Source organism: Pseudomonas sp. R2-7-07 (assembly GCF_003852355.1).
Classification (GTDB): Bacteria; Pseudomonadota; Gammaproteobacteria; order Pseudomonadales; family Pseudomonadaceae; genus Aquipseudomonas.
The window spans coordinates 122,501-180,171 of the sequence record NZ_CP027759.1 but is presented as its reverse complement, the minus strand read 5'-3'; the positions used below and the strand labels follow the sequence as shown (position 1 = coordinate 180,171).

Sequence of the window (57,671 nt, the reverse complement as noted above, 5' to 3'; positions counted from 1 at the left end):
GGCGAGGTTGTCGAAGTCATGCTCAAACCACGGCTCGCCGATAAAATCGTAGACCAGCCGCATGACCCGCTCCGGGGCTTGGCTGAGCAAGTCGTAATCGACGATCAGCAAAGAATCGGCATGCTCACCGTAATAGGCTTCCTTGAGCGCAGCCCAGGCAAACCCGACCAGACGGTTGCGCTGGGCCAGGGTTTCACAGCGGCTGTAGACCGTGTTGCGCTCGACGTCATCGCCAAACAGCTTGGTGTTTTCGAAGGGATTGGCGCGATACAGGCGTTCCAGGCTGTCCATGATCCAGGCGACGTTGCGCACACAGGCGACGACCTTGGCCTGGGGAAACAGGTCGTGCAGCGCAGGCATGCGCGCACACCACTGGCGGTTGGTGTCGAATACCACCGGGATGGAGGCTTTGTCGGCGTAGTAGGAATCAAACAGGCCGCGCAACAGGCGACGACGGGTGTTGGCATCGATGACCGAGCCAAACTCGCTGCCGGCGCTGCACTGCGCCAGCACACCATTGAACAAAGTGCCTAAAGGGCTGCTCATGCCGGCGTGAAAACGCGGGTTCTGCAATAAAATCGCAGAGAGCAGGGTCGAGCCGGAGCGCGGCAAGCCCGAGATAAAGTGATACTGCAATCCGTTCACCACTTTGTAGGACAAAAATCCGTTTGTGGGCCGGAGCGTAGTTGAGAAACACAGTGCCGACTAGCGATCATTTGCCACTATTTTGGCATGCACCTAATACCAATTCGTGATTAGCGGCAACCGGCGGGCCGCGAAGGCTCTGGCCCGCCACACAGCACGAATAGCCGCGCCCGCGCGCCGCCGCCGTCCTGCTGCAAAAGTTCTTGCCAGCCTGGCGGAATCGGCGCGAATTCATCCGGCAGTTCGTTGCTGCTGATCAGCCAGACACGGCGGGTGTCGGGCGCTAAGGCAGACAGACGGTCAAGGTAGATGCGCCCGCCGTCCTGATCCACCAGGGTGCCGAAGCCATAGGCATTCGGCCGAGTCGGCGTGCCGTCGGGCCTGGGCGGGGTGTAAAGCTGCAGTTGGGCGTCGGTCTGGTCGTAATACACGTAGCTGAGGTACCACATCATGTCGCTGAGAACGATGCGGTCGCCTTCCTGGTAGTTGCGGTTGACGAACTCCACCGGCACGTTGAACTGATCATGCACATCCACCGTGGCATTGTTTTTCAGCCCCAGCAGCTCCACTCCGACAAACACCACGCACAACGCCGCGCCCAGCCATGCCAGGCGCGTGGGCAGGCGGTCGATGGCCAGGGCCACAAGGATCGGCAAGCCCAGGGCGTATACCGTGAGGTAGCGCTCGATAAACACCGGCGAGATGAACGACACCGCATACACCAGCAGTAGCGGCAACAGGAAGAACAGCGCCAGCAGGCGGGCCGGGTGATGGCGCTCGCGATCCTGCCAGGCGGTGGCTATCACAACGGCGATCAACAACAGCGGGAACAGCCAGAACAGCGGTCGCCAGAAGTCCACGCCTTCATCCTGAAGCGTGAACTGCCAGATCATCGACGGCACGGAGGTCAACGTGACCGGGTCTTCCCAGCCAATGTCACCGCCGACCTTGAGCTGTTCGACGTGTTGCACGAGGTCAAGCAGATTCGGCAGCCAGGGCAGGTACAACGCCACAACCAGCGCATTGGCGCACCACCACGACGGACGCAGGATCAGGCGCTGGCCGGGCGCCTGGGACGGGCACAGCAGCCCCAGATAAGCCCAGTGCACCAGCACGCACAGTGCAGTGAAGTAATGGGTATAAAAACCGGCGGCCATCAACAGCGCATAAACGACCAGGTAACGCGTGCGCGCGGGTTGGCGCACCCAGTACACCAGCGCCAGCGTGGCCCCCAGTAACCACACGGCCAGCAGCGAGTACATGCGCACTTCCTGGCTGTAGCGCACGGCGGAGGGGAACAGCGCCAGCAGCACCCCCGCCAGCACCGCAGCGCGACGGGTAGACAGTTGCCGTGTGAGCCAGACGCCCAGGCCCACCGCCAGCACGCCGGGGATCGCACTCATGCCGCGAATCGACCAGATGCCGTCGCCGAACAGTTCGATCCAGCCGCGCAGCATGAAAAAGTACAGCGGCGGGTGCACATCATGGGCGGCGTGAAACCACAGGTCGTCCAGGGCGTATTCGCTGAGCAGCAGGCTTGAGCCCTCATCGCCCCAGATCGCCGCAGCCGTCAGGCCATAAAACCGCACGGCCATGGCAAGCGCCAGGATCGGCATCCACCACAAACGGCTGAGCCAACCGGCGCCTTCCCAGGCGCTCGCAAGGCGATTGACTAAGGAAAATGCCGCCACTTTGTCGTCTTGTTCTACCACAGACCGTCGCACCTCAACTCCCCAGACACAGCCCGTTTACCGAGCAAACTCCGCACATGCGCAAACACGCGCCACTCTAGGACAAAAGCCCCGGTTTCGCTCGCTGTTTCGCAACCGCCAGGCAGCAAGCAACAACGGCGACTACGCTCTGCGATGGCGCCGGACCGATTGGCGTCCTCCCCCCTGTCTAGCCATCACAAGGATGAACGATCCATGGAAGTTTTCATCGGCACCATCCAACCCTTTGCGTTTGATTTCGCCCCCAGAGACTGGGCCCTGTGCGCCGGGCAAACCCTTGCCGTCAACCAGTACCAGGCGCTGTACGCCCTGCTCGGTGTCGTTTACGGCGGAAATGGCAGCGTCAGCTTCATGCTGCCTAACCTGCAAGGTCGAATGCCCATTGGTCAAGGCAGCGGCGCGGGGTTGTCGGCGCGCGTCATTGGCGAAATCTCCGGCACGGAATCCGTCACCGCCACCCTGCTCAACCTGCCTGCCCACACCCACGCCATGACACCACTCACCGCCACCACCTCGGTGCAACTGGCGAACACCTCCAGCAACCCGCTGACAGTACCCAGCGCTACCAACGCGTTTATCGGCGCTTCCGGCGGTGGGCCAGGCAGCGCCGCAATCTATTCAGACCAGCAGGGCGCCACGCCGGTCCCTCTGCAGGGCGTGAGCACCGCCGTGGCCGGAGGCACGATCAGTGTCGCCGGCCAGGGCCAGGCCTTAGCCACCATGAACCCTTACCTTGCGATCAATTTCAGCATTGCCTTGAACGGGCTTTTTCCGTCGCGCGATTAACCCCTGGCCGGGGCTCGCAGGCCCCGGCATCTCTGAAATGGAGCCTCACATGTTGAACCTGGTCACCCCGGAACACTTTCGACCGTTGCTTGATGGCACCGCCGTGCTTTACCTGCCCGACGGTTCGGCGCTGCCGATCCAAGTCCAAAGCCTCACCGAAACCCCCAAAGCCACCTTGCCAGGCAGCCCGCGCGGGGCCTTCAGGGTGCTGCTCGAAAGCCTTGTACCCACGGATTTCGTCGACGGCTTATGCCGTTTACCGCTGGCGGACGCCTGCCTCGAACAGGTGTTTGTGTCTCGAGAGCCCGCCATGGGCCGCGACAGCGAGCGGGGTTATTTCTGCATTGTGTTCAACTGAGACGGGTACCACACCAACCGCTGCGCGGCGGGCGTCTGTTCTTCCACCCGAAACCCCAGCGCCAGGTAATGCCGGCACGCATGGGGGTTGCTCGCCCAGACCACCGTGCTCACCGGGCACATCACCTGCGTGGCCGCCTGCTGCACCCCCTGCAATACCGCGCGGCCAAAACCCTGGCCACGCGCGGCGGGGATGAATGCCAGGTACAACACACGGATTTCATGGGGCCCGAAGTCGGCACTCAAGGCGCCGATGGGCGTGTCGAGCTTTTCGATGACATAGTGCAGCGCACCGGGGAAATGCTCGTCCAGGCCCTTTTCCTGGACCTGGAATTGCTGGGCGATCACCTCCTCGACCAGCGCCTGCTCGCCATCAATCCACTGCAGATCCGCGCGTGCCGAGCGGTAAAGGCGCTGCAAAAACGGCCCGTCGGTACTGCGTGAGGGGCGCATCGCCAGGCCCTGCGCCAGGGCGTCTTGCTTGTTCGACATTGCGTTCAACTCCTAGAACCCGCTTTCCCGTACACCCAACGCCGCCGCCCGTCGCCAGGCCACGCCCAGCACCGACTCACTGCGCCCCTGCAGCACCACCACGCCGCGCAACGGCTGACGGGGCGTTGCAATCGCTTGCAGACTTTTCAAGCGTGCGCCGTATTGCGCCTGCACCGGCTCCGGGCGCTGGTTTTCATCGCGGCGCACGGCAATCGGCCCGTGGTGGTCTGAGGTCAGCGCCTCCTGGTCCAGGTAGGCCACACCGTTGGCGTCGATATCGGTCAATTCCACCGGGATGGCCGCGTGCATCGGGTCATCGGCGATAAACCGTCCGGTTGCCCCCGGCGCCACCCGCCACAGCTCGGCCTCGGCGATGTAACCGCGCAGGCGGGCGCCTTCTTCCACCACCCGCGCCAGCGAATCCCTGGGCGACAGCCAGCGCCCCACGCTCAATTGCGGCAGCACATCGCGCACCGTGCCGGCGTGAGGCGCGCGCAGCAGCAGGCGTTCGCGCTGGGCGGCCAGGCCACGGTATTCGGCGAGGGCCTGGGACAGGCGCTGATCATTGATGCCGGCGTCCACTGCCGTTTCACTGCGCCCGGCCTGGCGGCGCATCTGCAACTGCAAAATCTCCACTTCGCGGCGCACGATGCTTTGCCGGGCGTCCAGGTCCGGTGATTCCAGCTCCATCAGCACCTGGCCCTGGGTCACCACTTGCCCGTCCACCACCCGCAAGTGCTTGACCCGCGCCGCCACCGGCGCATGCAGCGCACTGGCGCGCCCGGCTTCGAGCATGGTCGGCAGCTCCACCGCGCTGCGCCAGGGCACCACCAGCGCGAGCACCAACAGCACCAGGCCCAGGCTGCTGAGCATGACTCGCGGCGCATGGGCCTGGCTGCGTCGGCTCCACCATTGGCGCCACTCCTTGAAGATCGGCAGGCCGATAAACCACACCAGTTCCACGCCCATCAGGACGATCCCCAGCAGCTTGAAAAACAGGTGATACACCGCCAGGGCGATCCCTAAAAACAGCGCCGCGCGCCACAGCCACGCCAGGTAGCCCCACCACAATAGCCGGCGTTGCAAATTCGGCGACCACGGCTCCGGTGCCGGTTCGCCATACCCGAACAGCAGCTCGCGCAAGCGCCAGCGACACAGCGCAAAGGCGCGACCTTGCAGGTTATCCACCTCCCACCAATCGCTGATCAGAAAGTAACCATCGAAGCGCATGAACGGGTTGAGGTTGATCGCCAGGGTGGTCAGCCAGGTGGCGCTTGCCAGCATGAACGCTGCCGTGCGCGCCGGGCCGTCCGGCAGCAGCGACCAGGCCAGCAGGGCGATGCACGCCAGCAACAACTCGGCCATGACCCCACCTGCCCCGATCATCAAGCGCGCACGACGATCATTGACCCGCCAGGCGTCGCTTACGTCGGTGTAGAACATCGGCAGCAACACCATGAATGCCACGCCCATGCTCTGCACCCTGCACCCGGCGCGCTTGGCCATAAAGGCATGGCCGAATTCATGGCACAGCTTGGCAAAGAACAGCGCCACGCCAAACGCCAGGGCGCCGCCCAGGCTGAACAGATGCGGAAACGTCGCCACAAAGCGCTGCCAGTCGCGCGCGACCAGAAACACCCCAAGCGCCAAAATGATCGGCAAGCCGTAGCGCAACAGCCCAGGGCCAAAGCGCGCCAGCAGCGGCCAGGCACGGTTGAGAAACGCATCCGGTCGCCACAGCGGAATCCGGAAAAACAGGTATTGATGCAGCAGCACCTGCCACAGGCTTTGTTTACGCGCGGCAGATTTGTAGAGGTAACTGGCGCGCTGCTGCGGGTCGAGGGCGGCGATCAGGTCGTGGGCGCGCAGAAAACCCAGCAGCTCATCCACTTCACTGCCGCCCAACGCCAGGCCCGGCTCGCGGTTGGCGGCCTGCAGGACTTTTTCCGGGTCCCCCAGGGACCAGTGGCGCAGCAAGCGAATGGCGGTGGCGCCCAGTTTGAAATAGCGCCCGCGCACCGGGTCGGCCAGGGTCCAGCGCGGCGAGCCGTCCAGGGCCGCGCCGGCGCTGGACAGTTGCAGGTCTTCACGCAGTTTGGGCAAGTCCATCAGAGGCCCACGCTCTGGCGCAGGCCTGCCAGCGGCCGCCGCAACAGGTACAGCGCCAGCGGCGCGCGCTCGCCAAACAGCTTCGCCGTGCCGCGCAGGCCGATACGCGGCGGTGCTTCGTCGAATTGCGCATCCAGGCGATAGGCCAGTTGGCCACCCGGTGTGGGCTGCGCTTCATAGGCTGCCCGTTGCAAGGTCGCCAGGTGGCGATGCAAAGGGTCGCTGTCGAGGAACAGCGCTACCTGGGCGTTCGGTTCCAGGGCGATCGCATCGCCTACCGCCAGCTCAATGCGCAACTCGGCCTGGTCGGGGTCGGCAATCTGCAACAGGCGCTCGCCAGTTTGCACGGGCTTGCCGGTCCAGCGCTCAGCGTCGGCGAAGACGGCGATACCGTCGCGCTCGGCGCGCACTTCGCTGCGCTTGAGCAGTTCGCGGGCGTAATCGCGTTCGGCGCGTTTTTGCTCGACCCGGGCCGCCAGCAGGTCGATACGCGAATTCGATTCGGCATCGGCAAAAGCTCGCTGCGCGCTGGCCTTCAACTCGGCCTCGGCCACGCCCAGGGCACGCGCCGACACGTCGGCCTGGGCCGTGAGAGTGGTGCTTTCGAAACGCAGCAACAGGTCACCGGTTTTTACCGCCTGGTTGGGCTTGACCAAAAACTGTGCAATCACCCCATCCAGCGGCGCCGCCACCACCTGCCCGGCCAGCGGCACCACCTCGGCGGGCGCCAGCACGGATTGGCGCACCGGAATCAGCAGCAACAGCAACAAGGCGACCACCACCATCAGCCGGCGTTTGCGGGTCAGGCGCAACCGCCACGGCCGCTGCGGCTGCAGCGCATGCCAGGCATGGCTGCAGGTGTCGCCCAATTGCGCCAGCAACACTTGCTCGGCCGGATTCCACGGGGTATCTCGCGCCAGCCACAGGCCACCGAACACTCGGCCCTGGGGGTCGATCAACGGCAACCAGAACACCTGGCCGGCAGACAGACTTTGCCAATCCGCCCGCACCGCCTCGCTCAACTGCTCCGCCGGCACTACGCGTGCGGTCTGGGCCAGCGCCTGCTTGTGCAACTGCGCCACCGCCTGCTCGACAAAGGCCACGAACGGCGCATTCGGGTCGACGTTACTCACGGCTGTCACCGCCTGCACCTTGCCGGCGATCAACAGTGCGGCATGCCGATAGCCAAACAGCGGCTGGCTGTCATTGACCAGGCTGTAGGCCAGTTGCTCGGTGGTGCGCGCGGCGCGGGTCTGGCGTTCCAGGTCCAGAAACTGCGCAAACACCCGCTCGCTGTTGCCCGGCATCGGGGCGTTCATTGCAATTGCGCAAAGTGTGCGGTGCCACTCATGCCTGCCATCAACCCGGCGGCGTTGGGTAAAGTGGCGACCAGCAGCAGCGTCTGGCTGCCCTCGTCAATGCGCGCGCCGAGTCGTTTGACCGTGGCGCTGAACGCCTGGCCGGTTTCATCGGGGGTAAAGGTGAAGGTCTGGCCGGGCTTGAGCTTGTCCATCCAGCGTGACGGCACCAGCAGGTGGATTTCCAGGCTGCGGTTGTCGACGATTTCCAGCATCGGCGCCCCGGCCGACACGCTTTCATAGCGTTGCACCTTGCGTTGCACCACCTGGCCGTCATACGGCGCCAGCACGCTGCAACGCTTGACCTGCACCTGATAGACCTGGGACTGGGCCTGGGTTTCGCTGAGTTTGGCTTCGGCGCGGGCCACTTCAAAGCGCCCGACTGAATTGAGCGCCGCCAGCTGTTTGTTGTGGGCCAGCTCTTCACCGGCGCCACGGCTGGCAGCCTGGGCGGCATTCAGTTGCGCCTGGTAGGCCGAGCAATCGAAACGCGCCAGGGTGTCGCCCTTCTTGAACGACTCGCCCTCACTGAACGGCAGTTCGACGATGCGCCCCGACAACTCGCTGGCCAGCATCGCCTGGTCGCGGGCCCGTAACACGCCGCGCGCCTCATCAGTGCCGGCCGCAGCCGCCGGCGGGTGATCCAGCAAGGGGTCGTCCGCCATGGCGACAGGCGCCACGCCGATCACGCAGGCAACACTCAACAGCCATAGCCGCAATAGCTTCATACGATCCTCCCTGATGAAGAACGCAGTCTATGTCAGCAAGGTTAAAACGCCACTACCCTCAATCGGACAAATCCGTGATTTGTGTGAGCGTTCACCGAAGCTGGCGTCGGATCACGCTATGATTGCCGTCCTCCAAGGACCCAGGATCAAGGACACGTCATGCGCATCGGTTTTTTGTCACCTCTGGCACTGGCCCTGCTGGCCGGTATTCCCCTGACGGCCCAGGCCAGTTCCGACGACTCGTGCTACCCCGACTGGCGGGTGTCGCGTGACAGTCTCGAACCCTGCAGCAACCAACCCTTTCTCAGCCCAGGCAACGATAGCCGGGTAAACCTGCGCCTGTTGCTGGCCGACAAAAAGGCCGCACCCCTGGCGCCGAATGCCCTGAGCGAAGACGACCTGGCCCAGGGTTTCGGCCCGGTGCCGTTTCCGGTGTATCGCCTGGTGCCGGTTCCGGCCGCAGAGGACGAACCCGATAACCAAGCGGACGATTCGCGCACCGCCGAGCTCGACACCCTGCTCGCGCCGCTGGGCATCAAGCGTGAGGAGTACAAGACTGCAGGCGAAGCATTTCTCGATGGCGAAGGCAGCCGCTGCCGCAGCAACGCTGATGACAGCGCCACCGCGTTTATCAGCCAGGTGATCAAGGCCGATATGCCGCCCGCCGAGCGCGACCTGCTGGTGAAAGCACGTCTGCAGCTGCTGACCACCTGTGACTGGGACGGCCAGGTGGTGGATGCGCAGCTGACCCCTTCGGCCAGCGCCCAACTGTTTCGCACTTATCTGCAGGCCGCCGCTGACTTCTACAGCGGCCGCTTCGGTAACGCCGAGCGCGGTTTCGCCGCCGCCGCTACCAGCGATGTGCCCTGGCTGAAGGAAACCGCGCTGTACATGGCCGCGCGCACCTCGCTGAACCAAGCCCAGGCCGAAGCCTTCGACGAATACGGTGTGCCCCAGCGCGAGCATGTGGACAAGGCCGCGTTGAGCGACGCCGAAGAAGGCTTTCTCGGCTACCTGAAAACCTACCCGCAGGGCGCTTACGTCGCGTCCGCCCGTGGCCTGCTGCGCCGGGTGCATTGGCTGGCGAATGACGAGACCAAGCTCGCCGCAGACTTCACCTGGCAATTCACCGAAGCCAGCGACGCCCAGCGCAATGTGAGCGTGGACGCGTTGGTGGAAGAAGCCGACCTCAAATTGCTGATGGCCAGCAACCAGGCGGCCAACAGCCCGATGCTGCAACTGGTCAGCGACCTGATGGCCATGCGTGCCCATACCCCGCCCCTGTTGAGTCGCGAAGCCCTCGACAAGCAAAAGAGCACCTTCGCCAACGAGCCGGCCTTGTTCGACTACCTGCAAGCGGCGTATGCCCTGTATGTCGAGCATCAACCCGACACGGCCCTGAAGCACCTGCCGACGGGCCTGCCGCCAAACCTGGATTACTTCGCCTTCAGCCAGCAGACCCTGCGCGCCCTGGCCCTGGAAGCCAAGCAAGACTGGAAAGGCGCCGAAACGCTGTGGCTGCAACTGCTGCCGCTGGCCAAGCAACCGCTGCAACGCGACCAATTGGAGCTGGCGCTGGCGATGAACTACGAGCGCAGCGGCCAACTGGCCAAGGTGTTCGCCGCCGACTCGCCGATCAGTGCCAGGCAGGTGCGCTACATCCTGCTGCGCAACGTGGCCGGTCCCGACCTGTTGCGCCAGCAGATCGCCAAGGCCAACGACCCCACTGAACGCCAGACCGCCCAATTCGTGCTGCTCTACAAAGACCTGCTGCACCGCCAGTTCGCGACCTTCGCCGACGACCTCAAGCAGGCCTCGCTGTCTGACGACAAACTCGGCACCAGCCTGGGTTACACCTACAGCGGCGGGCAAAGCCTGAAGCTGTTCCAGTGGAACGGTGACAAGGCCGAATCCGGCTATGCCTGCCCGAGCGTCGCGCAAACCGCCGCGACCTTGCAAAGCGACGCAAAAAACCCGCAAGCCCTCAACTGCCTGGGGGAATTTATCCTGCGCAATGGCCTGGACGGCATGCCGCTGGAGCAAGCCCGCGCCACCGGCAGCCTTGGCAGCACCGCCTCGAAGTTCAAAGGTGAAACCTTCTCGCGCCTGGACGGCTACCAGCAGGTGATCGCCAATGCCAAGGCGCCCAAAACCGACCGGGCCTACGCACTGTTTCGCGCGATCAATTGCTACGCGCCGGCCGGCTACAACAGCTGCGGCGGCGAAGACGTGGCGCCGGGCGTGCGCAAAGGCTGGTTCCGCCAGCTCAAGAGCGGTTTCGCCGACACCCAGTGGGGCAAATCGCTGCAGTACTACTGGTGAAAACCCTGTGGCTGGGCCTGCTGTTGCTGGCAAGCCCAGCCTTCGGCGCCGTAGACGCCCGTGACTACGACGCCTTCTGGCTGTGGAGCGGCGTCGCGCCCCAGCCGGTGCTCAAGCAGGCCAAGACCCTGTACATCCTGCAGGGCCAGATCAACTCCACCCGCCGCGCGCCGCAACGCGGTGTGCAACTGATCGCCCAGGGCATGAACGTGCCGCGCATTACCCAGGGCGACATCTGGGTGGTCTACCGCGCCCATACTCTGCGATGGCCGAAGCAGGTCTACACCCAACTGCTTGGCCAGGTGCAACGCTGGCGCGAGGCGGGCAACCCGGTGGTCGGCATCCAGATCGACTTCGACGCCCGTACCCAGTACCTGCACGAATACGCGGCCTTCCTGCGCGACCTGCGCCAACGCCTGCCGGCCGACCTGCGCTTGAGCATCACCGGCCTGATGGACTGGAGCAGCAACGCCGACCCCGCCGCCATCGCCCAGCTCAAGGGCGTGGTGGATGAAGTGGTGGTACAGACCTATCAAGGGCGGCACAGCATCCCCGACTACGCCGCGTATTTGCCCCGCATGAACCGGCTGGGCGTGCCGTTCAAGGTCGGCCTGATTCAGGGCGGGGACTGGCAAGCGCCGGAGTATTTACAGGGGAGTGAGTGGTTTCGGGGGTATGTGGTGTTTTTGCAGAATCGTTGACAGGGAGGCTGGCTTTATGCAAGAAAGTGTCCTCTGTCCGCGGACAGAGGACAATAACTTTTGGGGCCATATGAAAAGTCAAGACATTGTAGTCCTGTTCAAACTGATCAGCCTCGAACTACAGGCCAAAGGGGAGCGCGTAAAAAAACGGGTGTTCTCTGTTGAAAAAGAGACCGCGTCCCTCGGTTTTCAAAGTCTTCCGACCTATATTGAAAACTTCGAAACCGTACAACTTTCAACAATGGATGACTGGCGCGGGTGGGATGACGCAGACGAGGATTCTGAAGAGCACGCTTCACAAAACTACTCTGTGAGAGCTCTGTCCTCAGCGTTGGGTCTGAGCAAAACCGAAGTGTCTTCCTCCCTGAATCGTTGCAGGGAAATCGGCTTGATTTATACAAGGCACATCGATGGAATCCCGCTGGTAAGAAGCACAGCGCTGCTCGATTTAGTTACGCACAGCATTCGCTATATTTTTCCGGTTAAGCTTGGCGCTATCGTCCGAGGCATTCCAACGGCCTTTGCCGCACCGGTATTGGCAGGCAAAGTGATGAGCGGGGGCGACCTTATTCCCGTCTGGCCAGATGCCTACGGAAAAAGCAAAGGGCAGGCAATTACACCGTTGTACAAAACCGTTCCCGGCGCCGTGAAGAAAGACGAGCTTCTCTACCATTTCCTGGCCCTCGTTGATGCCATCCGCATCGGCGGACCGCGTGAGACCAAAGTCGCCGACGCCATGCTGCGGGAGTGGATACTGTGACGTCCAACCGAACAATGATGCTGCAAATGCTGGAGGAGGTTGCCGAGGCCTTGGGCGAAGAGTTATGCGAGCAAGTTGCCTTTGTCGGTGGATGCACCACTGTCTTGCTTATCACTGATGAATACACATTGGAGTCGATTCGCGGTACCGATGATGTGGACCTGGTCATTCATCTGACAGGCACCGCTGATTGGTATCGGCTGGAAGAAAAACTCAAACCTCGAGGTTTCAAAAATACTGGCCAAGACTCGGTAACCTGCCGTTTACGACTGGGCCAGTTGAAAGTCGACTTCATGCCGACGCAGGAGAGCGTCCTAGGCTTCGCCAATACTTGGTTCGTGGGCGGGTTAGAACGCGCGATTGGCTACACCCTGCCCAACGGAACGCGGATCAGAGTGTTCGCCGCACCTTGGTTCCTCGCAGCCAAATTGCAGGCTTATCAGGGGCGCGGTCATGGTGATGTACTGATGTCCAACGACATTGAGGACATCATCGCCCTGCTGGATGGCAGGGAAGAACTCATCGAAGAAGTGAAACTAGCGCCTCACGAACTGCGGCATTTCGTGAGCGAACAATTTACGGCACTGCTTGCGTTACCCGCATTTGAGGACGTGATCCAAAGCACCGCCCAGGATCCAGCTCGTGCGGCGTTGATTCACGAACGACTGACCGCGTTGATTGGATTCGGAGCAACCGCTTGATTCTGCAATTGAGCTTGAGTCGACAAGGAACCGATAGGATAGAGAACCGCGATGTCAGCGGCTCGGCACACAATGCTGGCGCATACCTCTACGTGATTGCCGACGGCACTTCAAAACCAAAGAGTGGCGAATTGGCAAGCGCTTTGAGTCACCACCTGCTTGAGTGTTTTCGCCATGCGCAACCCGTTGTGGTGTCTTGTCCTGAACACGCCCTGACGCTAGTGCTTACTTCCCTCGACGAAGTGCATTCAAACATTTGTCCAGACTTTCCATTGGCGTCCACCAGCTACCTTGTATTGCTGGTAGTCGGTCACACAGCTATCTCCATTCACGCAGGTGATTGCTGCCTGGGTCATCTGGAGAAATCGCAATGCCTTAACTGGGTGAGTTCACCTCACTGCGGTCCAAACTGGAAAGGCGACCTGAGCCATTCATTCATCGCCAACTCCCCAGCTCGTAAAACACTGCTCAACTGCATGAGCCACCGGCGGGCCCACGAGCCTCACATTCAATCCGTGCAGATTGCCCAAGACACCCTATGGATCATGGCGACAGATGGATTCTGGGCCGAACTCTCAGCCGAGGACCAATTCAAGGCCATCATGGAACGCACCCTTGACGGGTGCATAGCCGAAGACGACGTCACGTTCATGTTAATGCGCACGTAAATACGTAATTACCAGTCGCAGGTCACGCTCGACACAGCCTTTCGCCCTTCGTCGTAGTAGCAATCCAAATTACTGGTGCGCTGCGAGACGTAGGTGTTGTTGGTATACCCGACTTCCCACAGTCATCAGTGAACGGCGTGCAACGGATACACCGACTCCCAGCCGCCACCCAACGCTTTGTACAAGCCCACCATCGCCAGCGACACACCGGTAGAGCTTTCCACCCACTGTTCCTGGGTCGCCAGCAGCGCGCTTTGCACGGTGAGCACGTTGACGAAATCCGCCACGCCTTCGACGTACTGGTGTTGTGCGGTGGTCAGGGCGATCTGGTTCTGGCGCACGGCTTCGGCGAGGCTGTCGCGGCGCAGTTGGCTGGCGTTGTAGCGGGTCAACTGGTCGTCGATTTCATGCCAGGCGCGCAGCACGGTTTGCTGGTAGGCCAGCGCCGCTTCCTGTTGCTGGGCTTCGCGCAGATTCACCATGCCTTGCAGGCGCCCGCCGTTGAACAGCGGCAGGCTGAACTGCGGGCCGAAGGCAAAGGCGCGTGAGCCCCAGGAGCCGAGATCCGAGAGCTGCATGGCCTGGGAGCCGAGGCTGCCGGACAGGGTGATGCGCGGGTAGAAATCGCCCTTGGCCACGCCGATGCTGGCGGTGGCAGCGTGCAAGCGGGCTTCGGCCTGACGGATGTCCGGGCGGCGCTCGGCCAGTTCCGACGGCAGGCCGATAGCGACCTGGCGCTGGGTCTGCGGCACGGCGGCGTCCTTGGACAGTTGCGCGTGCAGGGCTTGCGGAGGCTCGCCCATCAGCAGGCTCAGGGCGTTGATCAACTGGTCCTGGCGCTGCTGCAAATCCGGCAGGCGCGCTTCGATGGCGGCGACCTGGGCGGCGGCTTCGGCCACGTCCAGGTCGGTCGCCACGCCATCGGCCAGGCGCAGTTGCGAAAGCTTGAGGCTGTGGCGGGCGACGTCGAGGTTCTGCTCGGTGACGGCGCGGGTGTTTTGTACGCCGCGCAGTTGGATGTAGTCCTGGGCGGTCTCGGCCAGCACCGACAGCAACACGGCGCGGCGGTCGTTTTCGGCGATTTCCAGGGTGGCGTCGGCGGCTTCGGTCTCACGCTTGACCCGGCCCCAGAAGTCCACTTCCCAAGCGGCGGAAAAGCCCATGTCCCATTGGTTGAACGCCGAGCGGCCGTTCTCGCCGGAGGGGTCGTTCAAGCCTTTGCCACTGTTGCGCTTACGCTGGTAAGCGCCGCCCGCGTCGACGTTGGGGTAACGCTCGGCGGTGGTTACCTGGCGCACGGCGCGACTTTGTTGCAGGCGGCTGCTGGCCAGTTTCAGGTCGAGGTTATCGCTGAGGGCGCGGCGTGTGAGGGCCGACAGTTGCTCGTCGTGGAATACGTCCCACCAGCGCTCTTGCAACGGGTCACTGGTGGCGCGACTGGCCGCCTGACGCCCCTGGGGCTCAGTCCATTGGGCCACAGACGGACCCTGCGGCCGCTGGAAATCCGGGCCGACGGTGCAAGCGCTCAAACTGATCAGGCTCAGGGTGAGCCAGGCGAGATGTCTCATTGCTGGGCCACCTCATGTTGTTGCGCGGCGGCGTGGGTGTCGACGCTGGCTTCCACCGACATCCCTACGCGCAAGCGTTCGGTCAGCGGTTGGTTTGGCTCAAGCACAATCTTCACCGGAATACGCTGCACCACCTTGGTGAAGTTACCGGTGGCATTGTCCGGCTTGACCGAGGCAAAGGTCACCCCCGTGGCAGGCGCCAGGCTTTCCAGATGGCCGTTGAGCAACTCGCCATCGAGGCTGTCGACCCGCACCTGCACGGCCTGGCCGGCCTGCATGTGCGACAGTTGCGTCTCCTGGAAATTGGCCACGACATAGGCTTGGGCCAGCGGCACCACGGCAAGGATTTTGCTGCCCGGCGTGACATAGGCGCCCACCCGTACCGCACGCTCACCGACCATGCCGTCCACCGGCGCGACGATGCGGGTGTAGGACAGCTGATAACTGGCCATTTCCAGCGCGGCCTGTGCACGCTTGAGACCGCCTTCGGCAGCGTCACGCTGGGCGGTGAGAATTTCCACTTGCTTGCGTTCGGCTGCCAGCACCGCCGTGGATTTGGCCAGGCGCGCAGTGGCCTGGTCGATGCGGGTCTTGGCTTGCTGGGCGTTCTGCACGGTGCCCGCGCCGACGCCGGCGAGGTGGTTGTAGCGGTTCAGTTCGTGTTCGGCAAACGCCACTTCGGCGCGATCGGCCGCCACGGTGGCTTGGGCCTGGGCGATCACCGAGCTTTGGCGTTCAAGGGTCGCGGTGGCGTTTTTCAGTTGGGCCTGGGCGACCAGGGTGTCGGCGTCGGCGGCCTGGGCGGCAGCGCGAAAGTCACGGTCGTCGATCAGCGCCAACAGTTGGCCGGCTTTGACGCGCTGGTTGTCTTCCACCAGCACGTCCTTGATGAACCCGGCAACGCGGGGTGCAACCAGGGTGAAATCGGCGGCGACGAAGGCGTCGTTGGTGGTCTGGCGCTGGCTGCCCAGGATGCCCGGCGCAACCAGATACACCAGCACGCCCACGGCAAATACGGCGATGACGGAGACGGCAATTTTGTCTTTGCGTTTCATGAGAAATCCTTGGGGTCAGGTCGGTGCGCGAGGCGGAAAAATCCGCGTGGGCATCCAGAAAATCAGCAGGATCAACGCCACCGCGACACCGGCCATGACGACATACAGATCCGAAGAGGTGAGCACCACGGTCTGCTCGTGCAGGCGGTGCGCCAGGCCCGGCGCGTCGCCGTCGGCCAGGGGCGAGTTGCCCAGGCGGTCCACCAGCATGGTCGAGTGGAAATGCCCGCGCTGGGTGGTCAGCGTATCCAGCACCGCCGTGGCGATCACGGCGGACAGACCCTTGACGGTGTTGAACCACGCCGAGGCGAACGGCCCTTCGATAGGTTGAATGCTGCCGGTGGACAGCATCAGCAACGGCAGAACCGCCATCGGTTGACCAAAGATCTGCAGCAGGTACCAGCCATAAAAGTCATCGCGGATCCACGCCGAGGTCAGGTGCGAACTGCCGATGCAGCACAACGCCAACATGCCCAGCCCCATGCCCAGCACCCAGCGGCAATCGATCCAGCGCAGATTGCACAGCGCCGCCACCAGCGGCAGCGCGATCAACTGCGGCAGCGCCATCAGCAGCATCACCGGCGCGGTTTGCAGCGGCCGGTAGCCCTGGACCTGGGCGAGAAAACTCGAGGGGATGATGATCACCGAGGTCAGCACCATCAACACCCCGGCCAGTACGATCAAGGCGAACGACAAGTTGCGCAGGCCGAGCATCTGCAGCTTGAAGAATGGCAGCGGCTGCGACCATTCGTTGAGCATGAACAGCACCAGCAGCAGCGCGCCGCCACTGAGCAAAAAGGTGATCAGGCCCGACTCGAACCAGTCCAGGCGATTGCCTTGCAACAGGCCGATCACCAGCATGCAGATCGCCGGAAAACCCAACAGCAGACCACGCCAGTTGAACTGTTTGAAGCGTTCCAGGCGCAGCGGATCCTGCGGCAAGCCGTAGGCCACGGCGGCCATCGCCAACAGGCACGGCCCGACGATCTGCCAGAACGCCCATTGCCAGCCGACGTATTCGGTCCACAGCGCCGCCAATGGCGTGCCCAGGCTCGGGCCGAAAGTGGCGGTCAGTGCATAGCCGGCCAACCCGTACAATTTGACGTTGGCGGGCAGGAAACGCAGCGCCACGGTCATCAGCATCGGCGGCAACGCGCCACCGGCCAGGCCTTGCACGGTGCGCAGCAGCAACAGGCTTTCGTAGTTCGGTGCAAACGGGCACAGGATGCCGAGCAGCGTGAACACGCCGATGGCGCCCAGGGTGAAACGGCGCAGGGAGAGCGTTACCGCGCACCACGGCGCGAATGCCATGGCTGCGACGGAAGTGGCGGTGTACGCCGCGACCAGCCAGGTGCCTTCGTCAAAGCCGATGTACAGCGCACCCCGGATATCGGCGAGGGCGACCTTGGCCACCATCTCATTGAGGCCAGACACCAGCACCGCCAGCAACACGCCGACCAGGCCGATGATGATGCGCGGGCCGAACACCGGAGGGCTGGGCGCAGTGGGTTTGGCTGCGGCCTCGAAGGCGGGGGCAGCGAGGGAAGTCATGGACAGGTAACTCGGAATGGAAATACCCGAGTAGTTTAATCAGGCAAATGCATGACAAAAAGTGACTTGTTGGCAGGTTATAAGTGCGCCAGGCGCAATCCACCGGGTAATGCAGGGCTTTTAATGTGGGAGGGGGCTTGCCCTAATGCCGGTCAGTTAAGAAGTAGCAGGAGCGAGAACTAACTTGTGGCGAGGGAGCTTGCTCCCGCTGGGGCGCGAAGCGGCCCCAAACAATGGGACTGCTGCGCAGTCCAGCGGGAGCAAGCTCCCTCGCCACAGGTTCGGTGTCGCCTTAACTGACTGGCATTAGGGCTTGCCCCCTCCCACATTTGATTTCAGCCCGGCTGGGCTTCCAGCCAGGTGGCGTGGCAGCTCTCGCGCATGGTCTCGCGCAGCCATTTGTGCGCCGGGTCTTTGTCGAAACGCGGGTGCCAGGATTGCGCCAATACCAGGGTCGGCAGCGAAATCGGCAGGGCGAACGAGCGCAGCGGCAGCTTCAGCCGCCGGGCGCTCAGGAGGGCTTCTTTGGGCACCGGCAGCAGCAGGTCGGAGTCGGGCAGCATGAACATCGCGCCGTGAAAGCCGGGAGCGATCATTGCCACGTGACGCTCCAGGCCCTGGGCATTCAAGGCGGTATCGATAGGCCCACGGGCGATGCCGCGTCGCGAAATGCTGATGTGGGAATAGCTGGCAAACCGAGCGGCGGTGATCTCTTCGTCGAACAGCGGGTGATCTTCCCGGGCCAGGCCGACAAACGTGGTCGAGAACAGGTTCTGCACCTTCACTTCAGGCCCGGCCGGCATGGTATTGCTCACCCGCAGGTCCAACCGCCCTTCGCGCAGCGCTTCATCGTCGGTGTCGCCTTCGGGCACGAAGCGCAGTTCGCAGAACGGCGCCGCGCGTTGCAGGGTGTCGAACAGCCGACCGCCATACACACCGATGAAAAAGTCATTGGCGCGCACGCTGAAGCGGCGGCGCAAAGTGCTCAAATCGACCTGGTCCGCCGAGCGAAACAACAACGCCGCCTGCTCCACCACGTTGCGCACCTGGCCTTGCAGCTCAAGCGCCTTGGGCGTCGGCACCAGGCCGCGGCCGGCGCGCACCAGGATCGGATCGCCCACCGCCTCGCGGATACGCGTGAGGGTACGGCTCATGGCCGCCGGGCTCAGGTTCATCCGTCGCGCGGCGCCCACCACGCTGCCTTCATCGAGCAAGGCGTCGAGCGCGACCAGCAGGTTCATGTCGGGTAGTTGCATGCCAAGCACTCGTGTTCGATGGGGAGTGAACTGGGCGCAATCCTAGCAGGCTTTTGCGATTCAGAACGGCGCGTCGCCCTGGATGGTGGTGCGGAACAACTTGCGGCGCAGATGGCTCGGGCAGCCGGCCGCCAGGTGGATCAGCGAGCGGTTGTCCCAGAACACCAAGTCATGGGGCTGCCACTGGTGCCGGTAGATGTTTGCCGGCAGCACGCTGTGGGCGTAGAGCTGGGCCAGCAGGTCGCGGCTTTCGTCCTCTGGCAGGCCGACGATGCGGGTGGTGAAGCCTTCGCTGACGAACAGTGCCTTGCGGCCGTTTTCAGGGTGAGTGCGCACGATGGGGTGCTCCACTTCGGCCACTTGGGCGAGCTGTTCAGGGGTCAGGGTGGGACGCCAGTTGCCCTCGAATTTGCTCTCGCTGTAACGCGCGGTATAGGAATGCGCGGCGCGGCGCCCTTCGACGGCGTTGCGCAGGTGCTCGGGCAGTTGCTCCCAGGCTTTGTGCATGTCAGCAAACAGCGTGTCGCCGCCTTCGGACGGCAGTTCCTGGGCATGCAGCATCGAGCCCAGGCTGGGCAGCTCTTTGTACGACAGGTCCGAGTGCCAGAACTTGCCCGCGTCGCCCAGGCCGATGGATTGGCCGTTTTCGATGATGTTGGAGACGATCAGGATCTCCGGGTGATTGGCCAGCAGGAACTGTTTGAGCACATGGATTTGCAGCACGCCAAAGCGGCGGCTGAAGGCGATCTGTTGTTCGGGGGTGATGCGTTGGTCGCGGAACACGATGACGTGGTGGTCCAGGTGTGCGCGATGGATGCGGGCGAATTCCCGGTCGTTGACGGGTTGGGATAGATCCAGGCCGATGACTTCGGCGCCGACACTGCCGGGGAAGGGGCGGATGTCGAAGGTTTGGTAGATGGTGGACATTGGATTCACTTCCGGCAGACAGGGGAGTGAATTTATAGGTCTAAGAATGGAAGTTTAAATACTGTTAGGGCATATCCATATGCTTTGGGTGATGCTGATGGCCTCATCGGGGGCAAGCCCCCTCCCACACTTGATTTGTGAATACATTCAAATGTGGGAGGGGGCTTGCCCCCGATGAGGCCTGAGCAGCCTATAGAGATTAGCGCTCGTGCAACGCCTCGGCCCGCGCCTTGATGATCGGCTTGAGCAGGTAGCTGAGAATGCTTTTCTTGCCGGTGATGATGTCCACCGAGGCGACCATGCCGGGGATGATCAGCAGCGGCTTCTCATCGGTGCCCAGGTGGCTGCGGTCGGTGCGCAGGGTGATCATGTAGTAGGTGGTTTTCTTGTCTTCATCGGTGATGGTGTCAGCGCCGATGCGTTCGAGCTTGGCCTTCAGGCCACCGTAGATGGTGTAGTCATAAGCGGTGAATTTGACCACCGCTTCTTGCCCAGGGTGCAGGAACGCGATGTCTTGCGGGCGGATCTTGGCTTCCACCAGCAGGGTGTCGTTCAGCGGCACGATTTCTACCATGTCACTGCCCGGCTGGATCACGCCGCCGACGGTGTTGACCAGCAGCTGCTTGACGATCCCGCGCACCGGCGAGGTGACCAGGGTACGGCTGACGCGGTCTTCCAGGGCGCGACCGGTGGATTCGGCCTTGTTCAGTTCGGTGCGGGCCTCGTTGAGTTGGGTCAGGGCTTCGCTGCGGAATTTGCCACGGGTTTCGTCGATCTTGCGCTGCACTTCCTTGATCGCCGATTCGGCGCGGGGGATTGCCAGGGTGGTGGCGTCCAGCTGGCCGCGGGTCTCCATTTCGGCGCGCTTGAGGCGCAGCACTTCCACCGGCGACACCGCGCCCTGGGCCACCAGCGGCTCGGACATGTTGATTTCCTGGCGTTGCAGGGACAGCTGGCTGCGGTACTGGCCTTGCTTGGAGGTGAACTCGCGCAATTCCTGCTGGCGCTGCACCAGTTGTTCCTGCAAGCCGCCAACTTCGTCTTTCAACTGCTGGCGACGGCTTTCATACAGCGAGCGTTCGTTGGCGGCCTGGCTGGGCGCGGCCTTGAGCACCTCGTCGGGAATGTTCAGTGGGCGATCATCCACCTGCGCACTCAGGCGTTCGACGCGCAATTGCATGGCCAGGCGCAGGGCTTCGGTTTCGCCGGCGTTGGACACGAACCGCGTGTCATCCAGGCGAATCAGCGGCGCACCGGCCTCGACGATCTGGCCTTCCTTGACGTACAGCTCGGCGACGATACCGCCTTCCAGGTTCTGGATTTTCTGCAATTTGGACGACGGAATCGCCTTGCCGTCGCCACGGGTCACTTCGTCGATTTCGGAGAAACCCGCCCACACCACCAGGAACAGGAAGAAGGCAATGATGGCCCAGATGGTCAGGCGGATGACTCGCGGCGCATCTTCGATCAACGCTTTGTTGACCTCGGGCAGCGGCTGGCCGTGCAGCGAGTCGGAACCTTTGAAGTAGCGGCCGACCGCGTTTTTGATGGAGTTAAGCAACACTGATCTGCCCCTTCTTCAACGCTTCCATGACCACGGCTTTCGGGCCGTCCGCGAGAATCTGCCCACGGTCGACCACCAGCAGGCGGTCTACCAGGGAGAGCAGCGAGGCACGGTGCGTCACCAACACCACGGTCTTGTTTTGCACCACGGCGTGCAGGCGTTGTTTCAAGCGTTCTTCACCGGTGTTGTCCATGGCACTGGTGGGTTCGTCCAGCAGCAGGATGGGCGGGTTGAGCAGCAGCGCACGGGCCAGGGCGACGTTCTGGCGCTGGCCGCCGGACAGGTTCTGGCCACGCTCGCCGACTTGCAGCTCGTAGCCTTGCGGGTGCAGGCGCGCGAATTCGTGCACGCCGGCCAATTCCGCCGCCTGCAGCACCATTTCGTCTTCGACGTAGCGTGCGCCGCTGACCAGGTTGTCACGCAGGGTGCCGGCCAGCAGTTGGATATCCTGGGCGACGTAGCCGATGTTGTGGCGCAGTTCACTGACATCGATCTGGCGCACGTCCACGCCGTCCACCAGCAACGCGCCGGAGTCAGGCTGGTAAAGGCCGACGATCAATTTGGCCAGGGAGCTTTTGCCCGAGCCGCTGCGACCGATGATGCCGATTTTTTCCCCTGGCTTGATCACCAGGTTGATGTTTTTCAGCGCAGCGTTCTGTTGGTTCGGGTACGTGAAGTTCAGGCCCCGGCACTCGATGGCGCCTTGCAGGGTGCGGCGGCTCATGGGGCGCTCTTCGAAGTTGCGCTCCTGGGGCAGTTCCATCATCTGGTCCACCGAGGTCATGGTGACCTTGGCTTGCTGGTAGCGCGTGAGCAGGCCCGACAGCGAGGCCAGCGGGCTCAACGCGCGGCCACTGAGCATGTAGCAGGCAATCAGGCCGCCCATGCTCAGGTTGCCGTCGATGATCTGGTACACGCCGAACACGATCATGATCACGCCGGCCAGTTGCTGGATCAGCAGGGTCATATTCATCGACAGGCCCGACAGCAACTTCACCCGCAGTTCGAGCCGGCTCAAGGTGCCGATGGTCTGTTCCCAGCCGTACTGGCGTTCGCTCTCGGCGTTGTTGACCTTGACCGCATCCAGCCCGGCGAGGGTCTCGATCAGGCTCGACTGGCGCTCGGCGGCCAGGGCCATGGTGCGTTCCATGGTCGCGACCAACGGCTTCTGCAGCGCGTAGCCGATACCCAGGGCAATCGGGAACGCCAGCACCGGAATCCATACCAGATGGCCGCCGAGCAGGGCGATCACCAGGAAAATCAGCAGCGTGAACGGCAGGTCGATCAGACTGGTAAGGGTCAGCGAGGCGAGGAAGTCGCGCAGGCTCTGAAACTCATGGATGTTCTGCGCAAAGCTGCCGACCCGCGCCGGGCGGTACTTCATCGACATGCCGACGATGCGCTCGAACAAGGTGGCGGAGATGATCAGGTCGGTTTTTTTACCGGCCAGGTCCAGGCACAGACTGCGCAGGCTTTTGAGCACCAAGTCGAACAGGTACGCGCCACAGATGCCCACGGCCAGCACCCACAGGGTGGCGGTGGCCTGGTTCGGCACCACGCGGTCGTACACGTTCATCACGAACAGCGGCGCGGCCATGGCGATGATATTGATCAAAAAACTGGCGGCGATGGCGTCGGTGTAGAGCCAGCGCGAGCGCTTGAGGGTGTCACGAAACCAGGACCGCGCCCGCGGGATCAGGGTGCCATGGTTGACGTCGAATTTGTGCTGCGGTTGGGCGAAGAAGACTTTGCCGATGTAGTCAGCGGCCAGCAGTTCGCGCTTGATCAGCACTTCCCCGCCGTCGCTTTCGCTGAGCAGCACCCGCGCTTCATCGTCGCCCTGCCAGCCGACCAGCACAGTACTGCGCCCGTCCTTGAGCAGCAGCAGCGCCGGCAACGCGATGGCCGGGATCTGTTCGAGCTTGCGTTGCAACAGCCGGCCCTGCAGCCCGGCACGCGCGGCGGCACGCGACAGCAGTTCGGCACTCAGGCGCTGCGAAGGCAGCGGCAGGCCGGTGGTGAGCATGGCCGCGCTGGCCGGTTTCTGGTGCAGGGCGCAGAGTGCCAACAACCCGTCGAGTAACGGGTCGTCGTGCAGCGTGCGTGGATCATGACTGAGATGAACTCGACTGACTTCGGATTCCACGCGGTGCACTCTCGACTAACAGATGGGGCTATGGGTGACTCAGTTCATCCCAGGCAGCTGGACTTTGGGCTTCACATCGTTTTGCACGATGGAGGCCATTGGAGCGACTACGCCTTGGCTTTTGAGCAATTGGCCCATGGTCGCCTTGATTCGGTACTGAGTAAATAACTGAATGTTCTTGATCTCTTCCAGACGACGCGAAGCGGTGAACAATTCGTTCTCGCTGTCGAGCAAGTCCAGCAGGGTACGTTGGCCCAGGCTGAACTGTTGCTGGTAGGAGGTGCGCACGCGGGAGCTGTGGTCCACATACTGCTGGGCCACCGGCAGTTGCGCGTTTGCGTTGTTCAAGGCATTCCAGGCCAGGCCCAGTTCTTCATTGAGCTGGCGCAGGGCGTTGTTGCGGATGTCCAGGGCCTGGTTGGCCTGGTACGACTTCGATTGCAGGTCGGCCTTGTTGCTGCCACCGGCAAACAGGTTGAAGCGCATGCGCACCATGGCTTCCCAGCCGTTGCTGTGGTTGGCGTCGCCGCCGACGTTGTTGTCGGCGTTGGTGCCAAGCTCAGCATCAAAGCGCGGGTAGAAGCTGGACTTGGCGGCGGCATACTGCTCCTCGGCGGCAGAGATGTCCGACTCGGCCGAGCGCAGGACCGGGCTGTTGTCGAGCATCTGGCGACGCGCTTCATTCAGGTCGGCCGGGAGCATGGCCATGAACGGCGCCGGGCGCTCAAGCTGGTCGGGCATTTGACCAACGGCGCTGAGGTAGTTGGTTTGCGCATCCGCCAGGTTGGTCTGCTCGGTGATCAGGTTGTTGCGGGCCTGGGCCAGACGCGCTTCGGCCTGGTCCTGGTCGGCGCCGTTACCGACGCCGCGCTGGGTGCGCAGCTTGATCTGATCGTAAATGCGTTCGTGGTTGCGCAGGTTGTCTTCGGCCAGGCGCACGAACTCGCGACGGGTCAACACTTCCAGGTAGACCTGGGCAACGGTCAACGCGGTGCGCTCGGATGTACCGAGCAGGGAGTAGGCACGGGCGTTGACGTTGGCTTGTTGACGCCCGACTTCGCTGGAGGTGGCGAAACCGTCAAAAATCATTTGTTGCAGGCGCAGGCTGGACTCGCCGCGATTGAGGGTTTCCCAGTGGTTGCCGCCTGTGCCATTGGCGAGGCGGGTGGAGGCGTTATCGGTGCCTGCACGGCCATAGCCGGCATTCAAATCGACACGCGGCAGATACCCGCCCTGCGCCGCACGCAGCTGGTAATCGGCGGCGATACGGCTGTTCACACCTGCCTGAATCTCAGGGTGCACATCCAGCGCCTGCTGCATGGCTTGGGGCAATGTTTGGGCTTGGACAAAACTGGCGGCGAGAACGAACGGTATTGCCTTAAGCAGGTGCAGACGCATTAAAAAATTCCCCAGGACTTCTTGTCTCAAATCACAGCGATTGGCGCCGCCGCGTCGGATAATGGCTACCGTAATGACCGTACGTCGGAAAGTTCAAAAAGCGGAACTGCTTCACACATGTAGGACGGTTCGCCGCATAAATATCAATGTGACATTACGGAGGCGATTGTTTAGGATGGCGGCCATAAGGTCAATAGTTTGGCAGAAACTAGATAACTAAAAATTCTAGCCAAATATTTGACGCCAGTAACTATCTAGACTACGCCCCCTCCAGTTTGGCCCTACTCTTTAGTGGCCACATGGAAATCATCAGAAACGGATCGCCGGAGAAATATTTAATGAGCAATGTTGTTGCCATCGTCAAAAGCATTGTTGGTCAAGTGTTCGTTATTTCTCCGGAAGGCACGCGCCGTGTCCTGGTTGAGGGTGATCGCCTGTTCGCGGGCGACCAGATTGACACGGGCCTGTCGGGCTCGGTGAGCCTGGAACTGGCTGATGGGCGCACCCTGGACCTGGGCCGCGACACCCAGTGGAGCGCCGACATGCCGGACTCCACTGCCGACCTGGCCGCCGCCACCGAACAGGCCGCGCCATCGGTAGCCGAACTGCAACAAGCCATCGCCGCCGGCGCCGACCCGACCACCGACCTGGAAGCCACGGCCGCTGGCGCAACCGCTGCCGGTAATGGCGCCGCAGGCGGGGGCCACAGCTTTGTAGTGCTGGACGCGACCGCCGGCCGTGTCGATCCGACCATTGGCTTTCCCACCGCCCCTATCGGCCAGGGCACGTCAACCCTGAACACCTTTACGGGTGCCCAGGCTTCTACCGGCAACGGCAACCTGGCGCTGCAGCCTGCGACCCTGAGCCTGAGCGCCACGCCCAGCATCACCGAAGCCGGAGGCGTGCTGACCTACACCGCCACCGTGACCCAACCCGGCACCAGCGACCTGACCGTCACCCTGTCCAACGGCGCGGTGATCACCATCCCGTCCGGCCAACTGACCGGCACCGTCAACGTGCCCCTGGCACCTAATGACAGCCCGTACATCGACGCCAGCCAGATCAGCGTCAACGTCACCGGCACCACCGGCGGCAACAACCTGGTGCTGACCCTCGACCCTAACCCGGCCGTGACACAGATTACCGATACCCTCGACACCACCACCGTGACCTTGACGGCCGGTTCGAGCGTGACCGAAGGCGGGCAGATTACTTACACCGCGACCTTGACCAACCCGGCGCAGACGCCGGTGAACGTCACTTTGAGCAATGGCTCGGTGATCACTATCAAAGCCGGCGAGTCGACGGGTACGGTCGTGGTCGATACTCCGGCCAACGACGTCTACGTTAATGGGTCGACTGTCAGCACCACTATTACCGGCGCAACCGGCGGCAACTTTGAAAACCTGGTGCCGAGCACCACGCCTGCGGTCACTACGATTACCGATTCGGTTGATACCACCACCGTCACGCTGACGGCGGGTTCGACTGTGACCGAAGGCGGTCAGATCACCTACACCGCTACCCTGACCGACCCTGCGCAGACGCCGGTGAACGTCACCTTGAGCAATGGCTCGGTGATCACTATCAAGGCCGGCGAGTCCGTGGGCACCGTGGTGGTCGATACCCCTGCCAACGATGTCTACGTTAACGGTTCGACCGTCAGCACCACGATCACCGGTGCCAGCGGCGGCAACTTTGAAAACCTGGTACCGAGCACAACGCCTGCCGTTACGACCATCAATGATTCGGTCGATACCACCGCCGTCACGCTGACGGCCGGTTCGACTGTGACCGAAGGTGGCCAGATCACCTACACCGCGACCCTGACCAACCCAGCGCAGACGCCGGTGAACGTCACCCTGAGCAATGGCTCGGTGATTACTATCAAGGCCGGCGAGTCCGTGGGCACCGTTGTGGTCGATACCCCGGCCAACGATGTCTACGTTAACGGTTCGACTGTCAGCACCACGATCACCGGTGCCACCGGCGGCGACTTTGAAAACTTGGTACCGAGCACAACGCCTGCCGTTACGACCATCACTGATTCGGTCGACGCCACCGCCGTTACGCTGACAGCCGACACGGCCGTGACCGAAGGCGGCCAGATCACCTACACCGCGACCTTGACCAACCCTGCGCAGACGCCGGTGAACGTCACCTTGAGCAATGGCTCGGTGATCACCATCAAGGCGGGCGAGTCGGTAGGCAGCGTGGTCGTCGACACGCCGCCGAACGATGTCTACGTCAACGGCAGCACCATCAGCACCACCATTACTGGCGCAACCGGCGGCAACTTTGAAAACCTGGTGCCGAGTACGACGCCAGCGGTTACCACCATTACCGACTCCATCGACACTACGACCGTCACGCTGACAGCTCCGGCCGAGGCGAACGAAGGTGGTCAGATCACCTACACCGCTACGCTTTCTAATAAAGCCGGCAGCGACGTCACGCTGAAGTTGGACAACGGTTCGAGCATCACCATCAAGGCCGGCGATACCGTTGGCACTGTGACGGTGCCTGCACCTACCGATGACGTGTTTATCGATAAGAGCAGCCAGGCCGTTCAGATCACCGAGACCACTGGCGGCAACTTCGAAAAACTGGAAGTTGCGGGTAACGGTGCGACGACGACAATTAACGACACCATCGACAAGGTCGATGTGGTTCTGACCGCCACAACCACCGTTGGCGAAGGCGGCAATATCGTTTATACCGCCAGCCTTGTGGATAAAAACGGCGCGCTGGTGACTAACATCACCAATCCGCTGACCGTCACCCTGGATAACGGGCAGAGCATCACCATTGGTGTGAACCAGTCGAGCGGTAGTGTTTCGGTTGTTGCGCCGGATGACGTCTACAAAGGCGATCAAACCGTCACGGCCGCTATCAAGGACGTGACCGGTGGCGAGCATTTCGAAAACCTAGTGCCGAGTACCGCTCCGGTCAATACGACCGTTACTGACACCCCAGGCACTGACAACGCCACCACAGTGACGCTGACTGCTCCGGCTGAAGCGAACGAAGGTGGTCAGATTACGTACACCGCGACCTTGAGCAACAAGGCCGGTACTGACGTAACTTTGAAGCTGGATAATGGCTCGTCGATCACCATCAAAGCGGGTGACACCGTCGGTACTGTGACCGTACCCGCACCGACCGATGACGTGTTCATCGACAAGAGCAGTCAGACTGTTCAGATCACCGAGACCACTGGCGGCAACTTCGAAAAACTGGAAGTTGCGGGTAACGGTGCGACGACGACAATTAACGACACCATCGACAAGGTCGATGTGGTTCTGACCGCCACAACCACCGTTGGCGAAGGCGGAAACATCGTTTACACCGCCAGCCTTGTGGATAAAAACGGCACGCCGGTGACTAACATCACCAATCCGCTGACCGTCACTTTGGATAATGGCCAGAGCATCACCATCGGGGTAAACCAATCGAGCGGCACGGTCACCGCCGTGGCACCGGATGATGTTTACAAAGGCGACCAGACCGTCACCACTGCCATTCAGACTGTCACTGGCGGTGAGCACTTCGAAAACCTAGTGCCGGGCACCACGCCGGTCAATACCACCGTTACCGATACGCCGGGTACCGATAACACCACCACCGTTACGCTGACTGCACCAAGCGCGGTTAACGAAGGCGGCGAGATCAGCTACACCGCAACTTTGAGCAACAAGGCCGGCAGTGACGTCACTCTGAAGCTGGACAACGGCTCTTCGATCACCATCAAGGCTGGCGAGACCGTCGGCACTGTGACGGTGCCTGCGCCTAGCGATGATGTATTTATCGATAAGAGCACTCAAACCGTTCAGATCACTGACGCCACGGGCGGCAACTTCGAAAAACTGGAAGTTGCAGGCAACGGCGCAACCACCACGATCAACGACACCATCGACAAAGTTGACGTAGTCCTGACCGCCACTCCTACCGTTGGCGAGGGCGGCAATATCGTCTACACCGCCAGCCTTGTGGATAAAAACGGCACGCCGGTGAATAACATCACCAATCCGCTGACCGTGACGTTGGATAACGGCGAGAGCATCACCATTGGGGTAAACCAATCGAGCGGTTCTGTTTCGGTTGTTGCACCGGATGACGTGTACAAGGGCGACCAGACCGTCACGGCCGCTATCAAGGGCGTGACCGGTGGCGAGCACTTCGAAAACCTCGTGCCGGGTACTGCTCCGGTCAACACGACCGTTACCGATACGCCGGGTACCGATAACACCACGACCGTTACGTTGACTGCACCAAGCGCCGTTAGTGAAGGTGGTCAAATCACCTACACCGCCACGCTTTCCAACAAAGCCGGCAGTGACGTTACGCTGAAGTTGGACAACGGTTCGAGCATCACCATCAAGGCTGGCGACACCGTTGGCACGGTGACCGTGCCTGCTCCGACCGATGACGTGTTTATCGATAAGAGCACTCAGACAGTTCAGATCACTGAAACCACTGGCGGCAACTTCGAAAAACTGGAAGTTGCGGGTAACGGTGCGACGACGACAATTAACGACACCATCGATAAGGTCGATGTGGTTTTGACCGCCACTCCTACCGTTGGCGAAGGCGGCAGCATCATCTACACCGCCAGCCTTGTGGATAAGAACGGTACGCCGGTGAATAACATCACCAATCCGCTGACCGTGACGTTGGATAACGGCCAGAGCATCACCATTGGTGTAAACCAATCGAGCGGTTCTGTTTCGGTTGTTGCGCCGGATGATGTCTACAAAGGCGATCAAACCGTCACCGCTGCTATCAATGGCGTGACCGGTGGCGAGCATTTCGAAAACCTAGTTCCGGGTACCGATAAAGTCACCACAACTGTGACTGACACCCCTGGCACTGATAACACCACCACAGTGACGCTGACGGCTCCGGCTGAAGCGAACGAAGGCGGTCAAATTACGTACACCGCGACGCTCTCTAATAAAGCCGGCAGTGACGTCACCCTGAAGTTGGATAACGGCTCCTCGATCATTGTTAAGGCTGGCGACACCGTCGGCACCGTGACTGTGCCTGCACCTACCGATGACGTGTTTATCGATAAGAGCAGCCAGACTGTTCAGATCACCGAGACCACTGGTGGCAACTTCGAAAAACTGGAAGTTGCGGGTAACGGTGCGACGACGACAATTAACGACACCATCGACAAAGTTGACGTCGTCCTGACCGCCACTCCTACCGTCGGCGAAGGCGGCAACATCGTCTATACCGCCAGCCTTGTGGATAAAAACGGCGCGCCGGTGAATAACATCACCAATCCGCTGACCGTCACTTTGGATAATGGCCAGAGCATTACCATTGGTGCGAACCAATCAAGCGGTAGCGTTTCGGTTGTTGCACCGGATGATGTGTACAAGGGCGACCAGACCGTCACGGCCGCTATCAAGGGCGTGACCGGTGGCGAGCATTTCGAACACCTGGTGCCGGGTACTGCTCCGGTCAACACGACCGTTACCGATACGCCGGGTACCGATAACACCACGACCGTTACGCTGACTGCACCAAGCGCCGTTAGTGAAGGTGGTCAAATCACCTACACCGCCACGCTTTCCAACAAAGCCGGCAGTGACGTTACGCTGAAGTTGGATAACGGTTCGAGCATTACCATCAAGGCTGGCGACACCGTTGGCACGGTGACCGTGCCTGCTCCGACCGATGACGTGTTTATCGATAAGAGCACTCAGACGGTTCAGATCACCGAGACCACTGGCGGTAATTTCGAGAAGCTGGAAGTTGCAGGCAACGGTGCGACCACCACGATCAACGACACCATCGACAAGGTCGATGTAGTTCTGACCGCCACTCCTACCGTCGGCGAAGGCGGCAATATCGTCTACACCGCCAGCCTTGTGGATAAGAACGGCGCGCAGGTGACTAACATCACCAACCCGCTGACTGTCACCTTGGATAACGGGCAGAGCATCACCATTGGTGTGAACCAGTCGAGTGGTTCTGTTTCGGTTGTGGCTCCGGATGACGTATACAAAGGCGATCAAACCGTCACCACCACTATTAAAGGCGTGACCGGTGGCGAGCACTTCGAAAACCTAGTTCCGGGTACCGATAAAGTCACCACAACTGTGACTGACACCCCTGGCACTGATAACACCACTACCGTTACGCTGACCGCGCCAAGCGCCGTCAACGAAGGTGGACAGATCACCTACACCGCGACCTTGAGCAACAAGGCCGGCAGTGACGTCACTCTGAAGCTGGACAACGGATCTTCGATCACCATCAAAGCCGGCGATACCGTTGGCACCGTGACCGTCCCTGCGCCTACCGATGACGTGTTTATCGATAAGAGCACTCAAACGGTCAAGATCACTGACGCCACTGGCGGCAACTTCGAAAAACTGGAAGTTGCAGGCAACGGTGCGACCACCACGATCAACGACACCATCGACAAAGTTGACGTCGTCCTGACCGCCACTCCTACCGTTGGCGAAGGCGGCAACATCGTCTACACCGCCAGCCTTGTGGATAAGAACGGTACGCCGGTGACCAACATCACCAACCCGCTGACCGTCACGTTGGATAATGGCCAGAGCATCACCATTGGCGTCAATCAGTCGAGCGGCAGCGTTTCGATTGCTGCGCCGAATGACGTATACAAAGGCGATCAAACCGTCACCACCGCCATCAAAGGCGTGACCGGTGGCGAGCATTTTGAAAATCTGGTGCCGGGTACCACGCCGGTCAATACCACCGTTACTGATACTCCCGGCACTGACAACGCCACCACAGTGACGCTGACGGCTCCGGCTGAAGCGAACGAAGGTGGTCAGATTACCTACACCGCCACGCTTTCCAACAAAGCAGGCAGCGACGTCACCCTGAAGTTGGATAACGGTTCGAGCATTACCATCAAGGCTGGCGACACCGTTGGCACGGTGACCGTGCCTGCTCCGACCGATGACGTGTTTATCGATAAGAGCACTCAGACGGTTCAGATCACCGAGACCACTGGCGGTAATTTCGAGAAGCTGGAAGTTGCAGGCAACGGTGCGACCACCACGATCAACGACACCATCGACAAGGTCGATGTAGTTCTGACCGCCACTCCTACCGTCGGCGAAGGCGGCAATATCGTCTACACCGCCAGCCTTGTGGATAAGAACGGCGCGCAGGTGACTAACATCACCAACCCGCTGACTGTCACCTTGGATAACGGGCAGAGCATCACCATTGGTGTGAACCAGTCGAGTGGTTCTGTTTCGGTTGTGGCTCCGGATGACGTATACAAAGGCGATCAAACCGTCACCACCACTATTAAAGGCGTGACCGGTGGCGAGCACTTCGAAAACCTAGTTCCGGGTACCGATAAAGTCACCACAACTGTGACTGACACCCCTGGCACTGATAACACCACTACCGTTACGCTGACCGCGCCAAGCGCCGTCAACGAAGGTGGACAGATCACCTACACCGCGACCTTGAGCAACAAGGCCGGCAGTGACGTCACTCTGAAGCTGGACAACGGATCTTCGATCACCATCAAAGCCGGCGATACCGTTGGCACCGTGACCGTCCCTGCGCCTACCGATGACGTGTTTATCGATAAGAGCACTCAAACGGTCAAGATCACTGACGCCACTGGCGGCAACTTCGAAAAACTGGAAGTTGCAGGCAACGGTGCGACCACCACGATCAACGACACCATCGACAAAGTTGACGTCGTCCTGACCGCCACTCCTACCGTTGGCGAAGGCGGCAACATCGTCTACACCGCTACCCTTGTGGATAAAAACGGCACGCCGGTGAGCAACATCACCAACCCGCTTACCGTCACGTTGGATAACGGCCAGAGCATCACCATTGGCGTCAATCAGTCGAGCGGCAGCGTTTCGATTGCTGCGCCGAATGACGTATACAAAGGCGATCAAACCGTCACCACCACTATTAAAGGCGTGACCGGTGGCGAGCACTTCGAAAACCTAGTTCCGGGTACCGATAAAGTCACCACAACTGTGACTGACACCCCTGGCACTGATAACACCACTACCGTTACGCTGACCGCGCCAAGCGCCGTCAACGAAGGTGGACAGATCACCTACACCGCGACCTTGAGCAACAAGGCCGGCAGTGACGTCACTCTGAAGCTGGACAACGGATCTTCGATCACCATCAAAGCCGGCGATACCGTTGGCACCGTGACCGTCCCTGCGCCTACCGATGACGTGTTTATCGATAAGAGCACTCAAACGGTCAAGATCACTGACGCCACTGGCGGCAACTTCGAAAAACTGGAAGTTGCAGGTAACAGTGCAACCACCACGATCAACGACACCATCGACAAGGTCGATGTAGTTCTGACCGCCACTCCTACCGTTGGCGAAGGCGGCAACATCGTCTACACCGCTACCCTTGTGGATAAAAACGGCACGCCGGTGAGCAACATCACCAACCCGCTTACCGTCACGTTGGATAACGGCCAGAGCATCACCATTGGCGTCAATCAGTCGAGCGGCAGCGTTTCGATTGCTGCGCCGAATGACGTATACAAAGGCGATCAAACCGTCACCACCACTATTAAAGGCGTGACCGGTGGCGAGCACTTCGAAAACCTAGCTCCGGGTACCGATAAAGTCACTACAATTGTGACTGACACCCCAGGCACTGATAACACCACCACCGTCACGCTGACCGCGCCAAGCGCCGTCAACGAAGGCGGCCAGATCAGCTATACCGCAACCTTGAGCAACAAGGCCGGCAGTGACGTCACGCTGAAACTCGACAACGGCTCTTCGATCACCATCAAGGCCGGCGATACCGCTGGCACCGTGACCGTCCCTGCGCCTACCGATGATGTGTTCATCGACAAGAGCACTCAAACGGTCAAGATCACTGACGCCACGGGCGGCAACTTCGAGAAACTGGAAGTTGCGGGTAATGGCGCAACCACCACCATCAACGACACCATCGACAAGGTCGATGTAGTTCTGACCGCCACTCCTACCGTTGGCGAAGGCGGCAGCATCGTCTACACCGCCAGCCTTGTGGATAAAAACGGCACGCCGGTGAGCAACATCACCAACCCGCTGACCGTCACGTTGGATAACGGCCAGAGCATCACCATTGGTGTGAATCAGTCGAGCGGTTCTGTTTCGGTTGTTGCACCGGATGACGTGTACAAGGGCGACCAGACCGTCACGGCCGCTATCAAGGGCGTGACCGGTGGCGAGCATTTCGAAAACCTCGTGCCGGGTACCGATAAAGTCACCACAACTGTGACTGACACCCCTGGCACTGATAACACCACCACCGTTACGCTGACCGCGCCAAGCGCCGTCAACGAAGGTGGTCAAATCACCTACACCGCTACGCTTTCCAATAAAGCGGGCAGTGACGTTACGCTGAAGTTGGATAACGGCTCCTCGATCATTGTTAAGGCTGGCGACACCGTCGGCACTGTGACCGTGCCAGCGCCAAGCGATGACGTGTTCGTCGACAAGAGCACCCAGACCGTCAAAATCACCGACGCTTCTGGCGGCAACTTCGAGAAACTGGAAGTTGCAGGTAACGGTGCAACCACCACCATCAACGACACTATCGATAAGGTCGATGTAGTTCTGACCGCCACTCCTACCGTTGGCGAAGGCGGCAACATTGTCTACACCGCCAGCCTTGTGGATAAGAACGGTACGCCGGTGAATAACATCACCAATCCGCTGACTGTCACTCTGGATAACGGGCAGAGCATTACCATCGGTGTAAACCAAACGAGCGGTAGTGTTTCGGTTGTTGCGCCGGATGACGTCTACAAAGGCGATCAAACCGTCACGGCCGCTATCAAGGACGTGACCGGTGGCGAGCATTTCGAAAACCTGGTGCCAGGCACTGCTCCGGTCAACACGACCGTCACGGACACCCCAGGCACTGCTGATACCACTACTGTCACGCTGACCGCGCCAAGCACCGTCAACGAAGGTGGTCAGATCACCTACACCGCCACCTTGAGCAACAAGGCAGGCAGCGACGTCACGCTGAAGTTGGATAACGGTTCGAGCATCACGATCAAGGCTGGCGAGACCGTTGGCACCGTAACTGTGCCCGCGCCAAGCGATGACGTGTTCATCGACAAGAGCACTCAAACCGTCAAAATCACCGACGCTTCCGGGGGCAACTTCGAAAAACTGGAAGTTGCAGGTAACAGTGCAACCACCACGATCAACGACACCATCGACAAGGTCGATGTGGTTCTGACCGCCACAAACTCCGTTGGCGAGGGCGGCAACATTGTTTATACCGCCAGTCTTGTGGATAAAAACGGCGCACCGGTGACTAACATCACCAACGCGCTGACTATCACCCTGGATAACGGCCAGAGCATCACCATTGGTGTAAACCAATCGAGCGGCAGCGTTTCGGTTGTTGCGCCGGATGACGTCTACAAAGGCGATCAAACCGTCACCACCGCCATCAAAGGCGTGACCGGTGGCGAGCACTTCGAAAGCCTGGTGCCAGGCACCACGGCGGTCAATACCACCGTCACTGATACACCAGGTACAGCAGATGCCACTACCGTAACGCTGACCGCGCCAAGCGCCGTCAATGAGGGGGGGCAGATTACGTATACCGCGACCCTGAGCAACAAGGCCGGTAGTGACGTAACTTTGAAACTCGACAACGGCTCGAGCATCACCATCAAAGCCGGCGATACCGTCGGCACTGTGACTGTGCCAGCACCGACTGATGATGTGTTCATCGACAAGAGCACTCAAACCGTCAAAATCACCGACGCTTCCGGGGGCAACTTCGAAAAACTGGAAGTCGCAGGCAACGGCGCAACCACCACGATCAACGACACCATCGACAAGGTCGATGTGGTTCTGACCGCCACAAACTCCGTTGGCGAGGGCGGCAACATTGTTTATACCGCCAGTCTTGTGGATAAAAACGGCGCACCGGTGACTAACATCACCAACGCGCTGACTATCACCCTGGATAACGGCCAGAGCATCACCATTGGTGTAAACCAATCGAGCGGCAGCGTTTCGGTTGTTGCGCCGGATGACGTCTACAAAGGCGATCAAACCGTCACCACCGCCATCAAAGGCGTGACCGGTGGCGAGCACTTCGAAAGCCTGGTGCCAGGCACCACGGCGGTCAATACCACCGTCACTGATACACCAGGTACAGCAGATGCCACTACCGTAACGCTGACCGCGCCAAGCGCCGTCAATGAGGGGGGGCAGATTACGTATACCGCGACCCTGAGCAACAAGGCCGGTAGTGACGTAACTTTGAAACTCGACAACGGCTCGAGCATCACCATCAAAGCCGGCGATACCGTCGGCACTGTGACTGTGCCAGCACCGACTGATGATGTGTTCATCGACAAGAGCACTCAGACCGTCAAAATCGCCGACGCTTCTGGCGGCAACTTCGAAAAACTGGCAGTTGCAGGCAACGGCGCAACGACAACGATTAACGACACCCTCGACAAGGTTGATGTGGTCCTGACCGCGACCACCACCGTCGGCGAAGGCGGCAACATCGTCTACACCGCCAGCCTTGTGGATAAGAACGGTGCACCGGTGACCAACATCACCAACCCGCTGACTGTCACTCTGGATAACGGCAAAACCATCACCATCGGTGTGAACCAATCCAGCGGCACGGTTACCACGGTGGCACCAAACGACGTCTACAAAGGCGATCAAACCGTCACCACCGCCATTAAAGGCGTGACCGGTGGCGAGCATTTTGAAAACCTGGTGCCAGGTACTACAGCGGTTAACACCACTGTCACGGACACTCCGGGCACTGCTGATACCACTACCGTCACCCTGACAGCGCCAACCGCAGTCAACGAAGGTGGACAGATTACGTACACCGCTACGCTTTCCAACAAAGCAGGCAGTGACGTCACGCTGAAACTCGACAACGGCTCGTCGATCACCATCAAAGCGGGTAATACCGTCGGCACCGTGACCGTACCTGCTCCGACCGATGATGTGTTCATCGACAAGAGCACCCAAACGGTCAAGATCACCGACGCAACTGGCGGCAACTTCGAAAAACTGGAAGTCGCGGGCAACGGCGCAACCACCACGATCAACGACACCATCGACAAGGTCGATGTGGTTCTGACCGCCACTCCTACCGTTGGCGAGGGCGGCAATATCGTCTACACCGCTACCCTTGTGGATAAAAACGGCGCGCTGGTGAACAACACTACCAATCCGCTGACCGTCACTCTGGACAACGGCAAAACCATCACCATCGGTGTAAACCAATCCAGCGGCACGCTCACCACGGTGGCACCAAACGACGTTTACAAAGGCGATCAAACCGTCACCACCTCTATCAAAAGCGTGACCGGTGGCGAGCATTTCGAAAACCTGGTGCCGGGTACCACAGCGGTTAATACGACCGTCACGGATACCCCAGGCAGCACCGACCTCACCAGCGTCACGCTGACCGCGCCAAGCGCCGTCAACGAGGGTGGCCAGATCACCTACACCGCAACCTTGAGCAACAAGGCCGGCAGCGACGTCACCCTGAAGTTGGATAACGGTTCGAGCATCACGATCAAGGCTGGCGAGACCGTTGGCACCGTAACTGTGTCCGCGCCAAGCGATGACGTGTTCATCGACAAGAGCACTCAAACGGTCAAGATCACCGACGCAACTGGCGGCAACTTCGAAAAACTGGCAGTCGCAGGCAACGGCGCAACCACCACGATCAACGACACCATCGACGATGTAACCGTGGTGCTCAAGGCCACGGGTTCGGTCAGCGAGGGCGGGCAGATCGTCTACACCGCGTCGCTGGTCGACAAAAATGGTGCGGCAGTGACCAACGTTGGTTCCGACCTGGTGGTGAAGCTGGATAACGGCTCGACCATTACCATCGGCAGCGGCAAGTCCAGCAGCTTCACCACCGCCTCCGCGCCGAACGATGCGTATGTCGGCGCCAATGATGTCACTGCCAAAATCAGTGCCGTAGTCAGTGGCGGCGACAAATACGAGCACTTGATGGTCGATGGCAGCACCGTGGTCACCAAAGTCACGGATGTGGTCACCAACACCACCCTCAGCATCAGCGGCGACGCTTCGGTGACCGAAGGCGGTACGGCGCACTACGCCCTGACCTTGAGCAACCCGGCGCAAACCGATGTGACCGTCACCCTCAAGTACAGCGGCACGGCCACCGATGGTTCGGATTTCAATGGTGTGTACACCGTGAAGATCCCGGCCGGCGCCAGCAGCGTGCCGTTTGATATCCGCACCCTTGACGACCGAATCACCGAGCCGACCGAAAAAATCGTCATCACCATCGACAAGGCCACCGGGGGCAACTTCGAGAACCTGGTGATCGACAAGGGCACGGTCAGCACTGACATCCTCGACAACGATGCGCCGCCGGTTATCGACCTGGACGCCAACAACTCCAGCGGTGCCAGCGGCAACGACTTCAAGACCACCTTCACCGAAGGCACCGCCGGGCCGGGTGTGTCGATTGCCGACACCGATATCAAGATCACCGATCCGGACAGCACCCTGCTGACCGGCGCAACGGTCACCCTGACCAATGCACAAGCCGGTGATGCCTTGAACCTGGGCAACAGCGTGAACGGCATCAGCGTCAGCACCAACAATCAGACGGGCACCATCACCCTGACGTTGTCGGGCAGCGCGACGCTGGCTGACTACATGCAGCGTATCCAGAACATCACGTTCACCAACACCAGCCACGACCCAAGCACCACGCCGCGCACCATTACCGTGGCGGTGACCGACGGCGGCAATTACTCCAACGTCGCCACCACCACAGTCAACGTGGTGGCGGTCAACGATGCGCCAGTGGCAACGGGCGGGGCCGTGACCGGTACGGAAGACACTGCGCTGGCCTTGACCTGGGCCAACTTCGGCGTGAGCGACGTGGACTCGCCATCAGCCAGCCTCGGGGTGAAAATCACCGACCTGCCGGTGGCCGGCAAACTGCAATACCTGGCAACCGACGGCACCACCTGGACCAATGTGACCAGCGGCCAGACCTTTACCAAAGCCCAGATCGATGGCGGCCAGTTACGCTTTACGCCAAACGCCAACGAGTCCGGCGCCGACGGTTATGGCGGCACGGGCATCGGTAACAAGCAGGCCGATTACGCACAGTTCAAGTTCCAGCCCACCGACGGCAAGGACCTGGGCACCAGCGCCACAGTGAAAGTCGATATCACCCCGGTGGCCGACGCGCCAACCCTGGGTGTGGCTGACAACAACGTCAACTCGGTCGGCCTGATCAAACAGAGCTGGAACAGCCTTCCCGGGTTGGGCACCAGCGGCAACGGCGCTGCACCGGACGTGCTGAAAAAAGCCATCGATGGCGCCGGCACGCCGAACAGCACGGCGGTGGTGACCAATGTCGAGTCCACCACCGACGTTACCCCCGGTTCAGGCGGAAAAATCTCCGGCCTGATGTACATGGAAGCCGGCAAGAACTACACCTTCAGCGGCGTCGCCGATGACAGCCTGCTGATCAACGTCGGCGGTAAAGACGTGGCCAGCGGCCTGTGGGGCACCAACAGCGGCAAGTTCAGCGGCACGTTCACGCCGGTGGTCAGCGGTTATTACAGCCTTGAGATCTATCAGGCCAACCAGGCAGGCCCCGGCAGCTTTGACGTCAACCTGTCGATCAATGGCGGCGCGACCCAGAACCTGAGCACCAGCAACGTCCCGCTGTACACTGGCATCGCCGACCTGACCAACGCCGGCGTGACCGTGTCCGACCTGCATGGCAGCAACGGTGACGGTTACTACGTGGGTTATAAGCTCAACGAAGGCCTGGAAAACGGCAGCGTCAAACTGTCCAAGATCAGCACCGCGCTGACCGACACCGATGGTTCAGAAACCCTGGCGGTGAAGATCGGTGGCATTCCGGCAGGCTCGGTGCTTACCGACGCTTCGGGACACACCTTCACGGCGACGAAAACCGTGGGCGAAGTCAACGTCAACGGCTGGGACCTGGGCACCCTGACCATCAAGCCACCGACCTATTACAGCGGCCAGTTCAACCTGACCGTGACCTCGACGTCTACCGAAAGCATCGGCGGCTCGGCGACCACCACCGCGCAATTGCCGGTGACGGTCTACCCGGCGGCGTATAACTCGGTAACCGGCACGTCGGGCAGCGACTCGATCATCGGCACCGACGGCAACGACATCGTCGTGGCCGACATCGGCGGCCTGAACGTGGTGCAGGGCAAGAACTACAACCTTGCCTTCATGGTGGACAGCTCCGGCAGCATGAGCGCAGCGTCGATCGACGCGGCGAAGGCTTCATTGACCACGGTATTCAACTCGCTGAAAAACAGCCTGGGCGCCAACACGTCGGGTACGGTGAATATCTTCCTGGCCGACTTCGATAGCCAGGTGAACAAGTCGATCGCCATCAACCTCAATGCCTCCAATGCGCTGACCCAGCTCAAAGCGGTGCTGGACTCGATGGTGTCGGAAGGCGGTACCAACTACGAAGACGTGTTCAAGACCACCGCCAACTTCTTCCAGAGCGACCTGGCGACTAAAAACACCGGCGCGACCAACCTGACGTACTTCATCACCGACGGCCAGCCGACGTTCTACCAGAGCGGCGAGCAGACCAACATGACGCTGTACGGCAACGTCAAGTTCGATGATGTGGTGACGACGGCCAACTACACCCCTGGGACCTCGGTCGGCAAGTACCTGGATAACACCCATTACTTCAGCATCGACACCTCCGGTGCCGCTCAACTGCAAACCTGGAATGGCTTCTGGTGGACGGCCAACAATCTGGGCACCGTCCGCGCTCAGGGCGACGGCACTTTTGAGCTGTCCAATCTTGACGGCCGAGGCAATAGCACCGACACGGCAACAGCGACCAATTCCAAAAGCGCCTTTGCGCTGCTGGGCGGGCTGTCGCATGTGGAGGCGATCGGTATCAACGGCGCCGTCAGCCTCGACGACCTCAAACCGTATGACAGCGATGGCAAGCCGCAAAGCAACATTGATCCGAAGGACCTGGCCAATGCCATCCTCGGCCATACCGAGGCGACTCTGCCAGGCGCGGACAGCGTCAGCGGTGGCGACGGCAATGACATTCTCTTTGGCGACCTGGTGAGCTTCAGCGGGGTGACCGGCGAGGGTTACAACGCCCTGCAGGCTTTTGTGGCACAGAAAGCCGGTGTGGCCGTCTCGGCGGTCACCACCTCGAACGTGCACCAGTACGTCACCGAACATTACGCGGACTTCGACGTGTCCGGCGCCAAGGACGGCAACGACACGCTGCTCGGCGGCAATGGCGATGACATTCTGTTCGGCCAGGGCGGCAACGACGTGCTGGACGGCGGCAAGGGCAATGACATCCTGCTGGGCGGTACCGGCAACGACACGTTGATGGGCGGTCAGGGCAACGACATCCTGATCGGCGGTGCGGGTGCCGACACCTTCGTGTGGAAAGCCGGTGACATCGGCAACGATGTGATCAAGGACTTCAAGGCGTCGGAAGGTGACCGGATTGACCTGCGCGATCTGTTGAAGGGCGAGACGGACAGCACCATCGACAACTACCTCAAGATCACCACGGTAGAAGGCGTGTCGACCCTGCAAGTGAGCAGCGAAGGCAAGCTCAACGCCGCCGGTGGCCTGGCCAATGCGGATGTGACCATCAAGCTGGAAGGCAACGATTGGTCCCACACCAGCATCAACTCGCTGATCAGCGGTGCCGACCCGACCATCAAGATCGATCACACCGCCTAAGCTTGGGTTTATCGGCCGCCCTCGAGGCGGCCGATTCATTTGGGCGATACGTCGCTGGCCCTGGCGGCCGGTTGCATCGCATACTCGCGCTTATCAACACACGGTCGGCCTAGGCGGCTGAAGGTGTGTGGCTTTTTTTCGAGGGGTTCTTATGTTTTACGTGCAACGTGATGCGCAGGGCGCGTTGAGTCGCGTAGAGGCCGCCGCCTTTGCCGAATCCACCGAAACGCTGCCGCCCGATCACCATGAGATCCAGGCCTGGTACGCCAACGAAGTGGTAGAAACCAGCCTGGCCCAGCTCAAACAGAGTGACCTGGAGATGATCCGGGTACTGGACGACTTGATCCAGGTGCTCACCCGCAAGGGCGTCATCAGCGTAACTGACCTGCCGCCCGCAGCCCAGGCCAAGTTGATGGACCGTAACCAGGCGCGGGAAGCGTTGGGTGGGTTGAGCCAGTTGATCAATGATGATGAAAAAGGGCTTATCTGAGCCCTGAAGCCGAACCGGATCGAAATGTGGGAGGGGGCTTGCTCCCGATAGCGGCGTATCAGTCACCCAAATATCGACTGATTGACTGCTATCGGGAGCAAGCCCCCTCCCACATTGGATCTGCGTTATTTCCAGGGTGCGGGCTCGCCGAATAACTGCCCCTGCACTCCGAATATCCCCATCTCGCGAATCACCCTCAGCTCACCTTCGGTCTCCACACGTTCGGCAATCAACGGCAGATCGATGCTGTGGGCCGCGCGCTGGATGGCTTCGATAAACAGGCGCTTGTCGCTTTCCTGGTCGATGTCGCGGATGTAGCTGCCGTCGATTTTCAAGTAGGCCAGGCCCAGGCGGGCCAGGTTGCCGATCATGCTGAATCGCCCACCGAAACGCTGAAGGCTCAGGGAAAAGCCCAACTCGCGCAGGCGCTGGGTCATCTGTTCCAACACAAGCTGTTCCGGCAGTTGCTCTTCACCGATCTCCAGGGTGAGGCGCGAGCCCAGGTTGCTGTGCTGGCGCAGCAGGTCATAAATGCGTTGCAGTGCCTGAGGATCCTGCAAGGTTGCGGCTGAGAGGTTCAGCGCCAGGTTGTGGCTGTGGCCGGTCATCTGTTTGAGCACCTGCTCCAGCATCATGCGGTCCAGGCGGGCTGACCAGCCGAAACGCTCAAGCCACGGCAGGAAACGCCCGGCGGGTAGGGTATGGCCGTCAAAGTCCTGCAAGCGCGACAGCACTTTGTAGTGCAAGACCAATTGCGGGTCCTGGCTGGCCACCACCGGCTGGAAGTACAACTCGAAACGCTGTTGGGTCAGCGCCTGGTCCAACAGTGTGTGCCAGGCATGGTGATCGTCACCGACGCTGGCGGCGGCACTGTGGTCGAGGCACGCCCAGGTGCTGTCACCCTGCCCTTCGGCTTGAGCCAAAGCTTGGTCGGCGAGGGTCAGCAGCGCCTGCGGCGCATCGCCATGGTTGAACGGTGCCAGGCCGATGTAGGCCACGGGCGTAACATCGCTGGCGCCGGTGGCCTGCAGGCTGAGCAACGTGCTTTCAAGGTTCTGCGCCAATTGCAGCGCTTCTTCACGCGTGAGCCCAGGCGCCAGCACGGCGAATTCGCCGCCTCGGATACGGGTCACGAGGTTATGGGTTTCCGGGTACGGCTCGCACTGGCGCAGCAGTTGTTCGCCGACCGCTTGCAGCAGCTGGTCGGTACGCTGGCCGCCCAGGCGCTGGTTCAGGCCGGCCAGGTCCTTGACGCGCAACACCAGCAAGTAGCCGGAGTTGGTTTCTTCGGGGTTGCTGACGCGGGCGTTGAGCTGCATCTCGAAATAGCGGCGGTTGGCCAGGCCGGTGAGGTTGTCCTGATAGGATTCAGTGCGCAACTTTTCGCTGCGCTCGGCCTGCTCCTGGAACAGCGCCTTGAGCTTTTCCACCATTTGGTTCATGGCCTGCACCACCCGGCGCAACTCCGGCGTGCGCGGCAGGTCAGGCAGGCTGAGGAATTCCCGACGGGCGATCGCGTGGGACTGCTTGACCATATAGTCCAACGGCTTTAATTGCCGGCGCAGCAACAGCCCGCCGAGCACCACGCTGACCGCACCGCACAGCAGCAACCAGCCAAGGCTGCCCAGGGCGCTCTGCCAGAGTTTGGCCAGGGCGAACATCGGATGGCTGACCACCTCGACTCGCGCCGCCTGCTCCCAACCACGGCTCACCAGCGCATCACCACCGGCCGGCTCCAGGCCGATCAATTTTACAAACCAAGGGGGCACGCCATTGTTGTCGGGTATGCCGCTGCGCTCGACGATGGTTTGGTCCGTGGCCAGGTCCACCACACGGATGCTGGCGTAGTAACCGCTGTCGAAGATCGAGCTGACCAGCAACTCGACCATGGCCGGGTCATCGATATTGGGGGTCAGCGACAGCGCCAGTGCCGTCGCGGCATCCTGCGCATGGGAGCGCAATTGGTTGACGTACTGCGTGCGCGAACTTTCCAGGCTGACCATGAAGCTGCCGCTGAAGGCGACCACCAGGAACAGACAGATTGCGATCAACAGCTGTTTGAACAAAGACATCCGATCAGTTACTCCTAGTTGGCAGGCTCGGCTGGGAAGCCTTCCGCACGCATTTTTCTCAACACATCCTGCCAGCGCGACAAGCGTTTGGTATCGCCGACTTTCTTGTTGCCCTTGGCGCCAGGCAGATACAGCCCCTCGGCGTTGAATGAATACACCGGGATCAAATCGGTACGGCGGGTTGCCGGCAGAATGTCGTCCATCAGGCTGTCGAGCACCAACGGGATCGCGTCGGGGGTCGAATAGTAGGTCAGGACCATGTGCGCACGATTCTGACGCAAGGCCTTGACGTAGGTAATGCGCAATTTATCGCTGGACACGCCCAGATGACGCAAACTGAAATACTTGGCGATGGCGTAGTCTTCACAGTCACCGGCGCCCTTCCAGAGTGCTTCGATGGGTGTCTCCCAATAGTCGACCGCACGCCAGAGATCGATGTCTTCCACGTAGGTCATTTGTTTGTTGAAGAACACGTTGACGACCTTGAGCTGGTCTTGCTCGCTGACCTGTTTTTCGGTGCTCAGCAGCCGCTGCCACGCGTCAATACGTTGCTGGCCCTCGCCCAACGGCCCGTACAAGGCGCTGGCCTTGCGGCTGATCTGCGAGAAATCCCAATCGGCATGCAGCCCGCCGAGCATCAGGCCGGCCAATAAGATCGCTGATAAGAGCCAGCAAAAAACTCGATAGGGAATAAAACTTACCGCCAAGGCGTTCAGTCCATGAAAAGAGACGGAATTTCAAGGGATGGTGAAGCTTCGTCTCACAAAAAACAATGGCACAGTGCGATCATTCATCGGTGGAGCGAGTTTATAACCGCCTCCTGTGGGACGTACAAAATACACGCTGTGGGCCCTTACAAACGGAAACTCTGGCTGTTTGACAAGTACCTGGCCCATCTCTAGTGTTCATTGGATCCAATAAACACACTCTATTATTCAAAAGGAGGGTAGCGTAACCGTGACGCAGAAGCCGAACCCTTTAAGCAGTATCAAGGTCAGCGGACCTATTCCTGCTCATCTTGCCCGCGCCGTTATTGAAGAAACGTTGCGTAACGCCATTCTCGATGGCCGATTGCCCTGTGGCACTGCTATGCGCCAGCAAGAACTCGCCAGCCTGTTCGGCGTCAGCCGTATGCCGGTGCGCGAAGCTTTGCGCCAGCTGGAGGCACAATCCCTGCTGCATGTGGTGACCCACAAAGGCGCTGTGGTTGCGCCCTTGATCGAGGACAATTCGGCTGAGACCTATGCCCTGCGCATGCTATTGGAGTCCGAAGCCTTGCGCTTGTCGATCCCATTGCTCACTGAATCGGACATCGCCGAGGCAGAGGCCTGTATCACTGCGCTGGAATGCGAGAAAGACTACAGCGAGATCGGTCGCCTCAATCGCCTGTTTCACATGATCCTGTATGGCAAGGCGCCTAACCATCGCCTGCTCAAATTGGTGGAGCATGGGCTGAATGAAGAGGAGCGGTTTCTGCGCTTCAACCTCGAGGCGATGGGACTGGGCGAGACGTCACAGGAGGATCACCGCGAACTGCTCAACCTGGTGGTGCAGAAGAAAATCGACGAAAGCATCCTGACACTGCGTAATCACTTGATGCGAGGCATGGAGGTCATCAATAGATACCTCAATAGCCTCGAAACTGCGAATAGAACAGCCGCGTTATAAGGGGCTCCTACCGTTTTTGAGCCTGTGCATCGCGGGGTACCGTTCCTTATCAGGAAGCGTCCCGCGTTGATACAACGTGAACAAACCGGCAAGCCTTATTCAAATCGGCGTCATATAAGGAAATCTCTCACACTTCAAACAAGTATTTCTTCGGGAAGTTTTTGTTCGCAAAACTATTTAATACATTCACAAGCTCATCCAAACGTTTAATCAGCTTATTATCAGCGACCCACCCAAAAACCTCGCAATTGCCGTCCGCGTATTGAGCCAGCGTTCCTCGCGTGGGCGCGCCTTAACGCTAATCTTCCAACTAACAACTACAAAATCCATCACTGCAACTAGAGCAGTCGCAACAACTTCATAGGCGTCAACCATGCATCATCATTTGCTTGAAAAAAAGAAACTTCAACTGTGCAGTCATCCGTTATTTGCAGAAATAACTTCTCTTAGCAAATTACAACACTTTATGGAAAGCCATGTATTTGCGGTTTGGGACTTCATGACCCTGACCAAACGCCTGCAGCAGGATCTTACTTGCACCCAAATACCCTGGCTCCCGCCGGCCAATCCGCAGGCCGCACGCCTGATCAATGAAATCGTGCTGGGCGAGGAGTCGGACGAACATCCGACGCGGGGCCATTGCAGTCACTTTGAGCTGTACCTGGAGGCCATGGCGGAGGTGGGCGCCAATACCCGTGTCATCGCACGTTTCATTGACCTGCAACACCAGGGTGTAGAGGTCAGCGCAGCGCTGCGAATGATCGGTGCGCCCCCCGGTGTGCCGCGCTTTGTCGACAGCACATGGCAGATCGCACTCAGCGCCCCCACCCACTGCGTCGCGGCGGCCTTCCTGCATGGTCGTGAAGGCGTCATTGCATCGATGTTCGAGCGCCTTCTGTGCAGCAGCCCCTTGATTGCTCGTCAGGCACCCATCTTGTGTCACTACCTCAACCGTCATATCGAGTTGGATAGCCAGGAGCACGGCCCGGCGGCGGAGCAGGTGCTCCAGCATTTGATCGGCGCAGACCCGACTCGCCAGCGACAAGCCGATAGCGCTGCCTTCGGTGCCCTGGAAAGCCGCATGACCTTCTGGGACGATGTACACGCCTCAATGCATGAGGTAAACCCATGAGCGCCACCGGCTATCACTCCTTTGCCGAAGACTGGGAGCGGCGCGCAACCATCCGCACACGCCCGCGCCGCATGTTGGAAAACGACGGCAAACTGATCTATCCCCTGAGCCGCCAACCCCTTGTACTGAGTGCGACCTTTCTCGAGCGCTGCTCGCAATGCCGCGACTTTGTGCTGACGCAAAGCTTTTATCGATTCATCCATGACATCGTGGTTTTCGAAACCGAGATCGTCGATAAGCTTGCCCGCCGTATTGCCAAGAATCGCTTCTCGCTGCCCCTCCCCCTCGCCTGCCGCTACGATGCAATGACCGTCGTGGTGGATGAGGATTACCACGCATTGGTGGCACTGGACTTCCTGCAGCAAGCCGTGGCGTTGACCGGTATCGAGCCCCTGGACCTGCCGGGGCAGATCGAACTGAGCCGCGCCTTGCCGGCCGCGCAGGCGCAGGCACCGGAGCACCTGCACGATGCCGTCGAGTTGATTGTCGTGGCCATCGCCGAAAACACCGTCACCCATGATGTGGCGGCCTTTTCCAAGGACGACAGTATCAAGTCGTCCGTACGCGGCTTGATGGCCGATCACCTATTCGATGAAGGGCGCCACGCACAGTTCTGGACACAGTTAATGCGTATCTACTGGCAGTCGGCAAGCGCGCAAGACCGCGACAGCATTGCCGGCGTGCTCCCGACCTTTCTGGCCCATTACCTGACCAACGACATACAGAAAGGCTTCGACCTGCAGTTGATCGAACACCTGGATGTCAGTACCGATATTCGTTTGGCGCTGCAGGATGAAATCGTTGCGTTGGATTTTCCTATCACCCGCCAACACCCGTTGATGGGCAACATCATGAGCTTCCTGCACCACAGCGGCGTGCTGCACACCCCAAGCGTGGCACGCGCACTGGACGACTACCTGCCCGCGGCGGGGAGGCTGGCATGAGGCGCTTGACGATTGAATGGGGCGGTGCCAGTGAAGCACTGGGGGCCCTCAAGCAGGTTCTGGAACAATACGGGCATATCGCGGGGGCGGGGTCGGTCGACCTGGTGATTGAGGACGGCAGCCAGTCACCGTCAGCCTTATCCACCGATGCGCCATGGATGAGCCTGCGCCTGGGCATCGGCCCCGTGTCCGAAACTGGGTTACCCGCACTTCAGTTTCGCTGCTATGACCGTGATCGGCGCCTGTTGGCCGTGCACGAAGTCGCCGAGGAGCCCAGCGGCAACGGCCAGCGCCTGCGTCGTCGTGCGGCGCACGCTCTGGTGGAGTGGGTAGGGTCATTGGTCAGCGGATTCTCGAGAGACCCTGGTTATTTCTGTGCAACGGCCAACCCGGGCACCTTGCCCGAACAGGGCTTGCGAGGACTGGAGTCACTGGCGTTCATGCATCGATTCAACCGTACAGCCGATCCGGCACTGCTGCGGGCGGCACAGGCGCCCATGATCGAACGGTTGCAGGCCAGCCTGAATGCCTTCGCCGATCGTACAGCGCTGAATATTGCGGGGCGCAGGGTGACTTATCGCCAGCTTCAGGAAAAAGCCGTGGCGATTCAGCAACACCTGCTGCCCCTGTTGGAGGGCATTGAAACACCGGTGGTGGGTGTGTGCCTGGAGAAATCTACCGAGCTTTACGCAAGCATTCTGGCGGTGCTGGGCTGTGGCGCGGTGTATTTGCCGCTGTCTCCGGACCATCCGGTAAAACGCCAGCACAGCATGCTGACAAGCGCAGGTGCAGGCGTATTACTGGAAAATGGCCTGCACCCGTTGCGGGATAAGTACGTTTCACTTGATGTCAGTACGCTCACCCCACACAGCATCGACTCCACACAGCCGCTGATGCGCCATCGTCCCCACGCCGATGCGCCGTGCATGGCGCTTTTCACCTCTGGCACCACGGGGCAACCCAAGGGTGTGCTGCTCAGCCAACATAATCTGGCGCATTTCACGGCCTGGCTCGGTACCTGTGTGGCGCTGGACGATAAGAGTCGCGTTCTGCAATTTTCGCCGCTGAGCTTTGACTCATCACTGATCGATATTTTTCCCGCCTTGATCGCGGGCGCAGCGTTGATTGTCCCCAGCGCAGAACAACGTCACGATCCCCGACAATTGGTCGAGCTGATTCGCCTGCAACGCGTCACTCATGCTTTCTTGCCACCGGCACTGCTCGGCATCTTGCCGCTGGAACAGCCGCTGGGCCTCGCACACCTGCTCACCGGCGGCGACTTTTGCGAACCCTACGTGATCGAGCGAATGGCCGGCCAATGCCAGTTTCACAACCTCTATGGCCCCACCGAAGCCACGGTATTGGCAACCCATCGAACGTTTCGGCTCGGTGATAGCAATCGCAATATCGGCCTGCCCATCGCCAACAGCCAGGTCTTGATCCTGGACGAGCACCTGCAACCGGTGGACGAGCAGGTGATGGGCGATCTGTACCTCGCAGGACCGGGCGTGAGCCTGGGCTATATGAACGGACCACCGCAGGCCGACTCCCCGTTCATCAAGCTGACGTTGCCCGACGGGCAATGGCTGCAGGCGTACCGCAGCGGCGACCTGGCGAAATGGACGCAAGACGGTATCGAGTTGGGCGGCCGGCGGGATGACCAGGTCAAGATCCGCGGTTTTCGGGTCGAACCTCAGGAGATCGAGCACTGCCTGCGCAGCAGTCGGTTGTTTCGCCAAGTGGCAGTGGTGATTGATCAGACGCATAGAATCATCGGCTTTGCGGCCCAGCCCGAACCCGGCGCCACGCTGGCCAGCCTGAAGGAGCACGCACGGCAGTGGCTGCCTGAGCATATGCAACCTGTCGCCTGGAGCGAGCTGCCGAGCCTGCCCGCTTCGAGCAACGGCAAGATCGATCGCAAGGCGTTGCGGGAGACGCCGATTACCCGCGCCCAGGAGATGACGCGTTGCAGCACGCTCACGCCAGTCCAGGCGCAGTTGGTAGACCTGTGGGGGGAGTTGTTAGGGTTGCCTGCCGGTGACGTGTCGATCGACGACAGCTTTTTCAACCTGGGCGGCCATTCGATCCTGCTGTCCACCTTGTTGCTGCGCCTGCGCGAGCAGTTTGGCCGCAGCCTCTCCTTGAGCCAATTTTTTGAAGCGCCGACGATTCGTACGCTGGCCTTGCAGATGGAGGGCGCAGCGCTGCCGAATACATCGTTCAGCCAGATGGAAAAAGATGCGTCCCGAGCCTTGGCGCTTGAGGTGCTGCCCGAGGCCCGCGCCGGGGATCCACGCAAGGCGATTGTCACAGGGGCGAACAGCTTTGTCGGCGTGCACATCGTCCAGGCCTTGCTGGCGGGTGGGGCGCAGGAGGTAGCGTGCCTGGTCCGGACGCTCCCAGGCCAGTCGGCGGCGGACCGATTCTCTCAGGCGTTGCGCGAATACCGCCTGGAACAGCTGGACCTGAGCCGAGTGCAGGTATATGCCGCCGACCTGCGCCAACCCCGCCTGGGTCTGTCTGCAGAGGCGTACGACCACCTCGCCCGCAATCATGGTGTGCTGGTGCACAATGCGGCGCAGGTCAACCATGTGATGGACTACATAGCACTGGCCAACGACAACGTCGAACCGATGTTTGAATGCCTGCGCCTTTGCGAGACCCACTGTAAGAAAGTTTTCAATTTCATTTCAACGCTGTCGGCCTGCAGTCGCCTCGACACTGATGGGTATGTGCTCGAAGCACCCGCAAGCCGCGCGTTGCCACTCTATGTAAAAAACGGCTACAACCTCTCGAAGTGGGTGGCCGAGCGGTTGTTGGGGCGTGCAGTCGAGCAAGGGGCATGGGTGAATATTCATCGGCCCGGGAATATCAGTTTCAACAGCCGCAACGGTGTCTGCCAACCCCATAAAAATCGGTTGATGTTGATGCTCAAGGGGTCACTGCAGTTGGGCAGGGTTCCTCGAATGGAGGGCAATTTCGACCTGATGCCGGTGGACTTCCTGGCGCGCTTCATCGCGTTTCACAGCGCGCGTTTTGTGCCTGGGCGAAACGTCTTCAACCTGCACAATCCTCAGCCTTTGAGCTGGGACCAGTACCTTGATGCATTCAGCCAGGCCGGACACACCTTCGAACGGATAAGCCTTCAACATTGGCAAAGGGCGTTGCGCACAGTGCGCCACGACAATGCGTTGTTCGGCGTACTGGGCTTTTACCTTGATGGGTTGGGTGAAGACATCGGCGACACGTCGATGATCCATTACAGCAACGCGCAGTGGGGCCTGGAACAAATGGGCACACAGTATCCGCCAAAGAGCCCCGCACTGTTACGCAAGGGCTGTGACTACCTCAGGGCCATCGGCTTTCTCTGAGCGGTTTTGGGCCCGCATTGAAGTTGCTCGGCAGTATCGGAGCGAGGCCTCGCTCCGATACAGCGAGGATCAGATCTTGAAGCTATCGACCAATTGCTTCAATCGACTGGCCTGCTGGGACAGCGCATCGCAGTCCTTGAGCGTCTCGTTGAGATTGGCCACGCCTTGCTGGTTCAGCAGGTTGATCTGGTTGATGTCGACATTGAGGGTTTCAACCACCGCCGTTTGCTCCTCGGTGGCAGCGGCGACCGATTGGTTCATGCCGTCGATCTCAACGATTCGCTGTGTCACGCTGACCAGACGCTCGCCGGCTTGGTTAGCCACTTCAACGCTTTCTTCGCTGGAGACCTGGCTGGCGTTCATGGTGGTCACGGCTTCACGCGAACCCACTTGCAGCGAAGTGATCATTTTGTGGATCTCTTCTGCCGATTCCTGGGTACGGTGAGCCAGGTTACGCACTTCATCCGCCACCACGGCAAACCCACGCCCTGCTTCGCCGGCACGGGCAGCTTCGATTGCCGCGTTAAGCGCAAGTAAGTTGGTCTGCTGGGAGATGCCCTTGATCACATCGAGAATGTGTCCGATGTTGTCGGTGCTGGCGTTAAGGGTTTCGATCTGGGTACAGGACAGGCTGATTTTCTGCGACAGTTCCGACATCGCCTGGATGGTTTGCTCGACCACTTTGCGCCCATCATCAGCTTGCTCACTGGCACCGCTGGCATGCTGCGAGGCATCAGCGGCGTTACGTGCGATTTCCTGGGTGGCGGCACCCAGCTCGTTAATAGCGGCAGCCACGCTGTTGGTACGTGCACTTTGTTCATCGGAGCCGATGATCGACGCGTTGGACGAGGCCATTACGCGCTGGGACAGGTCATGCACCTGGCGGGTGGCCGAGGACACTTCGGAAATCGAGGCGTGGATCCGCTCGACAAACTGATTGAATGCGCTTCCGACTTCGCCGAACTCATCTTTGCTGGTCACGTCGAGGCGGCGGGTCAGATCACCCTCGCCTTGGGCAATGTCCTGCATGGCAACGCCCATGGTGGTCAGCGGACGCAACAACACCTGAATCAGCACACTCAACAGTACGGCAATCGCCACCACGGCGATGAGCATTGCGATCAACGCTGAAGTGCGAAATTTACCCAGTGCTGCATAGGCTTTATCTTTGTCGATAGACAAACCGATGTACCAGTCAGCCCCCGGCAACCCGTTGATTGGTGTAAAGGACAGGATTCGGTCTTGTCCATTGAGGACAACCTCCTGGTTAACCTTCTCGATGCGCACCTGGGTGCCCGGGTAGATATCCTTGAGGTTTTTCATCACCTGGTCCTGGTCAGGACTGACGATGACCTGGCCATCACCACTGACCAGGAATGCATGGCCAATACCGCCAAAATCCACCGAGTTGATGATCTTTACCAAGGTTTGCAGGCTCAAGTCGCCACCCACAACGCCCAACAACTCTCCGTTCTTCTTCACCGGCATGGCGATCGTCACGATCTGGCCGCCTACAGCCGCCATATAAGGCGGGGTAAGCATGGTTTTGTCGGCTGCTACGGCTTGCTTGTACCAAGGGCGCTGACGTGGGTCATAGCCTTCGGGCATCTTCGCGTCGGGGCGCTGGGTGAACACTCCATTGATTTGGCCAACGTAGGTGAACTGGAAGTTGGAGGTGAGCGCCGGTTGATCGACCAAGCCGGGTAGGTCGGCGGCGCTGCCTTGATGGGCAACGTTTTGTGCCAGGCTCTCGAGAACCAGGATGCGGCCGCTGAGCCAGTTCTGCACACTGCTGGCGGTAAGCTCTCCGGATTGCTGGATGGAGGACGCCAGGTTCTGCCTGATCGTGTTGCGCTGCAGGTAATCGTTGTAGAACGTGAATAGCGCGAAGGCCAAAACCACGACGCCTGACGCAGCCAACAGAATTTTATGACTGAACTTGAGATTCATTTCATCGACTTCTTTTGCCAAAGGGGGGTGAGCGTGCCGAGTGGAACATTCCATGTATCGCGATAGGCGGACTCTGCGACCGCTCTGTTTCGGTGCACGCATGGCTCGTCAGGCTTTCGGCTAGAAATCGATAAAACTTAGAGATTTGTGTGAATCTTCCGCTTTTAGCGTAAGAGAACGACAGGCGGTATGAGCACAGTCGACTATCAGCCACTTAGAGCCCTAAACGACAAAACCCCTGTCTGCGTGAGCAGACAGGGGTTTCGGAATTCAATCTTGACGATGACCTACTCTCACATGGGGAAACCCCACACTACCATCGGCGATGCATCGTTTCACTGCTGAGTTCGGGATGGGATCAGGTGGTTCCAATGCTCTATGGTCGTCAAGAAATTCTGTGTACCAGATCGTTGCGCTAGCAACGTACCGGTGAAATTCATGGACTTCTACATAAACAAAACCCCTGTCTGCGTACGCAAACAGGGGTTCTGGAATTTAATCTTGACGATGACCTACTCTCACATGGGGAAACCCCACACTACCATCGGCGATGCATCGTTTCACTACTGAGTTCGGGATGGGATCAGGTGGTTCCAATGCTCTATGGTCGTCAAGAAATTCGGGTACTGAGTCGTGGCCATGTGGCCTCGCTTCAGCAAATTGGGTATGGGATAGAAGTCGGTGTTTTGTGAGCCTCGAACTTTCGGTTCATTGCGTCTTCACACACCGCAATCTGATGCTCTTTCGAGTAGTCAAATTGCTTGGGTGTTATATGGTCAAGCCTCACGGGCAATTAGTATTGGTTAGCTCAACGCCTCACAGCGCTTACACACCCAACCTATCAACGTCGTAGTCTTCGACGGCCCTTCAGGGGACTCAAGGTCCCAGTGAGATCTCATCTTGAGGCTAGTTTCCCGCTTAGATGCTTTCAGCGGTTATCTATTCCGAACATAGCTACCCGGCAATGCCACTGGCGTGACAACCGGAACACCAGAGGTTCGTCCACTCCGGTCCTCTCGTACTAGGAGCAGCCCCTCTCAAATCTCAAACGTCCACGGCAGATAGGGACCGAACTGTCTCACGACGTTCTAAACCCAGCTCGCGTACCACTTTAAATGGCGAACAGCCATACCCTTGGGACCGGCTTCAGCCCCAGGATGTGATGAGCCGACATCGAGGTGCCAAACACCGCCGTCGATATGAACTCTTGGGCGGTATCAGCCTGTTATCCCCGGAGTACCTTTTATCCGTTGAGCGATGGCCCTTCCATACAGAACCACCGGATCACTAAGACCTACTTTCGTACCTGCTCGACGTGTCTGTCTCGCAGTCAAGCGCGCTTTTGCCTTTATACTCTACGACCGATTTCCGACCGGTCTGAGCGCACCTTCGTACTCCTCCGTTACTCTTTAGGAGGAGACCGCCCCAGTCAAACTACCCACCATACACTGTCCTCGATCCGGATAACGGACCTGAGTTAGAACCTCAAAGTTGCCAGGGTGGTATTTCAAGGTTGGCTCCACGCGAACTGGCGTCCACGCTTCAAAGCCTCCCACCTATCCTACACAAGCAAATTCAAAGTCCAGTGCAAAGCTATAGTAAAGGTTCACGGGGTCTTTCCGTCTAGCCGCGGATACACTGCATCTTCACAGCGATTTCAATTTCACTGAGTCTCGGGTGGAGACAGCGCCGCCATCGTTACGCCATTCGTGCAGGTCGGAACTTACCCGACAAGGAATTTCGCTACCTTAGGACCGTTATAGTTACGGCCGCCGTTTACCGGGGCTTCGATCAAGAGCTTCGCGTTAGCTAACCCCATCAATTAACCTTCCGGCACCGGGCAGGCGTCACACCCTATACGTCCACTTTCGTGTTTGCAGAGTGCTGTGTTTTTAATAAACAGTCGCAGCGGCCTGGTATCTTCGACCGGCATGAGCTTACGGAGCAAGTCCTTCACCCTCACCGGCGCACCTTCTCCCGAAGTTACGGTGCCATTTTGCCTAGTTCCTTCACCCGAGTTCTCTCAAGCGCCTTGGTATTCTCTACCCAACCACCTGTGTCGGTTTGGGGTACGGTTCCTGGTTACCTGAAGCTTAGAAGCTTTTCTTGGAAGCATGGCATCAACCACTTCGTCGTCTAAAAGACAACTCGTCATCAGCTCTCGGCCTTAAGATCCCGGATTTACCTAAGATCTCAGCCTACCACCTTAAACTTGGACAACCAACGCCAAGCTGGCCTAGCCTTCTCCGTCCCTCCATCGCAATAACCAGAAGTACAGGAATATTAACCTGTTTTCCATCGACTACGCTTTTCAGCCTCGCCTTAGGGACCGACTAACCCTGCGTCGATTAACGTTGCGCAGGAAACCTTGGTCTTTCGGCGTGGGTGTTTTTCACACCCATTGTCGTTACTCATGTCAGCATTCGCACTTCTGATACCTCCAGCAAGCTTCTCAACTCACCTTCACAGGCTTACAGAACGCTCCTCTACCGCATCACTTACGTGATACCCGTAGCTTCGGTGTATGGTTTGAGCCCCGTTACATCTTCCGCGCAGGCCGACTCGACTAGTGAGCTATTACGCTTTCTTTAAAGGGTGGCTGCTTCTAAGCCAACCTCCTAGCTGTCTAAGCCTTCCCACATCGTTTCCCACTTAACCATAACTTTGGGACCTTAGCTGACGGTCTGGGTTGTTTCCCTTTTCACGACGGACGTTAGCACCCGCCGTGTGTCTCCCATGCTCGGCACTTGTAGGTATTCGGAGTTTGCATCGGTTTGGTAAGTCGGGATGACCCCCTAGCCGAAACAGTGCTCTACCCCCTACAGTGATACATGAGGCGCTACCTAAATAGCTTTCGAGGAGAACCAGCTATCTCCGAGCTTGATTAGCCTTTCACTCCGATCCACAGGTCATCCGCTAACTTTTCAACGGTAGTCGGTTCGGTCCTCCAGTTAGTGTTACCCAACCTTCAACCTGCCCATGGATAGATCGCCCGGTTTCGGGTCTATTCCCAGCGACTAGACGCCCTATTAAGACTCGCTTTCGCTACGCCTCCCCTATTCGGTTAAGCTCGCCACTGAAAATAAGTCGCTGACCCATTATACAAAAGGTACGCAGTCACCTAACAAAGTAGGCTCCCACTGCTTGTACGCATACGGTTTCAGGATCTATTTCACTCCCCTCTCCGGGGTTCTTTTCGCCTTTCCCTCACGGTACTAGTTCACTATCGGTCAGTCAGTAGTATTTAGCCTTGGAGGATGGTCCCCCCATATTCAGACAAAGTTTCTCGTGCTCCGTCCTACTCGATTTCATGACTAAGAGATTTTCGCGTACAGGGCTATCACCCACTATGGCCGCACTTTCCAGAGCGCTCCGCTAATCTCAAAGCCACTTAAGGGCTAGTCCCCGTTCGCTCGCCACTACTAAGGGAATCTCGGTTGATTTCTTTTCCTCAGGGTACTTAGATGTTTCAGTTCCCCTGGTTCGCTCCATACACCTATGTATTCAGTGTAAGGTAACCATCTTATGATGGCTGGGTTCCCCCATTCAGACATCTCCGGATCAAAGTCTGTTTGCCGACTCCCCGAAGCTTTTCGCAGGCTACCACGTCTTTCATCGCCTCTGACTGCCAAGGCATCCACCGTATGCGCTTCTTCACTTGACCATATAACCCCAAGCAATCTGGTTATACTGTGAAGACAACATTCGCCGAAAATTCGATCATACTCAATTAAGAGCGACTCACAAATTTTACCTTAGCCTGAGCCGTTACCAGTGAAAGTAACGTCCAGTCTATCTTTCTATCACATACCCAAATTTTTAAAGAACGATCTAATCAAAGACTAGAAATCAATATTCACAGCGGAATACTCATTTCTAAACTCTAACAGCAGAAACAGTTAATGGTGGAGCCAAACGGGATCGAACCGTTGACCTCCTGCGTGCAAGGCAGGCGCTCTCCCAGCTGAGCTATGGCCCCATAACAAAATTGGTGGGTCTGGGCAGATTCGAACTGCCGACCTCACCCTTATCAGGGGTGCGCTCTAACCAACTGAGCTACAGACCCAATTTCGAGCGCAACTGATTAGCTAAGAGCTATCAGCTTGGAGCTTAAAGCTGCTTCTATCGTCTTCTTCAATGAATCAAGCAATTCGTGTGGGAACTTATGGAGCAGCTGATGTCGTCGATTAAGGAGGTGATCCAGCCGCAGGTTCCCCTACGGCTACCTTGTTACGACTTCACCCCAGTCATGAATCACACCGTGGTAACCGTCCTCCCGAAGGTTAGACTAGCTACTTCTGGTGCAACCCACTCCCATGGTGTGACGGGCGGTGTGTACAAGGCCCGGGAACGTATTCACCGCGACATTCTGATTCGCGATTACTAGCGATTCCGACTTCACGCAGTCGAGTTGCAGACTGCGATCCGGACTACGATCGGTTTTCTG

The 57,671-nt window shown here is 59.7% G+C and carries 30 protein-coding genes, 2 tRNA genes and 4 rRNA genes (2 of these 36 running past the window's edge); 13 read left to right on the top strand and 23 right to left on the bottom strand.

Going from position 1 to position 57,671, the window contains the following annotated elements; all coding sequences use genetic code 11:
- Positions 1 to 645: the 5' portion of a sulfotransferase gene (locus tag C4J86_RS00760; RefSeq protein WP_124372365.1), read on the bottom strand. It extends 198 nt beyond the left edge of the window; the window shows 645 of its 843 coding nt (coding positions 1-645); it begins with the start codon at positions 643 to 645; its stop codon lies off the left edge, out of view.
- 110 nt (positions 646 to 755) lie between these two features.
- A complete protein-coding gene (locus C4J86_RS00755) occupies positions 756 to 2,369 on the bottom strand; it encodes a glycosyltransferase family 39 protein (RefSeq protein WP_124369128.1) in 1,614 nt (537 codons plus the stop codon).
- A gap of 201 nt (positions 2,370 to 2,570) precedes the next feature.
- Here C4J86_RS00755 and C4J86_RS00750 point away from each other — a divergent pair, with 201 nt between their 5' ends.
- Together C4J86_RS00750 and C4J86_RS00745 are read left to right on the top strand one after the other, a co-directional pair.
- Positions 2,571 to 3,161, top strand: a complete 591-nt coding sequence (locus tag C4J86_RS00750; protein ID WP_124360699.1) for a phage tail protein — start codon at positions 2,571 to 2,573, stop codon at positions 3,159 to 3,161.
- A 49-nt stretch (positions 3,162 to 3,210) separates the two neighbouring features.
- A complete protein-coding gene (locus C4J86_RS00745; RefSeq protein ID WP_124360698.1) occupies positions 3,211 to 3,519 on the top strand; it encodes a hypothetical protein in 309 nt (102 codons plus the stop codon).
- Here C4J86_RS00745 and C4J86_RS00740 read toward each other — a convergent pair.
- Genes C4J86_RS00740 through C4J86_RS00725 form a run of 4 tightly spaced genes read right to left on the bottom strand, consistent with a single transcriptional unit; the run spans position 3,495 to position 8,205 of the window.
- A complete protein-coding gene (locus tag C4J86_RS00740) occupies positions 3,495 to 4,010 on the bottom strand; it encodes a GNAT family N-acetyltransferase (RefSeq protein WP_124369127.1) in 516 nt (171 codons plus the stop codon). The two genes, C4J86_RS00745 and C4J86_RS00740, sit on opposite strands and share 25 nt — an antisense overlap.
- Before the next feature lie 12 nt (positions 4,011 to 4,022).
- Positions 4,023 to 6,119: an HlyD family efflux transporter periplasmic adaptor subunit gene (locus C4J86_RS00735; protein ID WP_124369126.1), complete on the bottom strand. Its 2,097-nt coding sequence runs from the start codon at positions 6,117 to 6,119 to the stop codon at positions 4,023 to 4,025.
- Positions 6,119 to 7,438 (bottom strand): efflux RND transporter periplasmic adaptor subunit, encoded by a 1,320-nt coding sequence (locus tag C4J86_RS00730; protein WP_124369125.1) that lies wholly within the window; start codon positions 7,436 to 7,438, stop codon positions 6,119 to 6,121. Before C4J86_RS00730 ends, C4J86_RS00735 begins: the two co-directional genes overlap by 1 nt.
- Entirely contained in the window at positions 7,435 to 8,205 is a 771-nt protein-coding gene (locus C4J86_RS00725; RefSeq protein WP_124365333.1) for an efflux RND transporter periplasmic adaptor subunit, read from the bottom strand. Before C4J86_RS00725 ends, C4J86_RS00730 begins: the two co-directional genes overlap by 4 nt.
- 159 nt (positions 8,206 to 8,364) lie before the next feature.
- Here C4J86_RS00725 and C4J86_RS00720 point away from each other — a divergent pair, with 159 nt between their 5' ends.
- The 5 genes from C4J86_RS00720 to C4J86_RS00700 all read left to right on the top strand — a co-directional run bounded on the left by C4J86_RS00720 (position 8,365) and on the right by C4J86_RS00700 (position 13,357).
- Entirely contained in the window at positions 8,365 to 10,527 is a 2,163-nt protein-coding gene (locus C4J86_RS00720) for an outer membrane assembly lipoprotein YfiO (protein ID WP_124369124.1), read from the top strand.
- Positions 10,524 to 11,228, top strand: coding sequence for a DUF3142 domain-containing protein (locus C4J86_RS00715; RefSeq protein ID WP_124369123.1), 705 nt, complete (start codon positions 10,524 to 10,526; stop codon positions 11,226 to 11,228). Before C4J86_RS00720 ends, C4J86_RS00715 begins: the two co-directional genes overlap by 4 nt.
- 70 nt (positions 11,229 to 11,298) lie before the next feature.
- Complete coding sequence (locus C4J86_RS00710) at positions 11,299 to 11,988, top strand: hypothetical protein (protein ID WP_124372364.1); 690 nt, start codon at positions 11,299 to 11,301, stop codon at positions 11,986 to 11,988.
- A gap of 14 nt (positions 11,989 to 12,002) precedes the next feature.
- Entirely contained in the window at positions 12,003 to 12,689 is a 687-nt protein-coding gene (locus tag C4J86_RS00705) for a hypothetical protein (RefSeq protein WP_124372363.1), read from the top strand.
- Positions 12,686 to 13,357, top strand: a complete 672-nt coding sequence (locus C4J86_RS00700) for a protein phosphatase 2C family protein (protein WP_124369122.1) — start codon at positions 12,686 to 12,688, stop codon at positions 13,355 to 13,357. The genes C4J86_RS00705 and C4J86_RS00700 overlap by 4 nt, the downstream gene beginning before the upstream one ends.
- Before the next feature lie 125 nt (positions 13,358 to 13,482).
- Here the strand turns inward: C4J86_RS00700 and C4J86_RS00695 are convergent, their stop codons facing one another.
- The 8 genes from C4J86_RS00695 to C4J86_RS00660 form a co-directional block, all read right to left on the bottom strand.
- Complete coding sequence (locus tag C4J86_RS00695) at positions 13,483 to 14,925, bottom strand: efflux transporter outer membrane subunit (protein WP_124369121.1); 1,443 nt, start codon at positions 14,923 to 14,925, stop codon at positions 13,483 to 13,485.
- Positions 14,922 to 15,980, bottom strand: coding sequence for an HlyD family secretion protein (locus C4J86_RS00690; RefSeq protein ID WP_124365327.1), 1,059 nt, complete (start codon positions 15,978 to 15,980; stop codon positions 14,922 to 14,924). The genes C4J86_RS00695 and C4J86_RS00690 overlap by 4 nt, the downstream gene beginning before the upstream one ends.
- Positions 15,981 to 15,995: 15 nt before the next feature.
- Positions 15,996 to 17,531, bottom strand: coding sequence for an MFS transporter (locus C4J86_RS00685; RefSeq protein ID WP_124369120.1), 1,536 nt, complete (start codon positions 17,529 to 17,531; stop codon positions 15,996 to 15,998).
- Positions 17,532 to 17,866: 335 nt separating this feature from the next.
- Positions 17,867 to 18,787 (bottom strand): LysR family transcriptional regulator, encoded by a 921-nt coding sequence (locus C4J86_RS00680; protein ID WP_124369119.1) that lies wholly within the window; start codon positions 18,785 to 18,787, stop codon positions 17,867 to 17,869.
- 60 nt (positions 18,788 to 18,847) lie between these two features.
- Positions 18,848 to 19,714 carry a TauD/TfdA family dioxygenase gene (locus C4J86_RS00675; protein WP_124369118.1) on the bottom strand — a complete coding sequence of 289 codons (867 nt, stop codon included), beginning with the start codon at positions 19,712 to 19,714 and terminating at the stop codon, positions 18,848 to 18,850.
- Positions 19,715 to 19,913: 199 nt separating this feature from the next.
- Positions 19,914 to 21,278, bottom strand: coding sequence for an HlyD family type I secretion periplasmic adaptor subunit (locus C4J86_RS00670; RefSeq protein ID WP_124360684.1), 1,365 nt, complete (start codon positions 21,276 to 21,278; stop codon positions 19,914 to 19,916).
- The gene (locus C4J86_RS00665) at positions 21,268 to 23,424 is read right to left on the bottom strand and encodes a type I secretion system permease/ATPase (RefSeq protein WP_124365323.1); all 2,157 of its coding nucleotides are present in this window, start codon (positions 23,422 to 23,424) and stop codon (positions 21,268 to 21,270) included. The genes C4J86_RS00670 and C4J86_RS00665 overlap by 11 nt, the downstream gene beginning before the upstream one ends.
- Before the next feature lie 39 nt (positions 23,425 to 23,463).
- Entirely contained in the window at positions 23,464 to 24,822 is a 1,359-nt protein-coding gene (locus tag C4J86_RS00660; RefSeq protein WP_124369117.1) for a TolC family outer membrane protein, read from the bottom strand.
- A 338-nt stretch (positions 24,823 to 25,160) separates the two neighbouring features.
- On the opposite strand from C4J86_RS00660, the gene C4J86_RS00655 reads away from it, so the two are divergent.
- Together C4J86_RS00655 and C4J86_RS00650 are read left to right on the top strand one after the other, a co-directional pair.
- On the top strand, positions 25,161 to 41,597 hold the full coding sequence (locus C4J86_RS00655; protein WP_124369116.1) for a LapA family giant adhesin: 16,437 nt from the start codon (positions 25,161 to 25,163) through the stop codon (positions 41,595 to 41,597).
- Between the two features lie 151 nt (positions 41,598 to 41,748).
- Entirely contained in the window at positions 41,749 to 42,087 is a 339-nt protein-coding gene (locus C4J86_RS00650; protein ID WP_124369115.1) for a tryptophan synthase subunit beta, read from the top strand.
- A gap of 125 nt (positions 42,088 to 42,212) precedes the next feature.
- Here the strand turns inward: C4J86_RS00650 and lapD are convergent, their stop codons facing one another.
- Together lapD and lapG are read right to left on the bottom strand one after the other, a co-directional pair.
- Positions 42,213 to 44,159 (bottom strand): cyclic di-GMP receptor LapD, encoded by a 1,947-nt coding sequence (gene lapD / locus C4J86_RS00645; protein ID WP_124369114.1) that lies wholly within the window; start codon positions 44,157 to 44,159, stop codon positions 42,213 to 42,215.
- Between the two features lie 14 nt (positions 44,160 to 44,173).
- Entirely contained in the window at positions 44,174 to 44,866 is a 693-nt protein-coding gene (gene lapG, locus C4J86_RS00640; protein ID WP_124360679.1) for a cysteine protease LapG, read from the bottom strand.
- A gap of 250 nt (positions 44,867 to 45,116) precedes the next feature.
- On the opposite strand from lapG, the gene C4J86_RS00635 reads away from it, so the two are divergent.
- The 4 genes from C4J86_RS00635 (at position 45,117) to C4J86_RS00620 (ending at position 51,274) form a co-directional block, all read left to right on the top strand.
- Positions 45,117 to 45,827: a GntR family transcriptional regulator gene (locus C4J86_RS00635; protein WP_124369113.1), complete on the top strand. Its 711-nt coding sequence runs from the start codon at positions 45,117 to 45,119 to the stop codon at positions 45,825 to 45,827.
- A gap of 373 nt (positions 45,828 to 46,200) precedes the next feature.
- Positions 46,201 to 46,959 carry a DUF3050 domain-containing protein gene (locus C4J86_RS00630; protein ID WP_124369112.1) on the top strand — a complete coding sequence of 253 codons (759 nt, stop codon included), beginning with the start codon at positions 46,201 to 46,203 and terminating at the stop codon, positions 46,957 to 46,959.
- A complete protein-coding gene (locus C4J86_RS00625; protein ID WP_124369111.1) occupies positions 46,956 to 47,903 on the top strand; it encodes a diiron oxygenase in 948 nt (315 codons plus the stop codon). Before C4J86_RS00630 ends, C4J86_RS00625 begins: the two co-directional genes overlap by 4 nt.
- Entirely contained in the window at positions 47,900 to 51,274 is a 3,375-nt protein-coding gene (locus C4J86_RS00620) for an amino acid adenylation domain-containing protein (RefSeq protein ID WP_124369110.1), read from the top strand. Before C4J86_RS00625 ends, C4J86_RS00620 begins: the two co-directional genes overlap by 4 nt.
- Before the next feature lie 69 nt (positions 51,275 to 51,343).
- Here the strand turns inward: C4J86_RS00620 and C4J86_RS00615 are convergent, their stop codons facing one another.
- From C4J86_RS00615 to C4J86_RS00585, 7 genes are all read right to left on the bottom strand, one after another.
- Entirely contained in the window at positions 51,344 to 53,224 is a 1,881-nt protein-coding gene (locus C4J86_RS00615; protein WP_124360674.1) for a methyl-accepting chemotaxis protein, read from the bottom strand.
- A gap of 274 nt (positions 53,225 to 53,498) precedes the next feature.
- Positions 53,499 to 53,614 (bottom strand): 5S ribosomal RNA (gene rrf / locus C4J86_RS00610).
- A gap of 109 nt (positions 53,615 to 53,723) precedes the next feature.
- A 5S ribosomal RNA gene (gene rrf / locus C4J86_RS00605) occupies positions 53,724 to 53,839 on the bottom strand.
- A gap of 157 nt (positions 53,840 to 53,996) precedes the next feature.
- A 23S ribosomal RNA gene (locus tag C4J86_RS00600) occupies positions 53,997 to 56,888 on the bottom strand.
- Positions 56,889 to 57,127: 239 nt separating this feature from the next.
- Positions 57,128 to 57,203 (bottom strand) — tRNA-Ala (locus tag C4J86_RS00595).
- Positions 57,204 to 57,213: 10 nt separating this feature from the next.
- Positions 57,214 to 57,290: transfer RNA gene (locus tag C4J86_RS00590), tRNA-Ile, on the bottom strand.
- 122 nt (positions 57,291 to 57,412) lie between these two features.
- Positions 57,413 to 57,671 (bottom strand): 16S ribosomal RNA (locus tag C4J86_RS00585) (it continues 1,278 nt past the right edge of the window).
- Together the 16S, 23S and 5S rRNA genes with 2 tRNA genes alongside form the textbook arrangement of a ribosomal RNA operon.

Bases quoted from the DNA above. Each gene is read 5' to 3' on its own strand.
- C4J86_RS00630 (WP_124369112.1), top strand. From the start codon at position 46,201: ATGCATCATCATTTGCTTGAAAAAAAGAAACTTCAACTGTGCAGTCAT.
- C4J86_RS00710 (WP_124372364.1), top strand. From the start codon at position 11,299: ATGAAAAGTCAAGACATTGTAGTCCTGTTCAAACTGATCAGCCTCGAA.
- C4J86_RS00680 (WP_124369119.1), bottom strand. From the start codon at position 18,787: ATGCAACTACCCGACATGAACCTGCTGGTCGCGCTCGACGCCTTGCTC.
- C4J86_RS00660 (WP_124369117.1), bottom strand. From the start codon at position 24,822: ATGCGTCTGCACCTGCTTAAGGCAATACCGTTCGTTCTCGCCGCCAGT.
- C4J86_RS00720 (WP_124369124.1), top strand. From the start codon at position 8,365: ATGCGCATCGGTTTTTTGTCACCTCTGGCACTGGCCCTGCTGGCCGGT.
- C4J86_RS00730 (WP_124369125.1), bottom strand. From the start codon at position 7,438: ATGAACGCCCCGATGCCGGGCAACAGCGAGCGGGTGTTTGCGCAGTTT.
- C4J86_RS00615 (WP_124360674.1), bottom strand. From the start codon at position 53,224: ATGAATCTCAAGTTCAGTCATAAAATTCTGTTGGCTGCGTCAGGCGTC.
- C4J86_RS00655 (WP_124369116.1), top strand. From the start codon at position 25,161: ATGAGCAATGTTGTTGCCATCGTCAAAAGCATTGTTGGTCAAGTGTTC.
- C4J86_RS00705 (WP_124372363.1), top strand. From the start codon at position 12,003: ATGATGCTGCAAATGCTGGAGGAGGTTGCCGAGGCCTTGGGCGAAGAG.
- C4J86_RS00740 (WP_124369127.1), bottom strand. From the start codon at position 4,010: ATGTCGAACAAGCAAGACGCCCTGGCGCAGGGCCTGGCGATGCGCCCC.
- C4J86_RS00690 (WP_124365327.1), bottom strand. From the start codon at position 15,980: ATGAAACGCAAAGACAAAATTGCCGTCTCCGTCATCGCCGTATTTGCC.
- C4J86_RS00750 (WP_124360699.1), top strand. From the start codon at position 2,571: ATGGAAGTTTTCATCGGCACCATCCAACCCTTTGCGTTTGATTTCGCC.
- C4J86_RS00745 (WP_124360698.1), top strand. From the start codon at position 3,211: ATGTTGAACCTGGTCACCCCGGAACACTTTCGACCGTTGCTTGATGGC.
- C4J86_RS00695 (WP_124369121.1), bottom strand. From the start codon at position 14,925: ATGAGACATCTCGCCTGGCTCACCCTGAGCCTGATCAGTTTGAGCGCT.
- C4J86_RS00625 (WP_124369111.1), top strand. From the start codon at position 46,956: ATGAGCGCCACCGGCTATCACTCCTTTGCCGAAGACTGGGAGCGGCGC.
- C4J86_RS00725 (WP_124365333.1), bottom strand. From the start codon at position 8,205: ATGAAGCTATTGCGGCTATGGCTGTTGAGTGTTGCCTGCGTGATCGGC.
- lapD (WP_124369114.1), bottom strand. From the start codon at position 44,159: ATGTCTTTGTTCAAACAGCTGTTGATCGCAATCTGTCTGTTCCTGGTG.
- C4J86_RS00735 (WP_124369126.1), bottom strand. From the start codon at position 6,119: ATGGACTTGCCCAAACTGCGTGAAGACCTGCAACTGTCCAGCGCCGGC.
- C4J86_RS00675 (WP_124369118.1), bottom strand. From the start codon at position 19,714: ATGTCCACCATCTACCAAACCTTCGACATCCGCCCCTTCCCCGGCAGT.
- C4J86_RS00620 (WP_124369110.1), top strand. From the start codon at position 47,900: ATGAGGCGCTTGACGATTGAATGGGGCGGTGCCAGTGAAGCACTGGGG.
- C4J86_RS00650 (WP_124369115.1), top strand. From the start codon at position 41,749: ATGTTTTACGTGCAACGTGATGCGCAGGGCGCGTTGAGTCGCGTAGAG.
- C4J86_RS00685 (WP_124369120.1), bottom strand. From the start codon at position 17,531: ATGACTTCCCTCGCTGCCCCCGCCTTCGAGGCCGCAGCCAAACCCACT.